21 protein-coding genes (2 of these 21 cut by a window edge) are annotated in these 57,671 nt (G+C 66.7%); 20 read left to right on the top strand and 1 reads right to left on the bottom strand.

Annotated features, from left to right (window positions below):
- The 12 genes from mftF to CBI38_RS20415 all read left to right on the top strand — a co-directional run.
- On the top strand, positions 1-1,270 hold the 3' portion of the coding sequence (gene mftF, locus CBI38_RS20470) for a mycofactocin biosynthesis glycosyltransferase MftF (protein ID WP_109331688.1). The gene continues 128 nt to the left of window position 1, outside the view; only the last 1,270 of its 1,398 coding nucleotides appear in the window; the start codon falls outside the window, past its left edge; the stop codon is at positions 1,268-1,270.
- The gene (mftG, locus tag CBI38_RS20465) at positions 1,270-2,745 is read left to right on the top strand and encodes a mycofactocin dehydrogenase MftG (RefSeq protein ID WP_109331687.1); all 1,476 of its coding nucleotides are present in this window, start codon (positions 1,270-1,272) and stop codon (positions 2,743-2,745) included. Before mftF ends, mftG begins: the two co-directional genes overlap by 1 nt.
- 62 nt (positions 2,746-2,807) lie before the next feature.
- A complete protein-coding gene (locus CBI38_RS20460) occupies positions 2,808-4,118 on the top strand; it encodes a sigma-54-dependent transcriptional regulator family protein (protein WP_109335231.1) in 1,311 nt (436 codons plus the stop codon).
- A gap of 76 nt (positions 4,119-4,194) precedes the next feature.
- Complete coding sequence (gene adh, locus CBI38_RS20455; RefSeq protein ID WP_109331686.1) at positions 4,195-5,718, top strand: aldehyde dehydrogenase; 1,524 nt, start codon at positions 4,195-4,197, stop codon at positions 5,716-5,718.
- Entirely contained in the window at positions 5,718-6,260 is a 543-nt protein-coding gene (locus CBI38_RS20450; protein ID WP_109331685.1) for a DUF779 domain-containing protein, read from the top strand. The genes adh and CBI38_RS20450 overlap by 1 nt, the downstream gene beginning before the upstream one ends.
- Positions 6,261-6,378: 118 nt before the next feature.
- Complete coding sequence (gene eat / locus CBI38_RS20445) at positions 6,379-7,833, top strand: ethanolamine permease (protein WP_109331684.1); 1,455 nt, start codon at positions 6,379-6,381, stop codon at positions 7,831-7,833.
- Positions 7,830-9,242, top strand: coding sequence for an ethanolamine ammonia-lyase subunit EutB (locus CBI38_RS20440; protein WP_109331683.1), 1,413 nt, complete (start codon positions 7,830-7,832; stop codon positions 9,240-9,242). Before eat ends, CBI38_RS20440 begins: the two co-directional genes overlap by 4 nt.
- Positions 9,239-10,018, top strand: a complete 780-nt coding sequence (gene eutC / locus CBI38_RS20435; RefSeq protein ID WP_109331682.1) for an ethanolamine ammonia-lyase subunit EutC — start codon at positions 9,239-9,241, stop codon at positions 10,016-10,018. Before CBI38_RS20440 ends, eutC begins: the two co-directional genes overlap by 4 nt.
- Before the next feature lie 79 nt (positions 10,019-10,097).
- Positions 10,098-10,643 carry a hypothetical protein gene (locus tag CBI38_RS20430; RefSeq protein ID WP_109331678.1) on the top strand — a complete coding sequence of 182 codons (546 nt, stop codon included), beginning with the start codon at positions 10,098-10,100 and terminating at the stop codon, positions 10,641-10,643.
- A gap of 126 nt (positions 10,644-10,769) precedes the next feature.
- Positions 10,770-12,110, top strand: coding sequence for an MFS transporter (locus tag CBI38_RS20425; protein ID WP_201453448.1), 1,341 nt, complete (start codon positions 10,770-10,772; stop codon positions 12,108-12,110).
- A gap of 99 nt (positions 12,111-12,209) precedes the next feature.
- Positions 12,210-13,847 carry an AMP-binding protein gene (locus CBI38_RS20420; protein ID WP_109331676.1) on the top strand — a complete coding sequence of 546 codons (1,638 nt, stop codon included), beginning with the start codon at positions 12,210-12,212 and terminating at the stop codon, positions 13,845-13,847.
- A gap of 132 nt (positions 13,848-13,979) precedes the next feature.
- Entirely contained in the window at positions 13,980-14,249 is a 270-nt protein-coding gene (locus tag CBI38_RS20415) for a GlsB/YeaQ/YmgE family stress response membrane protein (RefSeq protein ID WP_109331675.1), read from the top strand.
- Positions 14,250-14,318: 69 nt separating this feature from the next.
- On the opposite strand, the gene CBI38_RS20410 is transcribed toward CBI38_RS20415, so the two are convergent.
- Entirely contained in the window at positions 14,319-14,963 is a 645-nt protein-coding gene (locus tag CBI38_RS20410; protein WP_418328272.1) for an SACE_7040 family transcriptional regulator, read from the bottom strand.
- 115 nt (positions 14,964-15,078) lie between these two features.
- Between CBI38_RS20410 and CBI38_RS20405 the strand changes: the two genes are divergently transcribed.
- The 8 genes from CBI38_RS20405 to CBI38_RS20365 all read left to right on the top strand — a co-directional run.
- Positions 15,079-16,668, top strand: coding sequence for a carboxyl transferase domain-containing protein (locus tag CBI38_RS20405; RefSeq protein ID WP_109331671.1), 1,590 nt, complete (start codon positions 15,079-15,081; stop codon positions 16,666-16,668).
- 15 nt (positions 16,669-16,683) lie between these two features.
- Entirely contained in the window at positions 16,684-18,684 is a 2,001-nt protein-coding gene (locus CBI38_RS20400) for an acetyl/propionyl/methylcrotonyl-CoA carboxylase subunit alpha (protein WP_109331670.1), read from the top strand.
- Positions 18,681-19,844 carry an acyl-CoA dehydrogenase family protein gene (locus CBI38_RS20395; protein WP_109331669.1) on the top strand — a complete coding sequence of 388 codons (1,164 nt, stop codon included), beginning with the start codon at positions 18,681-18,683 and terminating at the stop codon, positions 19,842-19,844. Before CBI38_RS20400 ends, CBI38_RS20395 begins: the two co-directional genes overlap by 4 nt.
- Entirely contained in the window at positions 19,841-20,332 is a 492-nt protein-coding gene (locus CBI38_RS20390; protein WP_109331659.1) for a MaoC family dehydratase, read from the top strand. Before CBI38_RS20395 ends, CBI38_RS20390 begins: the two co-directional genes overlap by 4 nt.
- Positions 20,329-21,144 carry an HpcH/HpaI aldolase/citrate lyase family protein gene (locus CBI38_RS20385; protein WP_109331658.1) on the top strand — a complete coding sequence of 272 codons (816 nt, stop codon included), beginning with the start codon at positions 20,329-20,331 and terminating at the stop codon, positions 21,142-21,144. Before CBI38_RS20390 ends, CBI38_RS20385 begins: the two co-directional genes overlap by 4 nt.
- A 112-nt stretch (positions 21,145-21,256) precedes the next feature.
- A complete protein-coding gene (locus tag CBI38_RS20380) occupies positions 21,257-22,411 on the top strand; it encodes an acetyl-CoA C-acetyltransferase (protein ID WP_109331657.1) in 1,155 nt (384 codons plus the stop codon).
- 47 nt (positions 22,412-22,458) lie between these two features.
- On the top strand, positions 22,459-24,420 hold the full coding sequence (locus tag CBI38_RS20375) for an acetoacetate--CoA ligase (protein ID WP_109331656.1): 1,962 nt from the start codon (positions 22,459-22,461) through the stop codon (positions 24,418-24,420).
- A 1,212-nt stretch (positions 24,421-25,632) separates the two neighbouring features.
- On the top strand, positions 25,633-57,671 hold the 5' portion of the coding sequence (locus CBI38_RS20365; protein WP_230989897.1) for a non-ribosomal peptide synthase/polyketide synthase. Its footprint extends 1,738 nt past the window's final position; 32,039 of the gene's 33,777 nt are visible here — the first part of the coding sequence; its start codon is at positions 25,633-25,635; its stop codon lies beyond the right edge, outside the window.

The following is a 57,671-nucleotide window of genomic DNA, read 5'->3' as shown; positions in this document are numbered from 1 at the left end:
GGCCATGATCGGCGACGGATTCCTCGAGGTCGTCGATCCCCAGTCGGCGGTGGTCGCCCGCAGACTCCTCGATTCCGGCGTCGCCAATCCGCGGCCGATGAGCACTCCCTCACCCCAGGACGTCACCGTTGTCATTCCGGTGAAGAACAATCCGGGCGGGCTCCACCGCCTCCTCGCGTCGCTGCGGGGCCTGGAAGTGATCGTGGTGGACGACGGTTCCGACGTTCCGGTGGTCTCTCCCGCGTTGCAGAACGGGTGCGGACGCGTCACCGTTCTCCGCCATGACACCGCCAGGGGTCCCGCCGCGGCAAGAAACACCGGTCTCCGTTCCGCGGCAACCCCCTTCGTTGCCTTTTTGGACTCCGACGTGCTGCCTCGAACGGGATGGATCGAAGTGATGCTCGGCCATTTCAGTGACCCTGCGGTCGCGCTCGTGGCCCCACGGATCGTCGCTCTCGACCCCGAGGCGAGCACGCTGGCGCGATACGAGCACGGCCGATCCTCACTGGATCTGGGGCGCAAGGAATCGGCGGTCCAATCCGGCGGGCCCGTGTCGTATGTGCCCAGCGCGGCGATGATCGCCCGCCGTGAGGTGGTGGACGAGTTCGGTGGATTCGACGAGTCCATGCACGTCGCCGAGGATGTAGACCTGTGCTGGCGCCTGCAGGAATCCGGCTGGCGGCTGCGGTACGAGCCTGTGGCTCATGTGGCGCATGATCACCGGGTCACCTTCGGCAAGTGGTTCGACCGCAAGTTGTTCTACGGGACGGGTGCGGCGCCGCTCGCCTCGCGGCACGCGGGGATGGTTCCGCCGCTGTCCATGTCGCCGTGGACGTTTTTCGCGTGCATCGCCGCAGCCACCTGCACTCGGCTCGGTCTGCTCGGAGCCGTCGCCACCCTGGCGATGATGGTGGTGCGTCTTCGCCGCATGTTCACCGGGCTCGATCAGCCCACCCGCATCGCCGCGATTCTCGCAGCTCGAGGGTTTGCGGGCGGTGCCTGGCAGCTTGCCTCGGCGATGTGCCGGCACTACTGGCCCATCACGGTCCTGGCGGTGGTGCTGTCTCGACGGATCCGCCGGATCGCCCTCGCCATCGCGATCGCGGAGGGGTTCGCCGACTGGGTCACCCACCGTGAACCCGGTGGACTGGGTCCCGTGCGGCACACTGCGTTCAAACGGATCGACGACATCGCCTACGGTGCCGGACTGTGGAAGGGCGTGATCGCTGCCCGTGATTTCGACGCCGTGAAGCCTCGGCTGAAATCGTAGTGGCCGGTCCCGTCCGAGCTGCCGACGTGGTAGTCGTCGGCGGTGGTTCGAGTGGTTGTGTCGTCGCTGCGCGGCTCAGCGAGGATCCCGACCGAACCGTCGTCCTGCTCGAGTCCGGTCCCGGGTATCGATCGGCGGCCGAGTGTTCTTCCGTGCTCGACTACCGCACGTTGCCGGTCGGCCCGCGCAGTCCCTACGGCGACACCTACGGAATCGAACTGACACCCGGCATACCTTCGGCCATGGTGCGCGGTCATGTCCTCGGAGGCTCGGGCGCCGTCAACGGTGCATATTTCATCCGCGGGACGGCGCCGGACTTCGATCGGTGGCCGCCTTCCTGGTCGTACGAGCACGTGCTGCCCTTCTTCCGCGCGCTGGAGACAGACGTGGATTTCGAGGGTCCAATGCATGGCGCAACGGGCCCTGTGCCGGTGCGCAGGCAACCGGCCGATCGGCTGAGTGCGGTAAGTGCAGCCTTCCACCTCGCCGCCCTCGACCTGGGGTTCGCGGAGGAAGCGGACAAGAACGGGCGCGACGGCGAGGGAATCGGACCCGTGCCGCTCAATGTCGGCGACGGCCGGCGGATCAGTACGGCCTCGGCCTATCTGCTGCCCGCGCTCGATCGCCCCAATCTCACGGTCGACGTCGACTCGCACGTCGTTCGCGTTCTCTTCTCCGGCACCAGGGCGGTCGGCGTCGAGGTCGACAGCGGCGGCGCCCGACGGGCGGTCCGGGCGGATCGGGTGGTTCTCGCGGCAGGCGCCGTCGAGACGCCTGTGCTGCTGATGCACTCGGGAATCGGGCCGGCTGAACATTTGCGGGACAACGGCATTCGTCCGGTGACGGATGCACCGGGTGTCGGGAGCGACTTCAGCGACCACCCCGAAGTGGGTCTGCCCTATCGGGTCCGGGCTCCACTGAGCCGCGACGCCACCAGTCCGGTGCTCGAGGCCGTGCTCAACGTCGGGCAGATCGAAATTCGTCCGTACACGGCATCTTTCGATGTCCTCGTGCCCGGATCCGGTCAGCCCGTTCCCCGGCTCGGAATAGGTGTGATGACCCCGGAGAGTCGGGGTCGAATTCGGCTGGCGTCCCCGCACCGCCGCGTCCGTCCGCGGATAGAGTATCGCTACGCGGAAACGGACTCCGATCGCCGGGCGCTCCGGAACGGCGTCGCTCTCGGTGTGGAACTTCTCCGATCGCCGGCCTTCCACTCGCTGGTGGAGCCGATCTGGGAGGAGGTGTCGGACAACGAGGTGCGCGCCCACCTGGGGACGTCGCAGCACCTCTGTGGCAGTTGCCGAATGGGGAATTCGGACGACGCCGGCGCGGTGGTCGACGAGCGCTGCAATGTCCGTGGAATCGACGGACTCACCATTGCCGACACGTCGGTGTTCCCGGTTGTGCCGAGTCGTGGCCCGCACGCCACCGCGGTGATGGTGGCCGAACGGGTCAGTACCTTCCTCTCAGGGTGACAGCCCTCGCCCGCCGGAAGTGTGGCCCGCGTTACAGTAGTAGAGACGCCGTGGAGGATCCGATGCAGAAGCAACCGCCCACCGGGGGCAACCCGTGGGTCGCCGTACGACCCGGCGACGATGTCGCAGTGCTCGCACGACGGGTGTCGTCGGCGCACCAATTGTTCGTCGACCGGTCCGTGCCCGCCGTCTCCGACACGGAGCAGAACGCCGTCCGCTCCGTCATCCTCGATTCGTGGATGCGGAGCACCCGTAAGGGCGTCAATCCGGACGGCGCCGCCCGGGCAGATCATCTTGCCGCCTCGGAGCTGGCCGAGTACCGGGCCTCGCATCCGATGGCGCTGATCCGCCCGGTCGTGCGCAAACTCCTCGTCGAGGACGCGGCCGACACCGGTCTTCTCGTCGCTATCACCGACGAGAAGGGACAGCTGCTGTGGGTCGAAGGCGATTCCACGGCCAAGGATCGCGCGCTGAACATGAACTTCGTCGAGGGTGCCGACTGGAGTGAAGACACCGTCGGCACCAACGCTCCGGGAACGGCTCTGGCCCTCGATCACTGCGTGCAGATCTTCGGTGCCGAGCATTTCAGCCGTTCGGTCCACGAGTGGAGTTGCTCGGCTGCCCCGGTCCACGATCCGGCCACCGGGCTGATCGTCGGGGCCATCGACATCACCGGTGGTCCGCGGGTAGCCGTGCCCGAGGTGCTCTCGCTGATTCGGGCCACCGTTGCCGCGGCAGAAGCCGAACTACGGCTGAACCTGCTGCGTTCGCCGCAGCCCCTCGTCGACACCGTCACCCGGTTGGAGGTACTGGGCTCGGGTCGGCCCAGCCTCGTCCGCGAGGGCCGGCGTACTCCGCTGTCGCGGCGCCACGCAGAAATTCTGCTGCTCCTCGCCGAGCATCCCGAGGGGCTCAGTTCGGACCGTCTCGCCGTCCTCCTCGACGAGAGTGATCTGGACTCGGTCACGATCAGGGCCGAGATGTCCCGGCTCCGAAAAGTTTTCGGAACGGCCGGTATCGGTTCGCGCCCGTATCGGTTGCTCGCCGACCTGGTGTCGGATGTGCAGCAGGTGCGCAGTGCCCTCGACCGGGGCGAGCTCGCCGCTGCCCTGGACATCTATTCCGGTCCGGTGCTGCCCGGATCCGACGCACCCGGCGTCGAGGACATCCGGGACGAACTGCGTGCGCGGGTGCAGGCCGCGTTGCTGCGTGAGGGTGACCAGCGATTGCTGGCGCGGTGGACCACGTCGGTGCACGGCCGAGCAGACGTGGCCGCGTGGGAGGCCTATCTCGCCGGACTCGATCCACGTTCGCCCCTGTACTCGCAGGTCAAGTCTCGGGTCGATCTGTTCGATCAGCAGTACGCAACGTAGTTGCAACGGTACGTTCCCTAGTGTTGTGAGTCACATCCGAAAAGCAACTGAGCTTCACGACACCAGGGAGTTATCGATGACCGTGTATGCCCGCCCGGGTTCGCCCGACGCCGTCATGTCCTTCCAATCGCGTTACGACAACTGGATCGGCGGCCAGTGGGTTGCGCCCGTCAAGGGCCAGTACTTCGAGAATCCGACACCCGTCACCGGCCAGCCGTTCTGTGAGGTCGCCCGGTCTACGTCCGAGGACATCGAGCTCGCGCTCGACGCCGCGCACGCCGCGGCACCGGCTTGGGGCAAGACGTCCGTGGCCGAGCGCGCGATCATCCTGAACAAGATCGCCGACCGTATCGAGGAGAACCTCGAATCCATCGCGCTCGCCGAGTCCTGGGACAACGGCAAGCCGATCCGCGAGACCCTGAACGCGGACATTCCGTTGGCCGTGGATCACTTCCGCTACTTCGCCGGGGCCATTCGAGCGCAGGAGGGGGCGCTGTCGGAGATCGACAACGACACCGTCGCGTACCACTTCCACGAGCCGCTCGGCGTGGTCGGCCAGATCATTCCCTGGAACTTCCCCATCCTGATGGCCGTGTGGAAGCTGGCGCCCGCACTGGCCGCCGGAAACGCGGTAGTGCTCAAGCCTGCCGAGCAGACTCCGGCGTCGATCCTGCACCTGATCTCCATCATCGGTGACCTTCTGCCCGCCGGTGTGGTGAACATCGTCAACGGCTTCGGTGTCGAAGCGGGCAAGCCGTTGGCGTCGAGCCCCCGGATCAGGAAGATCGCGTTCACGGGCGAGACCACCACGGGCCGGCTCATCATGCAGTACGCCTCGCAGAACCTGATTCCGGTCACCCTCGAGCTGGGTGGCAAGAGCCCCAACATCTTCTTCTCGGATGTGTTGTCCTCCAACGACGATTACCAGGACAAGGCACTCGAGGGATTCACGATGTTCGCCCTCAACCAGGGCGAGGTGTGCACCTGCCCGTCGCGCTCGCTGATCCAGGAAGACATCTTCGACGAGTTCCTGGCGATGGCCGCCATTCGCACCAAGGCCGTGCGTCAGGGTGACCCGCTCGACACCGACACGATGATCGGCGCGCAGGCGTCCAATGATCAGCTCGAGAAGATCCTGTCCTACATCGAGATCGGCAAGGGTGAGGGCGCCAAGGTCATCACCGGTGGCGAGCGCGCGGAGCTCGGCGGCGATCTGTCGGGCGGATACTACGTTCAGCCGACCATCTTCACCGGCCAGAACAAGATGCGGATCTTCCAGGAGGAGATCTTCGGGCCCGTCGTCTCGGTCACCTCGTTCAAGGATTACGACCAGGCCATCGAGATCGCCAACGACACCCTGTACGGCCTGGGAGCCGGTGTGTGGTCGCGTGACGGCGGGGTCGCCTACCGCGCGGGCCGTGACATTCAGGCCGGCCGGGTGTGGACCAACACGTACCACCAGTACCCGGCGCACGCCGCCTTCGGTGGCTACAAGCAGTCCGGCATCGGCCGTGAGAACCACCTGATGATGCTCGAGCACTACCAGCAGACCAAGAACCTGCTGGTCAGCTACGCCGCGAAGGCTCAGGGCTTCTTCTGATGGACGCGGTTCGGGCGCCCGCGCGCCTGAAGGCAACCGCCGGGGCGGTGGAGCTTCTCCGCCGCCTCGGCGGTATCCACGGCGCGCTGATGATGCATCAGTCGGGTGGATGTTGTGACGGCTCCGCGCCGATGTGTTACCCGGACGGCGAGTTCATCGTGGGGGACCGGGACGTGCTGCTCGGCGTCCTGGACCTCCGTCTCGGCGTCGGTGAGACGTTGCCGACGCGCCCCGAGGGCGTCGACGCGGTTCCGGTGTGGATTTCCGGTTCGCAGTTCGAGGCGTGGAAGCATACGCAGCTCGTACTCGACGTCGTGCCGGGTCGTGGGTCGGGCTTCAGCGTCGAAAGCCCGGAAGGGATGCGGTTCCTCAGCCGGGCCCGCGCCTTCACACCCGAGGAGAACACCAGCCTCGCAGCCGAAGACGTCATCGTCGGTGAGCGGTGGGAGCAGGGCTGGAGGCCCGCCCCGTCCGCCGAGCCGCAGGTCGTCGCCGAGGCGGTCGACGCCTGCCCCGTGCCCGGCGCCCGCCCGGGCACGTGACGCGGCTCCGGTTTTTACGTCGTGGACACGCCACGCTGACACGACGTGTACACAGCACGCTTACCGTTCGCCTCGGCACTTGCGCCGCGGCAGCATTCATATCGATGTAGGGGACGGAATGTCACTCGTTGAACCATCCAAGAATTCCGGAACCGGTGACCACCACGATGGTGTGGACTATCACTCCGAGGACAGTAGTTATCTCGAAAAGCGCACCCTCCGAAAAGGATCGGCAGGGTGGGTGCTTCTCGCCGGCCTCGGAGTCAGCTATGTGATCTCCGGTGACTATGCGGGGTGGAACAACGGGCTCGCCGAGGGCGGATTCGGTGGTCTGCTGATCGCCGGTGTGGTCATCGCGGGCATGTACCTGGCGATGGTCCTCGGTATGGCGGAGCTGTCGTCGGCGCTCCCGGCGGCGGGAGGCGGCTACACCTTCGCCCGGCGCGCACTGGGTCCGTGGGGTGGATTCGCCACCGGCACGGCCATTCTCATCGAGTATGCGATTGCGCCCGCCGCGATTGCCACCTTCATCGGCAGCTACGTCGAATCGCTCGAGCTCTTCGGGATCACCGACGGCTGGTGGGTGTACCTCGCCGTGTACGCCATCTTCATCGGCATCCACCTGACGGGTGCGGGCGAGGCTCTCAAGGCCATGTTCGTGATCACCGCGATTGCCCTCGTCGGGCTCGTCATCTTCGTGATCTCGGCGATCGGGCTGTTCGATGCGGGCAATCTGACGGACATCGCTCCCACCGACGCGGTGGGAGCGTCGAGCTTCCTGCCGTTCGGCCTGTTCGGCATCTGGGCTGCGGTACCGTTCGCGATCTGGTTCTTTCTTGCGGTAGAGGGTGTTCCGCTGGCCGCGGAAGAAGCGCGTGACCCGGAAAAGAACGTACCGCGCGGAATCATCATCAGCATGCTCGTCCTGCTCGTCACGGCGGCGGCTGTGCTGTTCCTCGCCACGGGAGCGATGGGCGCCGAGGGTCTGGCGACGTCGGGCAATCCACTCGTCGAGGCCCTCGGTGACGGAACCGCCGCCAAGGTGGTCAACTACATCGGCCTGGCCGGGCTGGTCGCAAGCTTCTTCTCGATCATGTACGCGTACTCGCGGCAGACCTTCGCGTTGTCGCGTGCCGGGTACCTGCCGAAGACTCTGTCGGTTACTAATTCCCGCAAGGCTCCCACCCTCGCGCTCATCGTCCCGGGCGTCATCGGTTTCGCACTCTCCCTCACCGGTGAAGGTGCCATGTTGCTCAACATGGCGGTGTTCGGCGCAGCCGTCAGCTACGTGCTGATGATGATCAGTCACATCGTGCTCCGCCGCCGCGAACCCGACATGACACGCCCGTACCGCACCCCGGGCGGAATTGCCACCACCTCCTTCGCGCTCGTTATCGCGGCCGCTGCGGTGATCGCCACGTTCCTCGTCGACCCGGTCGCCGCGCTGTGGACGCTGATCGCCTTTGCCGGGTTCATGGCCTACTTCGGCCTGTACAGCCGCCATCACCTGGTTGCCAATTCCCCCGACGAGGAGTTTGCTGCTCTTGCGGAGGCAGAGGAAGAGCTGGGATGACCATGTACACGCACTCGATAGCCGGTGTCGGATATACGTTCGACGGCCTCGTCGACCTGTTGGCCAAGGCCACGCCGCTTCGAAGCGGGGACGAGCTCGCCGGCTGTGCCGCGTCTTCGGACGCCGAACGTGCGGCGGCGCAGTGGGCCCTCGCCGACGTTTCCCTCACCACCTTCCTCGACGAACTCGTCGTGCCCTACGAGGACGACGAGGTGAGCCGGCTCATCATCGACTCGCACGATCGGGTGGCCTTCGGTGAGATCTCCCATCTCACGGTCGGCGGATTCCGGGACTGGCTGCTCGAGGTGGCAGCGGGCAAGAATGCGGCCGAGATCCTGCGGCGAGTCGGCCCGGGACTGACTCCGGAAATGGTGGCCGCGGTCAGCAAGATCATGCGGAACCAGGATCTCATCGCTGTGGCCCGGGCCGTGCACGTCACCGCGGGGTTCCGAACCACGCTCGGCCGGCCCGGCACGCTGGGCACCCGGTTGCAACCCAACCATCCCACCGACGACCCGCGCGGGATCGCGGCCGCAACACTCGACGGTCTGCTCCTCGGATGCGGAGACGCGGTGATCGGCATCAATCCGGCGACGGATTCCCCGCACGCCACCTCGGAGCTCCTTCATCTGCTGGACGACATCCGTCAGCGATTCGACATCCCCGCGCAGTCGTGCGTCCTGTCTCACGTCACCACCACCATGGGATTGATCGAGTCAGGCGTTCCCGTCGACCTCGTGTTTCAGTCCATCGCCGGAACCCAGGGCGCGAACTCGAGTTTCGGTGTGGATATCGCGCTTCTGCGGCAAGCCAACGAAGCGGGCCGCTCGCTGCGGCGCGGCACCGTCGGCGACAACGTCATGTACCTCGAGACCGGGCAGGGCTCGGCGCTCAGTGCGGGCGCGCACCTCGGTACGGGCGGCCGGGCCGTCGACCAGCAGACCCTCGAGGCCCGGGCGTATGCCGTGGCGCGCGACCTCGAGCCGCTTCTCGTCAACACCGTGGTCGGGTTCATCGGACCGGAATATCTGTACGACGGAAAGCAGATCATCAGGGCCGGGCTCGAGGACCACTTCTGCGGGAAACTGCTGGGACTGCCCATGGGCGTCGACGTCTGCTACACCAATCACGCCGAGGCCGATCAGGACGACATGGACACGCTGCTCACCCTGCTCGGTGTCGCGGGCGCGGCGTTCGTCATCGCGGTGCCGGGTGCGGACGACGTGATGCTCGGCTACCAGAGCCTGTCGTTCCATGACGCCCTCTACGCTCGTCAGGTCCTCGGGCTCCGGCCTGCACCCGAGTTCGAGGACTGGTTGCGCCGTCTCGGCATGGTAGACGGCGACGGCAGGATTCTGCCGGTGGATGCGGCGGCCTCACCGCTGCGGGCGCTGACGGTGGCATCGTGAACCACAGTGCGCATGAACCTGCAGCGCAGGACTTCTGGACCGAACTGCGTGCCACGACGCAGGCCCGCATCGGGCTGGGCCGGGCCGGTGATGCGCTGCCCACTCGGCGGGTGCTCGAGTTCCGCTCGGCGCACGCCGCGGCGCGCGATGCGGTGCACCAGCCGCTCGACGCGGCAGCGCTGGCGGACCAGGTCGAGACGGTCGGTCTGGGACGGCCGGTAGTCGTCGCCAGTCAGGCGAGCGACCGTGGCGAGTACCTGAGACGACCGGACCTCGGCAGGTCCCCCGCCGACCTGTCCTCCATTCCGAGGGGGACCGCCGAGGTCGGATTCGTGCTCGCCGACGGTCTCTCACCCCGTGCGCTGGCCGATCACGGGGTTCCACTCCTGTCGGCTCTGGTCGCGCAGCTCGGTGACACCTACTCTCTTGCACCGCCCGTCATCGCCACTCAGGCCCGGGTGGCGCTCGGTGATCACATCGCCGAGGCGATGGGCGTGCAGACGCTCGTACTGCTCATCGGGGAACGGCCCGGCCTGTCGGTGGCCGACAGTGCGGGTGTCTACTTGACCCACCTTCCCCGGCCCGGACGCACCGACGCAGACCGGAACTGTGTATCCAACATCCATCCCCCCGGAGGCCTCGGGTACGAGGTCGCGGCGCGCGTCGTGGCGTCGCTCGTCGGCGGTGCCAGAAAGCTCGGCAGATCCGGTGTGGATTTGAAGGACACCTCCCGCGCGGATGCGCTGGCAGCCCCCTCGGAGATCCTCGAACTGTAGTCGTGTTACCTAGAGGGTCGGCAGGTCCGCCCGGGCCTGCCCGTAACGACCCTGCACGGGTATGACGAGGAGAAGACCTATGGCCTTCGCTGGCAATGTGGACGAGTTGGCCCTACTGCAGGCTGTGCGTCTGAAAGAGCAGGTCAGTGCCGATGTGCTCGCCGAACATCTGGGAGTGGCCGCGGCGTCCGCGCAGGCTGCCTACGACGCCCTGCTGAGCCAGGGCAAGGCGGAGGAAGTATCGAGTGGCCGGATCGCTCTGACCGAGGCGGGACTGGCGGAACTCGAGGACCAGCTCGACGCCGAGCGGGTGTCCATCGACGAGGATTCCATCGCGGAGGTGTACGAGAGCTTCGTGCCGTTCCACGAGGAGTTCGTCGCACTGATCGACACCGCGGACGCCGATCAGCTTGCCGACCTCGATCGCCGCGCCTCCGTGGTGTTCGACGACCTGTCGGCGTTCGTCCCTCGGTTGTCCCGCTACCAGGATCTGTTCGCGGACGCACTCGCGAAAGTCGCTGCCGGAGACAAGAAGTGGGTAGCTGAGCCGGTCATCGACTCCTACGCAACGGTGTGGACGGAACTGCGCAGGGAGCTGCTGGGAGCTGCGGGCGCGCCGGCCTGAAGCCCTCCCAGGGAGGCGGAAGTCACCACCCCCCCCCATTCGGGGGTGGTGACGACGTGAGCCAGGTCACTACCTTTCCTCTTGTCCCGGAAGTCGGGACATCCACACGGACCACGGAGGAATCGAGTGAGCACAGTCTCCACATCGAGTGCGGGAGTGCCCCACACTCCCGCGCCGGTGCGCAAGGGCGGCACCAGCGTTCGTAAGGTGGCCGTCGCCAGTGGCATCGGGACGACGATCGAGTTCTACGACTTCTTCATCTACGGAACCGCTGCGGCACTGGTTTTCCCCAAGGTGTTCTTCCCCGCCCTGGGCTCCACCGCCGGAACCGTGGCGTCGTTCGCGACGTTCGCGGTGGCCTTCGTCGCCAGACCCGTAGGAGCCATGCTCTTCGGTCACTACGGGGACAGAATCGGTCGTAAGAAGACCCTCGTTTCCACCTTGATCCTGATGGGCGTCTCCACGTTCCTGATCGGGCTGCTTCCCGGTGCCGCCACAATTGGTGTCGCGGCCCCGATTCTCCTGGTGCTCTTGCGATTCGGTCAGGGATTCGCGGTCGGCGGTGAATGGGCAGGCGCCACACTGCTCACCGCCGAGTACGCCCCACCGGGCAAACGCGGACTCTATGCGATGTTCCCCCAGCTGGGCCCTGCCGTCGCGTTCATCCTCTCGAGTGCCACCTTCCTCGTCACCGGCGCCGTCTTCGGTGACACGAACTCCACCTTCCTCGACTACGGGTGGCGGATACCGTTCCTCTTCAGCGCCGTCCTGGTCGGTATCGGTCTCTACATGCGCCTCGCGATCGAGGAGACACCGGTGTTCCGCGCCGTGCAGGAGGCCGACCGGGCCGATGTTGCACCCCGGACGCTCCCGCTCATGGATGCGTGGCGCTACCAGACCAAGGAAATCCTTCTCTCCGCCGGTGCCCTCGCCACGCTCTTCGCCTTCTTCTACATGGGCACAGCCTTTCTCACCAGCTACGGCACCGCGACGCTCGGATTCAGTCGTCCCTTCGTTCTGACCGTCGGGATCGTCTCGGCGGTGGTCTTCGGGCTCACCATCATCGTGTCCGCGCTGTACTCGGACCGGATCGGTCGCCGCCGGGTCATCATGATCTCCTGTGCGCTGGCCGTGGTGTGGGCGCTGGCACTGTTCCCGCTGCTCGACACCGGTTCACCCGTCGCCTTCGCGATCGGCGTGATGGTGACGCTCGCAATCTTCGGAGTCGCGTACGGCCCCTGCGGGGCGCTACTCCCCGAAATGTTCCAGACCCGCTACCGGTACACCGGGGCAGGCCTCGGCTACAACCTCGCGGGTGTGCTTGGCGGCGCAGTACCGCCCCTGATCGCAGCGCCGCTCGCGTCGGCATACGGAAGTGCAGCGATCGGCGTCATGCTCGCCGGGCTGGCCGTGGTGAGCCTGGTGTGCACGAAGGCGCTCGTCGAGACGAAGGACGAAGCTCTCTGACCGGGCGTCACGTCGACCGGGAGTAAATTCGAGAACGGAACGGCCTCGTGTGCCCGCCCGTCCCGTAGGTGTCCGTCGAGGCGCCTGGAGAGGAAAGCTATGACAACGCCACTTCCCAGCTACACGTCCGGGCTCGGCGACGCCCCGATGTTGGGGGACACCATCGGAGACAACTTCGATCGAACTGTGGCCGCGCACGGTCGTCGCGACGCCCTGGTCGATGTTCCCTCGGGTCGTCGGTGGACGTACACCGAACTGGCGCAGGACGTGAACACGCTCGCGGCGGCCCTGCTCACCCGCGGCATCGTCAAAGGTGACCGGGTGGGCATCTGGGCGCCGAACTGCCCGGAGTGGACGCTCATCCAGTACGCCACAGCGAAGATCGGTGCGGTCCTGGTCAACATCAACCCCGCCTACCGGGCGCACGAACTGAAGTACGTGCTGGGACAAGCAGGCATCCGCCTCCTGGTGTCTGCTGCTGAGTTCAAGACCTCCGATTACGGCGCCATGATCGAGGAAGTGCGCCCGGAGTGCCCCGATCTCGACATGGTCGTTCTCCTCGGCAGTCCCGAGTGGAGCACGCTGATGACGGACGGCGCGGCGGCGCTCGCCGACGACCCGTCGCGGCTCGAGGCAGCGCAGGCCCGGCTGTCGTCGGACGACCCGATCAATATTCAATACACCTCGGGAACAACCGGTTTCCCCAAGGGTGCCACCCTCAGTCATCACAACATCCTGAACAACGGATTCTTCGTCGGCGAACTGTGTCATTACACCGAGAACGACCGGGTGTGCATTCCCGTGCCGTTCTACCACTGCTTCGGCATGGTGATGGGCAATCTCGCCTGCACCAGTCACGGCGCCGCCATGGTGATTCCCGGGCCTTCCTTCGACCCGAGGGCCACCTTGCGAGCCGTCGAGGCAGAGAAATGCACGTCGCTGTACGGGGTGCCGACGATGTTCATCGCCGAACTCGCCGACCCGGACTTCGACCGGTTCGACCTGTCCACCCTGCGCACCGGCATCATGGCGGGATCACCGTGCCCGGTAGAGGTGATGAAGCAGGTGATCGAGCAGATGGGAATGGCCGAGGTGTCCATCTGCTACGGCATGACCGAGACGTCACCGGTGTCGCTGCAGACCCGCTCCGACGACACCATCGACCAGCGGGTGACGACCGTCGGGCGGGTCGGACCGCATCTGGAGGTCAAGATCACCGACCCTGCAACAGGATTGACGGTTCCCCGCGGCGAGCCGGGTGAACTCTGCACCCGCGGATACTCGGTGATGCTCGGGTACTGGAACAACCCGGAAAAGACGGCCGAGGCCATCGACGCGGCGCGGTGGATGCACACCGGTGACATCGGCGTAATGGATGCCGACGGGTACGTGGCGATCACGGGCCGGATCAAGGACATGGTGATCAGGGGCGGGGAGAACGTCTATCCCCGCGAGATCGAGGAGTTCCTCTACACCCACCCCGACATTCTCGACGCCCAGGTGATCGGTGTTCCCGACGCCAAGTACGGCGAGGAACTGATGGCATGGATCCGCATGCGGGATGGTGCGCAGCCGCTCGACGAAGCCGCGGTCCGGGCATTCTGCACCGGCAAGCTTGCCCACTACAAGATCCCCAGGTATGTGCACATCGTCGACGAATTCCCCATGACGGTGACCGGCAAGGTGCGCAAGGTGGAGATGCGTGAACAGTCGATGGCGTTGATCGGCGGGTCATAAGCCTCTTCGTGTCCCGGAGATGAACCATTCGGCAACGATTTGTCCAACCACGGTTGAACCGCTGCCACGCTGGCTAATCTGCGAAGGAGCGGTGGCCTTCCGCTCGCACTCGCGTGTGGAGAGGAGAGGGTAATGGTTGGAGACATCATCGGCACCATCATCTTCGGTGCGGTCATCGGCGTGCTCGCGCGTCTGGTCATCCCAGGGAAGCAGGCGATGGGGTGGATCATCACCATCGTCCTCGGCATTGCGGGCGCCCTCATCGGATATTGGGTGTGGGGCGCGATCAGCGACAAGGGTGATACCGGCGGAATCGACTGGATACGGTGGATTATCAGTATCGCTGCGGCAGCTGTGCTGACCTTGGCGTACACGTCCATGACCAGTAAGCGGAGAGTGTAGGTACCCGGCTGTGCACGGGCCCCGTCCAATCGAGGGCGGGGCCCTTGCCGTGCGCCTGGGTAGCCGAAATCACGGACGCAGACAGGTGAGTGCCATCTCGCGCAGAACCTTCCGAGTGCGCGCCGGAGTCGCGGGATCGGCGCTGTGCGGTGTGGAGTTGATCAACCCGAACGTTGCATGGGCCTTGGTACGGGCATCCGTTTCGTCGAGCGATTGGTCCACCCGGAGCAGCACCTGCACCCACAGTTCGACGTAGCGTCGCTGCTTCTGCCGGACCTCACGCCGCGCCTCGGCGGGAAGGCTTTCGAGGTCGCGGTCCTGAATGCGAATCAGTTCGGATTCGCCGAGTGCGAAGTCGAGGTGGAAGTCGATGAGGCCGTCGAGTGCCGCCTCGGGGGAGGAGGCCTCCGCCGCGACGAGGGAACCGCCCTCCAGGAGTCGCGTACTGATGCCGACGAGTAGTTCGACCAATACGGCGTCTTTGTTGGGGAAGTGGCGGTAGACGGCGGGACCGCTGATCCCGGCGGCGGATCCTAGGTCTTCGAGCCGGACGCCGAGAAATCCCCGTTCGGCGATGAGGCGAGCGGCGGCGTCGAGAAGTTGCCGGCGGCGATCCGCCTTCATCTGTTCGCGACGCGTGATCGGCGCTCCGGCGCCGTCGGTGGACGCTGTCGGTGCTGCCGGCGCTCCGGTTTCGTCGACGTGTGCGGTCATCGCCTCGCTCCTTTCGGGTTGCGGTCTGGACAACTCAGTTAATCACAGTTATCTTGAATTCAGTTATCGAGTATTAACTCACTCGGCACGGGCGTCAAGACGAGAAGGCGGCACGATGGCACTGGGCGGAACCACTACGAGAGAGGGCTACCGGGTAGAGCACACCAAATTGGTGGACGAGCTGCGGTCGAAGCTGGCCGTTGCTGCTCTGGGCGGTAGTGAGAAGTCGCGGGAGCGGCATGTGAGCCGGGGCAAGTTGCTCCCGCGCGATCGAGTGGACACGTTGCTCGACCCGGGGAGTCCTTTTCTCGAGATCGCCCCGCTCGCGGCGAACGGCCTGTACGACGACGAATGCCCCGGTGCGGGTGTGATCGCGGGGATCGGTCGGGTGTCCGGCCGGGAATGTGTGATCGTGGCCAACGACGCCACGGTCAAGGGCGGCACGTATTACCCGATGACGGTGAAGAAGCACCTGCGGGCGCAGGAGATCGCGCTGCAGAACCAGCTGCCGTGCATCTATCTCGTCGACTCGGGTGGCGCGTTCCTGCCCCGGCAGGACGAGGTGTTTCCCGATCGTGAGCATTTCGGCCGGATCTTCTACAACCAGGCGACGATGAGCGCGCAGGGCATCCCGCAGATCGCGGCGGTCCTGGGCTCCTGCACGGCGGGCGGCGCTTATGTGCCGGCGATGAGCGACGAGGCGGTCATCGTCCGGAACCAGGGCACGATCTTTCTGGGCGGTCCGCCGCTGGTGAAGGCCGCGACCGGTGAGGTCGTCACCGCGGAAGAGCTCGGCGGCGGAGACCTGCACTCGAAGGTGTCGGGAGTGACCGATCACCTCGCCGAAGACGATCAGGACGCGCTGCGGATCGTGCGCAACATCGTCGCCACGCTCGGCCCGCGCGCCGCACGTGCGTGGGATGTGATCAGTGCCGTCCCCGCGTCGGCGCCGCAGGCCGAGTTGTACGACGTGGTCCCGACCGACCCGCGCACCCCGTACGACGTTCACGAGGTCATCGGCCGCATCGTCGACGGCGGGACCTTCCAGGAGTTCAAGGCGGAGTACGGCAAGACGCTGGTCACCGGCTTCGCGCACATCGAGGGTCATCCCGTCGGCATCGTCGCGAACAACGGGGTGTTGTTCGCCGAGTCGGCGATGAAGGGTGCCCACTTCATCGAGCTCTGCGACAAACGCAGGATTCCGCTGCTGTTCCTGCAGAACATTGCGGGCTTCATGGTCGGCCGCGATTACGAGGCGGGGGGCATCGCGAAGCACGGCGCGAAGATGGTGACCGCGGTGGCCTGTGCCCGGGTTCCCAAGCTCACCGTCGTGATCGGCGGCTCCTACGGGGCGGGCAACTACTCGATGTGCGGGCGGGCGTACTCCCCGCGTTTCCTGTGGATGTGGCCGAATGCCCGGATTTCGGTGATGGGCGGTGAGCAGGCGGCGTCGGTGCTCTCGACGGTGCGCAGCGAGCAGCTCGACAGTGCGGGCAACCCGTGGTCGGCGGAGGACGAGGAGGCGTTCAAGGCGCCGATCCGCGAGCAGTACGAGGCGCAGGGCAACCCGTACTACTCGACCGCCCGCCTGTGGGACGACGGCATCATCGATCCCGCCGATACCAGAACTGTTCTCGGGCTGGCTCTTTCGGTGTGCGCGAACTCACCGCTCGAACCGGTCTCCTACGGCGTTTTCCGGATGTGAACGGACATGACTGACATGACACGGATAGATACCGTCCTCGTCGCCAACCGCGGTGAGATCGCGGTGCGGGTAATCCGCACCCTGCGGGCCATGGGAATCCGCTCGGTCGCGGTATACAGCGAAGCGGATCGGGACGCGCGGCACGTCCGCGAGGCCGACACCGCGGTCCTGCTCGGCCCGGCCGCCGCCCGGGAGAGCTACCTGGTGATCGAGAAGGTGATCGCGGCCGCCCAGGCTGCGGGAGCTCAGGCGATCCATCCCGGTTACGGGTTCCTGTCGGAGAACTCCAAGTTCGCCGGGGCCTGCGCAGACGCCGGCATCGCCTTCCTCGGCCCGTCCGCTCACGCCATCGAGGTGATGGGCGACAAGATCACCGCCAAGAACGCCGTCGCGAAGTTCGACGTGCCCGTCGTACCCGGCATCGCCCGGCCCGGCCTCTCCGACGACGAACTGATCGCCGCCGCGGGCGAGATCGGCTACCCGGTCCTCGTCAAGCCGTCGGCGGGCGGCGGCGGCAAGGGGATGCGCCTGGTCGAGGAGCCGGGGGCGTTGGCCGACGCCCTGCGCAGTGCACGGCGTGAGGCCGCGTCCGCGTTCGGTGACGACACCCTGTTCCTCGAGCGATTCGTGTTGCGTCCCCGGCACATCGAGGTGCAGATCCTCGCCGACGGGCACGGCAACGTTGTCCATCTCGGTGAGCGCGAGTGCAGTTTGCAGCGTCGCCACCAGAAGGTCATCGAGGAGGCGCCCTCGCCCCTGCTCGACGAGCAGACCCGGGCCCGGATCGGCGAGGCGGCGTGCAACACGGCGCGCAGCGTCGACTACTCCGGTGCCGGAACGGTCGAATTCATCGTCTCCGCCGACAAGCCGGACGAGTTCTTCTTCATGGAGATGAACACCCGGCTTCAGGTCGAACACCCGGTCACCGAACTCGTCACCGGCCTGGACCTGGTCGAGTGGCAGGTGCGAGTGGCCGCGGGTGAGCCGCTCGGCTTCACCCAGGGCGACATCACCCTCACCGGACATGCCATCGAAGCCCGCGTCTACGCCGAGGATCCCAGCCGAGGCTTCTTGCCGACCGGTGGTCTCGTCGCCGACGTGATCGAACCCGCCGGCCCCGGAATCCGCGTCGACTCCGGGCTGCAGCCCGGCACCGTGGTGGGCAGCGACTACGACCCGATGCTGGCGAAGGTCATCGCGCACGCCGACGACCGCGCCGGTGCGCTGCGGAAACTGGACCGGGCGCTGGCCGGCACCGGTGTGCTCGGTGTGGTGACCAACATCGAGTTCGCGCGCTTCCTGCTCGCCGATCCCGACGTGGTGGCGGGCAACCTCGACACCGGTCTGCTCGACCGCCGGCTCGAGGACTTCGTCGCTGCGGAGGCCACCGATGCCGCCCTCATCGCCGCGGCCGCTTTCCGCTGGTTGCAGCGCTGGCCCGAGCGTGCACAGGCCGATCCGTGGGACGTGCCCAGCGGCTGGCGGGTCGGGGTTCCCGCGCCCACCAGTATTCGGCTGGCATCGCCGACGCGGACCGACCACGTGCGCATCACGGGCAGTCCGTCCGAGGCCACCGCGCAGGTCGAGGACGGCGACACCCTGTCCCTGACGGCGGCCCTCGACGGAACCACCCTGTCCGTCGTGATCGACGGCAGACGTGAAACCTACCGGGTCGCCCAGACCGACGGGCACATCTGGCTCGCCGGATCCGAGGGCACGACGATGCTCCGGGAAGTCGAGGAGCTCAGCGTCCGCACAGGTGACGTCCACGCCGGCGAGGCCGAGATCACCAGCCCCATGCCCGGATCCGTCATCGCCGTCGGCGCCGAAGCGGGCTCCCACGTCACCGCGGGCCAGAGCCTCGTCGTCGTCGAGGCGATGAAGATGGAGCACTCGCTCACCGCACCCATCGACGGCGTCGTCGACATCCTCGTCGCACCCGGTGACCAGGTGATGGTCGACCAGCTGCTCGCACGAGTCACCCCGCACACCGACACGAAAGAGAACGAGTCATGACCGAATATCTCGCCACCGGCCAGCTTCCCGACGAATACCAGCAGCTGGCCAAGACGGTCGCCGATTTCGCGAAGAACGTGGTGGCACCGGTCGCGGCAGAGCACGACGCCAACCACACCTTCCCGTACGAGGTGGTGTCGGGCATGGCCGACATGGGTCTGTTCGGCCTCCCGTTCCCCGAGGAATACGGCGGAATGGGCGGTGACTATTTCGCGTTGTGCCTCGCCCTCGAGGAGCTGGGCAAGGTGGACCAGAGCGTTGCCATCACCCTCGAGGCCGGCGTGTCCCTCGGTGCGATGCCGATCTACCGCTTCGGCAACGAAGCGCAGAAGCAGGAGTGGCTCCCGCAGCTGACGAGCGGAAAGAGCCTCGCTGCTTTCGGTCTCACGGAGCCGGGCGCCGGAAGCGACGCGGGCGGCACCAAGACCACAGCCAAGTTCGACAGCGGTGAGTGGATCATCAACGGCAACAAGCAATTCATCACCAACTCGGGCACCGACATCACCCGGCTCGTCACCGTCACCGCGGTGACCGGCGTGAAGGACGGCGGCAAGAAGGAGATTTCCACGATCCTCGTCCCCACCTCGACCCCCGGTTTCACCGCCGAACCTGCATACAACAAGGTGGGCTGGAACGCCTCCGACACCCACCCCCTCACGTTCTCGGACGTTCGCGTCCCCGAGGAGAACCTTCTCGGCGAGCGGGGTCGCGGATACGCGAATTTCCTCCGTATCCTCGACGAGGGCCGCATCGCGATCGCCGCACTGAGTGTCGGTGCGGCGCAGGGGTGTGTCGACGAGTCGGTCAAGTACGCGAAGGAGCGTGAGGCATTCGGGCGACCCATCGGGCACAACCAGGCCATCGCGTTCAAGATCGCGCGCATGGAGGCACGCGCCCACACCGCCCGCACCGCCTATTACGACGCCGCTGCACTGATGTTGTCAGGCAAGCCGTTCAAGAAACAGGCCGCGATCGCCAAGCTCGTCGCGTCCGAGGCCGCCATGGACAACGCGCGGGACGCCACTCAGATCCACGGTGGCTACGGCTTCATGAACGAGTACGTGGTGGCACGGCATTACCGAGACAGCAAGATTCTCGAGATCGGCGAGGGCACCACCGAGGTGCAGTTGATGCTCATCGCGCGGGAGGCCGGACTGTGAGCGCAGCAGGAGCCGAGGAGCCGAACCGGATCGTCCAGCGGGGCCTGTGGTTCGAGGAGTTCGAACTCGGAGCGGTCTACGAGCACCGGCCCGGCCGCACCGTCACCGAGGCCGACAACGTCCTCTTCACCACCCAGACGATGAACACCCAGGCCCTGCACCTCGATGCCGCCTACAGCGAGGGCACCCAGTTCGGTGAGCGCCTCGTCAACTCGATGTTCACCCTCTCGACGCTGGTCGGGTTGTCGGTCGCGCAACTCACCCAGGGGACCATCGTCGCGAACCTGGGATTCTCGGAGATCAGTTTCCCGAAACCGCTGTTCCACGGCGACACGCTGTACGCGGAGACACGCATCGCCGACAAGCGGGAGTCGAAGAGCCGACCGGGGGAGGGCATCGTCACCCTCGAGCACACCGGGCGCAACCAGAACGGCGACGTGGTGGCGATCGCCGTGCGCAAGACCCTCGTCCAGAAGAAGCCGTCGTGAGCTGGGCACTGCCCGGACCGGCCTGGCTGTTCTGCCCGGCCGACCGGCCCGAGCGTTACGCGAAGGCGGCTGCGGCAGCCGACGTCGTGATCCTCGATCTCGAGGATGGGGTGGCGCCCGCGGACAAGGAGGCGGCGCGGGTCGCGCTGATCGACACGCCGCTCGATCCGGAGCGAACAGTGGTCCGTGTCAATCCGGTCGGCACCGACGACCACGAACTCGACCTCCTCGCCCTCGACGGCACTCGTTATACCCGATTGATGCTGGCCAAATGTGAGACCGCCGATCAGGTGTTGTCGCTGGCGCCACGCGAGGTGATCGCCCTGGTCGAGTCGCCGCTCGGGGCGCTCGCGGTGGGCGAGATCGCGCTGGCGGCGAGCACGATCGGCGTGATGTGGGGCGCCGAGGATCTCGTGGCGGCGATGGGCGGCAACTCCAGTCGCCGCGAGGACGGCACGTACCGTGACGTGGCCCGGCACGTACGGTCGTCCACGTTGCTGGCGGCGAAGGGCTTCCATCGCCTCGCCCTGGATTCCGTCTACCTGGACATCAAGGACCTCGACGGTCTTCGCGCCGAGGCGCACGACGCGGTGGCGGTCGGGTTCGATGTCAAGGTCGCCATCCATCCCAGCCAGGTCGCGGTGATCCGCGAGGCGTATGCACCCTCGGACGACGACGTCGACTGGGCCACGAGAGTTCTGGCCGCGGTCGACGAGCAACGCGGAGTTTTCGCCTTCGAGGGCAAGATGGTGGACGCACCCGTCCTGCGTCACGCAGAGGCGATCCTGAGGAGATCCGGCACGACCCCGTGAATACTCTTCAGCCGCGGGTGGTTGACGAGTACACACGGTTACAACACAGGAATGGAGAACTGCAGTGCCTGAAAGAACTACGTCGGTAATTGTTGCCGGGGCCCGTACGCCGATGGGTCGGTTGATGGGTTCGTTGAAGGATCTCTCGGGTTCGGATCTGGGTGGGATCGCGATCAAGGGTGCGCTGGAGAAGGCGGGGGTGGCGCCGGATCAGGTGGAGTACGTGATCATGGGTCAGGTCCTGACGGCGGGGGCGGGGCAGATGCCGGCGCGGCAGGCGGCGGTTGCGGCCGGGATTCCGATGGATGTGCCGGCGTTGACGGTGAACAAGGTGTGTTTGTCGGGGATCGATGCGATTGCGTTGGCGGATCAGTTGATCCGGGCGGGGGAGTTCGAGGTGGTCGTTGCCGGTGGGCAGGAGTCGATGTCGCGGGCGCCGCATCTGCTGGAGAAGTCGCGGGAGGGGTTCAAGTACGGCGATGTGACGATGCGTGATCACATGGCGTTCGACGGGTTGCACGACATTTTCACCGATCAGGCCATGGGAAATCTGACGGAGGCGCGGAACAAGTCCGACAGTGTCCCGGTCAGCCGCGAGGATCAGGATGCGTTCGCGGCGGCGTCGCACCAGAACGCGGCCCGGGCCTGGAAGGACGGGTTGTTCGCCGACGAGGTGGTGCCGGTGTCCATTCCCCAGCGTAGGGGTGAACCGATCGTGTTCGGCCAGGACGAGGGTGTGCGTGCCGATACGACGGTGGAGACGCTGGGACGGTTGCGTCCGGCCTTCGCGAAGGACGGGACGGTCACGGCCGGGTCCGCGTCGCAGATTTCCGACGGTGCGGCGGCCGTGGTCGTGATGAGCAAGGCCAAGGCCGAGGAGCTCGGTCTCGAGTGGATCGCCGAGATCGGGTCACACGGGGTGGTCGCCGGACCCGACTCGACGTTGCAGTCGCAGCCGGCGCGGGCGATCGCGAAGGCGTGTGCGAAGGAGGGCATCGATCCGAAGGATCTCGATCTCGTCGAGATCAACGAGGCCTTCGCGGCTGTCGGGATCGTCTCGACCCGTGAGCTGGGGCTGGATCCGGCGAAGGTCAACGTCAATGGCGGGGCGATCGCGGTGGGGCATCCGCTGGGCATGTCCGGGGCGCGGATCACTTTGCATCTGGCCCTCGAGTTGCAGCGCCGCGGCGGCGGTGTGGGTGTGGCCGCGCTGTGCGGCGGTGGTGGTCAGGGTGATGCCCTGATCGTGCGGGTTCCCACCAGCTAGGTACCAAAAGAACGCGGAGCACTCCGGCTGTCGGGGAAGATGGAACCATGACAGCCGATCCGCAGTGGGTACCGACCGAGGCTGATCTGCGCAACGCGGTGATCACCGACTTCGGTGCTTTCATTGCACGGCGCCACAACGTTCCGGTAGACGACTACCGGGCGTTGTGGCGTTGGTCGGTGGCCGATCCCGACGCGTTCTGGCAAGCCGTGTGGGACTACTTCGACATCCGCTCTGCGACCGATCCGGGTCCGGCCTTGGCCGAGTCCTCCATGCCGGGCGCCGTGTGGTTTCCCGGCGCCACTCTCAACTACGTCGATCAGGTCTTCCGCAATGCCCGCTCCGACAGGCCCGCCATCCGGTACGTCGGTGAGGATGGGGCCGACGTCGCTGTCGGGTGGGACGAGTTGCGCTCGCAGGTCGCGGCGCTCGCGGCCACACTGCGGGATCACGGCGTCGGTGTCGGCGATCGGGTCGTCGGATACCTACCCAACATTCCCGAGGCAGTGATCGCGTTCCTTGCGACCGTTTCGGTGGGGGCGCTCTGGGCCGCGTGCGGGCAGGACTATTCCGCGCCGGCAGCCCTCGATCGGCTCGGACAGCTCGACCCGAAGGCGCTGATCACCGCGGACGGGTATCGGTTCGGCGGCAAGGAGCACGACCGCGTCGATGCCGTACGCCACCTGCAGGCCGGGCTGCCCTCTCTGGCCCTGACGGTCATCGTGCCCCATCTTCGACGGGAATCGGAGGTCGGCGACGCCACCACGTGGGCTGAGGCCACGGGCCGGGATGCCGCGCTCGAACCGGTGGCCGTCCCGTTCGACCACCCCCTATGGGTGGTGTTCTCTTCGGGAACAACCGGTCTTCCGAAGGGAATCGTGCACGGCCACGGCGGAGTGCTTCTCGAACACCTCAAGTCGCTCGCGCTTCATCTCGACGTCGGCCGAGACGACACCCTTTTCTGGTACACCAGTCCCAGTTGGATGATGTGGAACTTCCAGACCGCGGGCCTGCTCGTGGGGGCCACCATCGTGTGTTACGACGGGAGCCCCGGGTGGCCCACGACGGATGCGTTGTGGGCGTTGACCTCACGTCTCGGTGTGACGGTGGTGGGGACGAGTCCCGGGTACGTACTCGCCTGCGCCAAGGCCGGGGTGGTGCCCGCCCGCGACCATGACCTGACTGCGCTCCGCGCGGTCGGCAGCACCGGGTCCACGTTGCCTGCCGCGTCGTCATTGTGGTTGGCGCACAACGTCGGTCGGAACATTCCCGTCATGTCGATCACCGGTGGGACAGACGTGGTCTCGGCCTTCATCGGTGGTGCGCGGACTGTTCCGGTCTGGCCCGGCGAATTGTCGGCTCCCTGTCTGGGTGTCGCCGTCGACGCCTTCGACGAGTCGGGCAGTCCCGTGCGCGGCGAGGTCGGTGAACTGGTGGTCACGGCTCCGATGCCGTCGATGCCGGTGTCGTTCTGGAACGACCCGGACGGGAGGCGCTACCACGACGCCTACTTCGACGTGTTTCCCGGTGTGTGGCGGCACGGTGACTGGATCACGATCACCGAACGCGGGACCGTGCTGATGCACGGAAGGTCCGATTCCACACTCAATCGCAACGGTATCCGTATGGGGAGCGCGGACATCTACCAGGTGGTGGAGAAGCTGCCCGAGGTCGCAGAAGCACTGGTGGTCGGGGTGGACCTGCCGGACGGCGGATATTGGATGCCGCTCTTCGTGGTCCTCGTCGACGGGCTGGAGCTCGACGACGCGTTGCAAGACCGAATTCGGGGTGCGATCCGTGAGCAGGCCTCGCCCCGGCATGTGCCGGACGACATCATCCGAGCGCCCGGCATTCCTCACACTCGCACCGGCAAGAAGCTCGAGGTGCCACTCAAGAAAATTTTCCAAGGCGCGGACGCGGCTCGTTCGGTCGACCGCAGCGCCGTCGATGATCCAGCACTGCTCGACTGGTTCGCCCGGCATGGCCGCACGGCGGCTCAGGGTGGCTGACCAGGTAAGGCTTGCTTTTGTTACTGGGGGGTAACAAGGGCGGTTCGGGCGTGGTGCGTGGCGGGGGGTGTGAGATATCTCCTTATCGGCGCAGCGAGCGTCCGCGCCGGGATACGACAAATAGGACGCCACGCGCGCTGCATCCCGTCTCATCGCCGTCCAAGTGTGATCGCCGCCGCGGGCGATACGGATGGCACATCCCGCGCCCGGGTGGCCTTACTGACTGCGCCCATGCAGGTCAAGGCGAATTCCGCGCTGAAGTTCAGTTTCGAGCGCATAGGATGTCGCTGCCGGAGGCGTGTGCGCGTCACGTTTGAGCGGGTCTCGATTTCATTCCCGCCTCGCCTTCGCCGCGAGTGTTCCGCTTTGAGACCTGCGCGGGGCTTTGGTAGACACGATGGTTGGTAAACAAGCGGTGGTGGTGCGAAGTCCGCCCCCGCGGCCGATCAGCCGATCGGTTGGTACCGCGCGAAGTGGAATTCTTCGAGAAGGGGGCGATAAATGTGGACACGACATTTGTCCATCCGGCGGAATTCCGACCCGCGGTACGTTTTTCGCCTCGCATGTGTACGCGACGCCCGGAATGTGGTTCTCGCTGTTGAACATGTGCGCGTCGCCGATCCAAATTTCGACTGATTCTGGAAGTATCGACGGTCGGGAAGGTCACAGCTCGGCAGGTAACAGTGGTGGGTATGTGACCGATGTACACCCCGGCGTTATTTCGACACAGGACGAACCGAGATGGTCACCGACGAATGAGAGGAGGGTGCAGGCATGAGTGTGGCGAAAGATCGGACGTCTATTTCCGCCGTAGACTCGTCTGTCGACTCCGAGGGTGACGAGCACCGATTGGGTGGCCGCTTGTTGGATCGATGAAGGAACGGAGCCAGGAATGAACCCGCTCACCGCGAATGATCCGGGATGTCAGAGCGCCCCACGGCGCACTGCATCGATCTCCACTGTGGTGGAACTCGTCGATCAGCCCAAGGTGGGCCGTCCCGTTCCCGATTCGCGAGTGGCCTCGGACCGAGGCACGTGCATGTAGTGGCGTTCAGAGCTACCAATCACCAGTCACACAGGCGGCGGCAAGCCACGCGTTCGAGAACGGAGTAACCCTTGGGGTCGGGACATGCAGCGGGTAGTAACGGTGCTCCCATCGGAGCCTTTCCGCTGTCAGCTGCGCAGCGAGGGATCTGGTTCGCTCAACATGCGATGGGCGACATTCCCCTCACCATCGCTCAGTACATCGAACTCCGCGGAGACATCGACCTCGACCTTCTGACCGAAGCCACCATCCGTTCCGGCCGGGAATTCGGCTCGGGCTTCCTCCGCCTCGTCGAGATCGACGGTGTGCCGCACCAGTACGTCGACAAGACGCTGGATGACGCCATCACGTACGTCGACCTCCGCGGCGAGGACGACTCCGTCGACGCTGCCCAGAAGTGGATGCGCGCCAATTACAGCGCTCCCGTCGACCTTCTCGAAGACCGTCTGGTCGTGGTCTACCTTCTGCACGTCGGTGAGAATCACTACTTCTGGTTCTGCCGCATTCACCACATCGCGCTCGACGGGTTCGGGGCGATGGCGCTCATCGCCCGGATTGCAGAGATCTACACGGCGCTGGTCGAGTCCACCGAGCCGCCTGCACCGCGCGCGGAAGACCTTGTCAGGATCGTCGAAGACGAGCAGCGTTACCGCAGCTCCGAACGGTTCGCGAAAGACAGGGAATACTGGGCCGAACGCACCGCGCACCTGCCGGAAGCGCCCAGCCTCGCCGGTCGCGCCGCGAAGGTGGGCAAGTTCGCGCGGCTCTCCTCCGAGGCACTGCCCGAATCGACCGCGACCTTGCTGGACGAGGCACTGGACGGGACGAACGCAAGTTCCGCTCCCGTCGTGGTGGCCGCATTCGCCGCCTACCTCGCCCACATGACCGACCGCACGGACGTCGTACTCAGCCTCCCAGTCTCGGCACGCACCACCGCCACTTTGCGCCGCTCCGGTGGAATGGTGTCGAACATCGTGCCGCTCCGCCTCCAGATCACTCCGGAGATGACGGTTCCGGAGCTGGTCAAGAGTGTGCAGATCGAGCTGACAGGCGCTCTGCGTCGTCAGCGCTATCGGCACGAGGACATCCGCCGCGACGCCGGCGCGCCCCAGGGACAGCGCGGTTTCTTCGGCCCGTCCATCAACATCATGATGTTCCACAGCGAGATCAAGCTGGGCACCGTCACCGGACATCAGAATGTGCTCACGACGGGCCCGGTCGAAGATCTTTCCCTGAACATCTACCAGGGCGTCGCGGGCCACAAGATCCACATCGACTTCGAAGCCAACCCCAATCTGTACTCCGCGGACGAGTTGAACCGGCACCACAGCCGATTCTTCGACTTCTTCGAGCGGTTCCTCGGGGCCGGCGACGACGCGCCCGTGTCGGATCTGGCCCCGATGAGTTCCGAGGAACGTGAGCAGGTGGTGTCGGGCTGGAACGGTGAGGTCGTCACACCGCCGGCTGGAACGATAGTCGACCTGTTCGACGCCCAGGTCGCCCGAACCCCCGACGCGACGGCGCTGGTGTTCGAGGGGCAGGAGTGGACGTATAGCGAGTTCGACGCACGCGTCAATCGTCTGGCCCGGGTGCTGATCGGGCGTGGTGTGGGACCGGAGACGAAGGTCGCGCTCGCGATCCGCCGCTCCCTCGACTCGATGGTGGCGATGTACGCGGTGGTCAAGACGGGTGCTGCCTATGTCCCGCTCGACCCCGATCATCCAGCCGAGCGCACTGCCTACGTCCTCGACAGCGCCCGACCGCAGTGCATCCTGACGGTGACCCGGGACCGGTTGACGCTTCCGCCCGGCCACGACGTGGTCGAGATCGACGCACTCGACCTCGAGAGCATCGATGCCGGCCCGATCCGCGATGCCGAGCGGTTGGCGGACCTTCGGCCCGCCAATCCCGCCTACGTCATCTACACCTCCGGGTCCACCGGACGTCCGAAGGGCGTGGCCGTCGGCCACGGGTCCGTGCTGAACCAGGTCGCCTGGATCGCGGAGCGCTACCACCTCGACGCGAACGATGTCGTGCTGCAGAAAACCCCCACGACCTTCGACGTCTCGGTGTGGGAGCTGTTCGCACCACTCGTCTCGGGCGCGCGCGTCGTGATCGCGGCTCCCGAGGGGCACCGCGATCCGGCATACCTCGCCGATCTGATCGCTCGCGAGAAGGTCACGGCCACCTCGTTCGTTCCGTCGATGCTCTCGGTGTTCACCTCCGAGGCCGGCCGGGACCAGCTGGCCTCTCTTCGGCTGGTTCTCGTTGCGGGAGAGGCTTTTCCGCCGTCAGTGGCGGCTGCATTCCGGGCACGATCCGACGCGGCGCTGCACAACTTGTACGGCCCCACCGAATTCACCGTGCACGCCACCGCAGGAGAAGTCGACCGCGAGGCCGTCCACACGGTATCCATCGGAACTCCCGTGTGGAATACCGAGGCGTACGTGCTCGACGGTCACCTGCGACCCACGCCCATCGGATCCGCAGGAGAGCTGTATCTCGCGGGGGCGCAAACCGCCCGCGGATACGAGGGCAGGCCCGACCTCACGGCAGAACGCTTCGTAGCCAACCCCTTCGGGGTTTCCGGGTCCCGGCTGTACCGTACCGGCGACCTGGTCAGGTGGCGGGTGGACGGCAGTATCGAGTACCTCGGCCGCACCGACTTCCAGGTCAAGGTTCGGGGTCTGCGGATCGAGCTGGGCGAGATCGAGGCCGCGATGTCCTCGTATCCCCATGTCGCGCAATCGGTTGCGGTGGTGCACGACAGTTCCCTGGGACAGCGGCTGGTCGGCTATGTCGTCCCCGAATCCGGCTCGGACGTGGACGTCGCAGCGCTGATCGACCACGTCGGTCGCGCCGTACCGTCCTACATGGTCCCCGATTCCGTCATGGTGATCGCCGAGATGCCGGTCGGCGCGAGTGGAAAACTCGACCGCAAGGCACTGCCCGAACCTGTCTTCGCGGCGGAAGCCAGCGAATTCATCGCTCCCCGCAGTGCGATGGAGGAGTCGATCGCAGGCCTCTTCGCCGAGGTTCTGGGCGTTCCGCGCGTCAGCGTCGGCGACTCGTTCTTCGCGCTCGGCGGTGACAGCATCGTCTCGATCCAGCTGGTGTCCCGGGCCAAGGAAGCCGGCGTCCTCTTCACGGCCCGCGACGTCTTCGAGCGCAAGACCGTGGCCTCTCTCGCCGAGGTGGCCACCTCGGCCTCCGATTCCGCAACGGTCCACGTTCTCGAGGAACTGCCGGGCGCCGGTATCGGCACGATGCCGCTGACCCCGGTGGTGCACTGGATGACGGAACTGGGCGGCGACTTCCACAGCTTCTCCCAGTCCATTCTGCTCACGCTCCCGCCGAAGGTCGAGAGGCAGAGGCTGGTTCGCACCTTGTCGGCGGTCGTCGATCGCCACGACGCTCTTCGTTCCGTGTTGCGGCGCAACGACGCTGCGGATGGTTGGACTCTGCAGATCTCGCCGATCGGCTCCGTCGACGTCGACGAGCTCGTCGACCGGGTCGAGTTCACGGAGGGGCCGGGTAGCGACTCGTTCGAGGCGCTGGCGGCACACGCCCTCGAACGAACCGTCGACACCCTGGATCCCACCGCAGGCCGCGTGGTGCGGTTCGTCTGGTTCGCGCCCGCGGAGTTCGCAGCGGGCGGCGACGCCCCCGAGGGTATCGAAGCCGCGAGCGCCGAAGGCGAGGGCGCCGACACGGAGCCGCAGTCCGGTCGGCTGCTCGTCGTCATCCATCACCTCGCGGTGGACGGTGTGTCGTGGCGAGTGCTGGTGCCCGACTTCGCGGCCGCGTGGTCGCAGATTTCGGCAGGGGCCGATCCGCTGCTCCCGGCGGTGGGCACGTCTGTGCGCCGCTGGGCGCACGGACTGTCCGACAACGCCAAAAGTGCACGGAGAGTTGCGGAACTGGACTTCTGGCGCAACACGCTCGACGGCTCCGATCCGTTGATCGGCTCGCGGGCTCTCGACGGCCGCGACGTGGTCTCCACCACCGGTCGGGTTCGGCTCGAGGTCTCCGCCGACGTCACCGACGGTCTGCTGACCCACGTGCCGCGTGCGTTCCACGGTGGTGTCAACGACGGGCTGCTGACGGCGCTCGCGCTGGCGGTTGCTGCGTGGCGTGCGGAGCGCGGAATCTTCGAGTCGTCGACTCTGGTGCACCTCGAGGGTCACGGCCGTGAGGAAACGGTCCTGCCGGGAGCAGACCTGTCCCGGACAGTGGGCTGGTTCACCAGTATGTATCCCGTTCGCCTGGCGGCACCGCTGGATGATCTGGGGGACGCGCTCGCCGGTGGGAAGGCCGCGGGCACGGCGCTCAAGACCGTCAAGGAGCAGCTGGCGCAGGTGCCCGAGCACGGTATCGGCTTCGGCCTGCTGCGTTATCTGAACGCCGAGACGAGGTCGGTACTCGCCGATCTGCCCAGCCCGCAGATCAGCTTCAACTACCTCGGTCGCGTGTCGGTGGGCGACATCCCGGCGGCCCTGCGTGCGGCGGGTTGGATGCCCGACACCGACACCATGGAACTCACCGGCACCCGCAACAGCGAGATGCCGGTGCACTTCGCGCTCGACATCAATGCGATGATCGTCGATGTCGAAGGGGAGCAACGTCTTTCCGCCACAGTCGATTTTCCGGAGGGTGTGCTCACCACCGCCGAGGTGGAGGGGTTCGCCGGGCTGTGGAAACGCGCGCTCGAGGCTCTCGTCGAGCACGCCCGGCGGCCGGACGCCGGCGGACGGACTCCCTCCGATCTCGATCTCGTACCACTGAGTCAGCCCCGAATCGATGCGCTCGAGAGCAGCTATCCTGCGCTCGCCGACGTGTGGTCGCTCGCTCCCCTGCAGGTGGGCCTGCTGTTCCACGCCGCGTTGGCGAGTAGCACCACCGACGTCTACACCACTCAGCTCGTCATGGACCTCGGTGGAACGGTCGACGTCGATCGCCTGCGCCGGGCCGCGGAAGCCCTCGTCGCGCGGCACCCCAACCTGCGCACCGCCTTCGTCCTGGACGAGGACGGCACCGGTATGCAGGTCGTCGTCGACCATGTGGACGTCCCGTGGACGCACGTCGATCTGCGATCGCTGCCGGAGGCAGACCGCGAAGCTCGAGTCGACGCGCTGATGCTCGCGAACCGGACGGACCGGTTCGACATGACGGCGCCGCCTCTCGTGCGTTTCCTGCTGGTGGAGACCGCGCCGGATCGGTACCGCTTCGCCGTCACCAACCATCACATCCTGCTCGACGGCTGGTCGTTGCCGGTTCTCATCCAGGACCTGCTGACCCTGTACGCGGTGGACGGTGAGGCCCTGGCGCTGCCACAGCCGCGCCCGTACCGGAACTACCTCGAGTGGCTCGCCACCCAGGATCCGCAGCAGTCCGTGGCCGCGTGGGCACAGGCACTGGCCGGCGTCGAAGAACCCACCCTTCTCGCGCCGACGCACGAGGATACCGCTGCGACGCTCACCCCGGGCGAACTCGTCGTGGACCTGCCCGACGAGCTGCTCGCGGCGATGACCGAACGCTCGCGTGAGCTCGGCGTCACCATGAACACCCTGGTCCAGGCGGCCTGGGGCATCGTGCTGGGTAGGCTGACCGGACGGGACGACGTGCTGTTCGGCACCACCGTTTCCGGCCGCCCACCGCAGGTTCCCGGAATCGAATCGATGCTGGGCCTCTTCATCAACACCCTTCCCGTGCGGGTGCGGGTGCGCCCCGGCGACTCCGTGCGAACCCTGCTCGACCGGATCCAGCACGAGCAGACCGAGCTCCTCGACCACCACCACATCGGACTGACCGATATTCAGCAGGGCCTGGGTCTGAGCGCGCTGTTCGACACGTTGATGGTCTACGAGTCCTACCCACTCGACCGTGAGGCACTCACGCAGAGCAGTGACATCGAAGGGCTCCGCGTCCTCGACGTGACGTCCAACGACGCCACCCATTACCCGCTCGCCATCGTCGCGATGACGGACCCGCGCCTTCATCTGACCGCGAAGTTCCTGCCCGAGATCTTCGAATCCGCCCAGGTACGGGAGATCATGGCGCGGGTGGTCCGTGTTCTCGAGGCGGTGTCCGGCGACGTCGACACACCGGTTGCCCGCATCGACATCCTCGACGGCACCGAACGTGCGTCGCTTCTCGCGGTGTCGGGCACCGAGGACGCCGAACAGCTTCTGTTGCCCGACATCCTGTCCGCGTCGGTGGCACTCGATCCCGAGCATCTCGCAGTCATCGCCGACGGCGCGACGCTGACGTACGCCGAACTCGACGAGCGGTCGAACCGGCTCGCGCGCGTCCTGATCGGGCGCGGCGTCGGTCCGGAAACTGCTGTGGCGCTAGGTATGACGCGTTCTCTGCACTCCGTGGTCGCCACCTGGGCGGTCGCGAAGACAGGGGCAGCGTTCGTGCCCGTCGATCCGCGCTATCCGACCGAGCGGGTCGAGCACATGATCGCCGACTCCGGATCGATGCTGGGCCTGACCGTCGCGGCGCAGCGCGAGGGACTTCCTCAGGACCTCGACTGGCTGGTCCTCGACTCCGCCGAGTGCGATGCACTCTGCTCGCGGGAATCATCGGCATCGCTGGCAGATTCGGAGCGTACCGCGCCGCTGCGTGCCCTCCATGTTGCCTACGTGATCTACACCTCCGGCACCACCGGTCTGCCCAAGGGTGTCACCGTGACCCATGCGGGGCTGGCCAACTTCTCCGCCGAACAGCGCACCCATTACGGGGTCACCCCCGCAGCACGCACGCTCCACTTCGCGTCTCCGAGTTTCGACGCGTCCGTCCTCGAACTCCTGCTCGCCTTCGGGTGCGGGGCCACGATGGTGGTGGCGCCGGCAGACCTGTACGGCGGTGAAGAACTCCGCAGCTTCCTGGCTGAACACGAGGTGACGCACGCGTTCGTCACGCCGGCGGCATTGGCGTCGGTCGAACCGTCGGGGCTGGACCGACTCGGTGTCGTGGTGGTGGGCGGAGAGGCATGCCCCCCGGAACTGGTGGAGCGCTGGGCTCCCGGCCGCCGGATGTACAACGGTTACGGTCCGACCGAGGCCACCGTGATGAGCAACGTCAGTAACGTGCTCGAGCCCGGCAAGCGGATCGAGATCGGTGGGCCGGTTTGCGGCGTCACCGTGTACGTCCTCGACGGGCAGCTGCGTCCCGTGCCGGTCGGTGTGGACGGCGAGCTGTACATCGCCGGACCTGGACTCGCTCGCGGCTACCACGACCGCTTCGGCCTCACGGCCGAGCGATTCGTCGCGAACCCGTTCGGCGAGAACGGCTCTCGGATGTACCGAACCGGTGATGTGGTCCGGTTCGTCGTCGACCCCGAACATCGCGCCGGGTACGGCGTCGAGTACGTGGGCCGCAGTGACTTCCAGGTGAAGGTCCGCGGATTCCGGATCGAACTCGGTGAGATCGACGCTGCCCTGGTTCAGCATCCCGCTCTCGAGTTCGCGACCACGGTGGGCCGCACCATGCCCTCGGGCGCGACAGCGCTCGTGTCCTATGTGCTGCCGTCGGCCGGGAGCACGGTGGACGCCGCCGAGGTCACCCGATTCGTCTCTGGCACGCTGCCTGCACACATGGTGCCCAGTGCTGTTCTGGTGCTCGACGAGATTCCGCTCACCACCGCGGGTAAGCTCGACCGCCGGGCACTGCCCGAGCCCGATTTCGACGCGCTGCAGGGTGAGGTCGTCGAACCCCGCACGGCGGCAGAAGAATTGGTCGCCGGGGTTTTCGCCGAGGTACTCGGACTGTCGAAAATCAGTGTGGCAGAGTCGTTTTTCGACCTCGGCGGTAACTCACTCCTCGCCACCAAGGCTGTCGCGCGAGTGAACGCGGCAGCGGGAACACGACTGGGTGTGCGCGAGCTCTTCGAGGCGCCGACGGTCGAGCGCCTGGCTGTCTTGGTCACCGACGGCGCGGGTTCGGGGTCCGACCGGCCGACACTGGTCGCACAGCCGCGTCCCGAGCGGGTTCCGATGTCGATGGCCCAGCAGAGCATGTGGCTGATGAACCGGTACGACACGACGTCGTCGGCGTACAACATCCCGCTCGCGGTCCGGCTGTCCGGCAGCCTCGACATCGGGGCGATGTCGTCGGCGGTGGCAGATGTCCTCGCGCGGCACGAGTCACTGCGGACTGTGTTCCCCGACTCCGCCGACGGGCCGTACCAGCAGGTCGTCGACGTGGACGAGGTGCCGGTCGATCTGACGCCCGTGCAGGTGCCCGAGTCCGAGCTTCACTCGGTACTCACTGCATTCGCTACCGAAGGGTTCGACGTCACGGCGGCCCCGCCGCTGCGTATCCGCCTGTTCGCGACCGGCGACACGGAGTTCCTTCTCGTCCTGGTGATCCATCACATCTGCGCAGACGGTGCCTCGTTGGCTCCGTTGGCGCGGGACGTGATGGTCGCCTACAGCGCCCGGACAGCGGGTGCGGCTCCGCTCTGGCAGCCGTTGCCGGTGCAGTACGCCGACTTCGCCCTGTGGCAGCGCGAGGTGCTCGGCGATCCCACCGACAGCAAGTCCCTCGCGGCCGAGCAGATCTCCTACTGGGAGAACGCACTGGCCGGGGTACCGGAGCTGATCGACCTCCCTCGCGATCATGCGCGGCCTGCCCGTCAGTCGATGATCGGTGATTCCGTCGACTTCGTGATCTCGCCCGAACTGCGCAGCGGGCTCGAGAAGCTCGGCAGAGACCGCGGAGCGTCACTGTTCATGGTGACCCACGCGGCGTTGACCACCTTGCTGGCACGGTTGAGTAACAGCGACGACATCACGGTCGGCACGCCCCATGCGGCGCGAACCGACCAGATGCTCGACGATCTGGTGGGCATGTTCGTCAACACGCTCGTCTTGCGGGCCCGGGTCGACGCGGGTGATTCCTTCGCAGCGCTGATCGAACGGATCCGCGACAACGACCTCGCGGCGTTCGGGCATTCCGACGTGCCGTTCGAGAAACTGGTGGAAGCGCTGCACATTCGCCGCTCCGCCTCGTATTCGCCGCTCTTCCAAGTGATGTTGGCGTTCCAGAACAACCGTCTGGAATCGCTCGAACTGCCCGGACTCACCGTACGGGTCATCGAGGACATGGCCGAGGGCGCCAAATACGACCTCACCCTGACCATGTCCGAGAAGGCCGATGACGAGGGCCGGCCGTCCGGCCTCGGCGGCCGCTTCACTTTCGCCACCGACCTCTTCGAACGGGAGAGTGTGGAGCGCATCACGCAGCGGTTCGTGCGGATCCTCGAGGCCGTCGTCGAGAACCCACTCGTCGCCGTAGGCGATATCGACATTCTCACCGAACACGAGAGAGCAAAGTTGAGCCAAGCACGACCTGCCCGCACGATGACGGTCCGCGAACTACCGCAGCTGCTGGCAGCCGCGGTGGACGTCGCGCCCGACGCCGTAGCCGTCGCACACGACGGCATGCAGGTGACGTACCGGGAATTCGATGAACGCCTCCGGTTGATGTCTGCGCCGTTGGCTGAGCGGGGAATGGCTCCGGACGCGATCGTGTCCGTCGTTCTGTCCGGTCTGGTTCCGACCATCATGATGGCTCCGCCGTCGGAGGACGGGCAGGACGGTTTCGGAGCGATCCTGGACAAGGTGATCGCCGACGCGTACCGGCTTGTCGGCGACGTGGACCTCGAAAAGTTCGCGGCCGCACCTGCCGTCGTGGAGCCTGCCCCGGCGGACGCGGTGACGGCACGGCTGGAGTCGCCCCTCGCGGCGTGGCAGGACAGCGTCGAACGCGACCCCGAAGCGATCGTGGTGGTCGCCGGGGGAGTGTCGACCACGCGCGCCGAGCTGAACAGACGCGCCAACCAGGTGGCCCGCGAGCTTGCCGAACGGGGTATCGGCGACGACGACGTCGTCGCCCTGATCCTGCCTCGTTCACTCGACTGGGTCGTCGGCATGCTCGCGGTGTGGAAGGTCGGCGCCGCCTACTCACCACTCGACCAGGCATGGCCTCTCGAACGCATCGCGGGTCTCGTCGACACCAGCGGAGCTCGCGCGGCGATCACCACGTCGTCGTGGCGCGAACTCGCACGGAAGCCGTTGGGCGATCGCGTCCTCGACACGGCCGTGGTCCTCGACGACACGGATACCATTCGAGCACTGGACTCCCGCGACGGAAGCGATCTCGCGTTCGACCCGTGGGTGGGCGACGGGGCGGGGGCCCGTCTCGCCTACGTCATCTCGACATCGGGTTCGACGGGACGGCCGAAGCCGACGATGGTGCCGATGGCGGGTGTGCTGAACACTTACCGCTGGTACCGCGACGAGATGCGCATCGCCGAGGGCACCGGTGTTCTCGTGGCGAGTTCGCCGTTGTTCGACCTGACGCAGAAGAACGTGTGGGTTCCGTTGATGTCCGGCGGCGTCGTCCATCTGGCGGCCGAGGGCTTCGACCCCGCCGACATTCTGCGGCACCTCGCGATGGCGGACGTCCGCATCGTGAACATGGCGCCCAGCGCTTTTGAATTGCTGGCCGAACTCGACGCAGACGACACGATGGCGTCGCTCGACTGCGTGGTCCTCGGCGGTGAGCAGATTCGACCGGCCGCATACGCCAAGCTGGTCGGACGAGGCGTCCGCCTCGTCAACTCCTACGGCCCGACGGAAGCGTCGGACGTCACTGCGTCCTACGAGCTCGACCTGACGACTCCGGATGCCGAGGAAACCCCGATCCCCATCGGGTCGCCGCTGCCCGGTGCCGAGTACTACGTCCTGGACAAGCGGCTGCGTCCCGTCCCGGCCGGCGTGACCGGCGAGCTGTACATCGGCGGTGTCGTGGTCGGGCGCGGTTACGGCGGAATGGCCGATGTCACCGCCTCGCGCTTCGTCGCGAATCCCCTCGGGGATGCGGGCTCGCGTCTGTACCGCACCGGCGACCTCGTGCGCGAGCGCGCCGACGGAGAGTTGATCTTCCTCGGGCGCAGTGACTTCCAGATCAAGATTCGTGGCCTCCGGGTCGAACTCGGCGAGATCGAGTCGGCTCTGACCGCGATGGACGACATCAAGCAGTCGATCGTCGTGGTCTCCGAGCGTCACGGACTGCAGCGACTCGTCGGCTATGTCACCGCCGCGGCGGGCGCCTCCGTGACGGCTCACGACGTGACCGCGCGTCTGCGTGCGCTTCTGCCGTCGCACATGGTTCCCGATGCGCTCGTCGTCGTGGACGAGATGCCGCTCAACGCGAGCGGCAAGATCGACCGCAAGGCGCTTCCCGAACCGGAATTCGCCACCGACAATGCCGAGTTCGTCGCACCCCGCACACCGCTGGAGGAGGTCGTCGCCGCGGTCTTCGGTGACGTGATCGGTGTCGACCGCGTGAGCGTCGACGCGTCGTTCTTCGATCTCGGCGGTAATTCGCTGAGCGCCACACGCGTCGCGTCCCGTCTGTCGGCGGCGACCGGCGCCACCGTGGGCATGCGAGATCTCTTCGAAGTCCCCACTGTCGCCGAACTCGCCGACTTCATCGAGCGGCAGGACGGTGATCGGGCGCCCCGACCGGCCCTGGTCGCGCAGCAGCGGCCCGAGCAACTTCCGTTGTCGCTGGCGCAGCAGCGCATGTGGTTCCTCAACCGCTTCGACCCGACCTCGCCCGCATACAACGTGCCGTTGACGGTCCGGTTCCGCGGTGATCTCGACGTCACCGCGATGGCGTCGGGTCTGTCCGACGTCGTGGCGCGCCACGAAGTCCTGCGAACCGTGTTCCCCGACTCCGATGCCGGCGCACACCAGGTCATACTTCCCGCATCGGACGTCGACCTGGGCCTCGATCCGGTCGAGGTCGCCGAGTCGGATCTGACGGCTCGCCTGTTCGAGTTCGGCTCGCAAGGGTTCGATGTCACCGACACACTCCCGATCCGCGCTCGCCTGTTCCGCATCGCCGCGGACGATCACGTCCTGGTCGTGGTGATGCACCACATCGCCTCCGACGGCGCGTCGACACTGCCGTTGGCACGCGACGTGATGGCGGCCTACGCCGCGCGTGTGTCGGGAGGGGAGCCGCAGTGGCCCGAGCTCCCGATCCAGTACGCCGACTACGCGATCTGGCAGCGCGCTCTGCTCGGATCCGAAGACGACCCGCACTCCCTTGCGGCGCAGCAGATCGACTTCTGGGCGAAGACTCTGGCGAGTCTGCCCGACGTTCTCGAGTTGCCGACCGATCGGCCCAGGCCGGCAGTGCGGTCGATGACGGGTGCCGCCGTCGATTTCACCATCGATGCGGACCTGCACCGCCGGCTGAGTGATCTTGCGCGCGAGCACAATGTCTCCTCGTTCATGGTGTTGCATGCGGCGCTGTCCGTGCTGCTGGCGCGCGTGAGTGCGGGCACCGACATTGCCATCGGCGCGGCGATTGCCGGCCGCGGCGAGGAGGCGCTTGACAACCTCGTCGGCATGTTCGTCAACACGCTGGTGTTGCGCACGCAGGTCGAGCCCGGTGCGTCGTTCACAGCTCTCCTCGAACACGTTCGGGAGCAGGACCTGGCGGCCTTCAGCCACCAGGACGTTCCGTTCGAGCAGCTGGTCGACGCCCTGAAACCGACCCGGTCCACGGCCTACACGCCGCTGTTCCAGGTGGTTCTGACGCATCAGGTCAACGGAATTCCGTCGCTCGAGTTCGAGGGACTGGAAGCCGTTCCCGGTGCGGTCGACGTCGAGTTCAGCAAATTCGACCTCACCGTCGACCTGCAGGAGCAGTGGTCCGACGCGGGCGTGGCCACCGGCATCACCGGGTCGCTCGGGTATGCGACGGAGATTTTCGACTCGAGTACGGTTCGCGGATTCGTGGATCGCTTCCTGCGAATCCTCGAGTCCGTCGCGACCGACACCGACATTGCCGTGGGAGACATCCCCATCCTCGATCCGCGGGAGGCCGCCGAGCTGGCTCCGGTCCGGGGCGTCGAGGGAGCGGCGCCGCAGACGCTCGTGGAGTTGCTCGCGGGTGCCGTGGCCGCCGACCCGGACGGTGTCGCCGTCGTCGCGGGCAGCGAATCGATCACCTACCGGGAGCTCGACGCACGCTCGAACCGCATCGCGCGGGCACTGATCGAGCGAGGGGTGGGCGCCGAGTCGTTCGTCGCCCTGGGCATCACCCGCTCGATCGCCTCCGTGGTGGGCATCTGGGCCGTTGCCAAGAGTGGCGGCGCCTACGTGCCGATCGACCCGAAGTACCCAGACGAGCGTATCGCCCACATGGTCACCGATTCCGGTGTGACGCTGGGGCTTTCCGTTGCATCCGAGCTCGACCGGCTGCCGGCCGGCGTCGACTGGCTGCTCCTCGACGGTGACGGCGCCGACACCGCTTGGGCGCAGTACTCGGCGGCACCGGTCACCGACGCGGACCGTCGTTCGTCGGTGACACCGGCGAACAGCGCGTACGTCATCTACACGTCCGGCACCACCGGGCAGCCCAAGGGTGTCGTCGTCAGCCACCGCGGTCTGGCGAACTTCGCTGCTGAACAGCGTGAGCGTTACCAGGTGACCACCGCGTCGCGGACCTTGCATTTCGCCTCGCCGAGCTTCGACGCGTCGGTGCTCGAACTGCTGCTCGCGGTCGGCGCCGGTGCCACTATGGTGATCGCCCCCACGGACGTGTACGGCGGTCCCGAGCTCGCGAAGTTCCTCCGTGAGAACCGGATCACGCACGGTTTCGTCACGCCCTCCGCCCTCGCGTCCGTCGACCCGGCGGGTCTCGACGACTTCCAGTTCGTGGTGGCCGGCGGCGAAGCGGTCCCGGCAGAACTCGCCGCGCGCTGGGCTCCCGGGCGTTCGCTGTTCAACGGCTACGGACCCACCGAGACCACGATCATGTCCAACATCAGCGACCCGATGTCCGCTGACGGTCCGGTGACGATCGGCGGCCCGATCCGGGGAACCAGTGCGCTCGTGCTCGATGATCGTCTGCGCCCTGTTCCGGTGGGTATCGCAGGTGAGCTCTATCTGTCGGGGCTCGGGCTGGCTCGCGGATACCACCGGCGTACGCCGCTGACCGCCGAACGTTTCGTCGCCAACCCCTACGGTGCACCCGGCGACCGGATGTACCGCACCGGCGACGTCGTCCGATGGAAGCGGGACGAACACGGTGTCCTGACGGCCGACTACGTCGGCAGGTCGGACCAGCAGGTGAAGGTTCGCGGCTTCCGGATCGAACTGGGTGAAATCGATGCCGTCCTCGCGCGACACGAGTCGGTCGAGTTCGTCACCACGTCTGCGTTGACCACCTCTTCCGGCGACGCCGCCCTGGTGTCCTACGTGCTGCCCACGGCGGGACGAACTGTGGACCAGGCAGAACTGATGGACTTCGCGGGTGAGTTCCTGCCGTCGTTCATGGTTCCGGCCACTGTCATCGCTCTCGAATCCGTGCCCCTGACCCCTGTGGGCAAGCTCGATCGGCGGGCGTTGCCGGTTCCCGAAACGTTCGCCGTCACACGCGAATACCGCGCTCCGCAGTCACACATCGAGCAGACGGTGGCCGCTGTGTTCGCCGAGGTTCTCGGTGTCGAGCGAGTGGGGCTCGACGACGCCTTCTTCGAACTCGGCGGCAACTCGCTCATCGCTACCCGCGTCGTGTCCCGGATCAACACGGCCCTCGATACGGACATCGGTGTACGCGAACTCTTCGAGGCTCCCACCGTCGGCGCTCTCGCGTCGCGGGTGGATGCGCGTGGCACCGGCATCGCCGCCCGCCCTGCTCTGGCACCGCGTCCGCGTCCCGACCGCATCCCGCTGTCGCTCGCGCAACAGCGGATGTGGTTCGCCAACCGCTACGATCCGTCCTCCCCGTCGTACAACATCCCGATGGCACTGCGCCTGTCGGGTGCTCTCGACGTCACAGCGCTGCAGTCCGCTCTCGCCGACGTGCTCGAACGCCACGAATCTCTGCGTACCCAGTTCCCGAGTTCCCCTGAAGGGCCGCACCAGGTCATCCGGCCGGCCGTCGAGGTGGATCTGAACCTCGAGGTGACGCACGTCGCCGACGAGTCGGAACTCCGCGATCGTCTGTTGGCCGTCGCCACCACCGGGTTCGACGTCACCAAGTCCGTGCCGGTCCGCGCAGCGCTCTTCCGGGTGGGGGAGGCGGACTCCACCGAGCACGTTCTCCTCATCGTCATCCACCACATTTCCGCGGACGGCGGCTCGATCGCGCCACTGGCGCGTGACCTGTTCACGGCGTACAGCGCGCGGGTCGAGGGCTCCGCTCCGGCATGGGCGCCCCTCGCGGTGCAGTTCGCCGACTTCGCCCTGTGGCAGCGGGAGGTGCTCGGTTCGGAGGAAGATCCGGCGTCGCCGGCTGCCCGGCAGCTGGACTACTGGGTGAGCACGCTCGCCGATGCGCCTGAACTCCTCGAGCTACCTCTCGATCGCCAGCGCACGCCCAACCGGGTTCCGCAGTCTGCGCGAGTCGAGTTCGAGTTCGGTCCTGACCTGAAAGCCGCCCTCGCGGAGGTCGCGCAGGCGCACCAGGCCTCCGTGTTCATGGTGGTACACGCGGCGTTCGCCGTACTGCTGGCGCGAATGAGCGGTACCGAGGACATCGTGGTCGGTACGCCCGTCGCCGGCCGCGGCGACGCCGCCCTGGACGATCTGGTCGGCATGTTCGTGAACACGCTGGTGCTGCGGACAGAGGTCTCTCAGTCGGCGACCTTCGCCGATGTGCTCGACAGCGTGCGCAACACGGATCTGGGTGCTTTCGGAAACACCGACATTCCCTTCGAAAGGCTCGTCGAGGCACTCGCCCCGGCGCGGTCGAACACCTACGCACCGCTCGTTCAGGTGACGCTGACCTTCCAGAACAACGAAGCGGCCAAGCTCGAGCTGCCCGGTCTGACGGTGACGGCACTCGACAACGAGGCCAACCTGGCAAAGTTCGATCTGACCCTCGCCGTCGACGAGCAGGGCGCCGACGCGGACGGTCCGACGAAGGCGATGTTCAGCTACGCGACGGACATCTTCGACGAAGCGACGATCGAGGGCTACCGGTCTCGGTTCCTGGCGATCCTCGATGCGGTCGTGGCGGACAGTTCGGTGATCGTGGGTGACATCGACATCCTGTCGGCCGCAGAACATGCGGAGCTCGGTGGCACTTCCAGCGACACGGTGGAGTCGCTGGGGTCGCACAGTGTCGCGGAGGAGCTCGCGACGCGGCCGCTGCCGGAGTTGCTCGATGCGGCAGCATCGATCAATCCTCACGGTATTGCGTTGTCTCACAACGGTAACGATGTGACCTACCGGCAATGGCACGAGAAGTCCGGTGAGCTGGCGCGGACGCTAGCGAGCGTCGGTGTCGGACCGGAGGCTGCTGTGACGGTGGCCTTGTCGACCTTGCTGCCGGGTCTGCTCGACGGAGCATCCGGTGAGGGTTTCGCGGATCAGTTCGCCGGCATGCTCGCCGGGGTGATCGCCGAAGCCACGTCTGCGTCGGATCGCCGCGCCGGTGCGCTTCCCGTCGACCTCGTGGAGTGCTGGTCGGAGCAGGTCCGGGCAAATCCGGACGCCCTTGCGTTGAAGGGGAACGGCCACGCTCTCTCCCGCCGGGAATTGAACGCCCGGGCCAATCAGCTGGCCCGTGAGCTGGCGTCCCGCGGTGTCCGTCCCGACGACGTGGTCGCCCTGGTGGTTCCCCGCTCGATCGAGTGGATCATCGGCATGCTCGCAACGTGGAAAGCGGGCGCCGCCTACGCACCGATCGATCCGGCCTACCCCGCGGAACGTATCGGCGCCATGCTCCACGACTGTGGTGCTCGTGCCGTTGTCGCCACGACGGCGTGGGCAGGCGCCGACGACGTCGAGGCCGACGTTCTCGTACTCGACGACCCCACCGTGGCGTCGGAGTTGGCGGCACACGATGACTCCGACCCCGTCAATTACTGGACCGAGGACGGATCCGGCGCTCGCCTGGCCTACGTCATCTCCACATCCGGTTCGACCGGTAGGCCCAAACCCGCGCTGGTGCCGATGGCCGGATTCTGCAACATGATGGTGTGGTTCCGCGGCCAACTCGCGCTCGAGCAGGGCGACGGCGTCCTGGTCTCCTCGGCACCCGGATTCGACCTGACGCAGAAGACGGTGTGGGGAACGCTGTCATCGGGTGGAGCGATCCACCTTGCGGTCGAGGGTTTCGAACCCCAGTCGATTCTCCGTCAGATCGACGAGAACGAGTTGACGGTGGTCAACATGGCGCCCGGAGCCTTCGAGATCGTCGCAGAGCTCGAGCAGAACGAGGAACTTCGTAGCGTCCGCACCATTGCGCTCGGCGGTGAGGCGGTCAAGGCTGCGCCGCTGAAGAAGTTCCTCGACCGAGGAGTCCGCTGCCACAACAGCTACGGGCCTACCGAAGCGTCCGACATCGTCACGTCCTACGTCATCACACCCGAAGATGCGGTGTCCGATCAATTGCGGCTGCCCATCGGCCCCGCGCTCGACAACGTGGCGCTGTACGTTCTGGACGGCCGGCTGCGCCGGGTTCCCGACGGTATGACGGGTGAGCTCTATGTCGGTGGTATCGCGGTCGGCCGCGGCTACGGCAACATGTTCGGGATCACCTCCACGCGATTCATCGCGGACCCGTTCGGCGCTCCCGGCACCCGGATGTACCGCACAGGCGACCTGGTGCGGCGCCGAAGCGACAAGAACTACGACTTCCTGGGCAGGACCGACTTCCAGGTCAAGATCCGTGGCCTGCGCATCGAACTCGGCGAGATCGAGTTCGCTCTGCTGGCGCACCCCGATGTGTCTCAGACAGTCGTCGTCGTCCGGGACACCCCGCAGGGACAGCGGCTGGTCGCCTACGCCGTGCCGGCCGCCGGGGATATCGATTCGCGGGAGGTCTTGTCCTCGCTCGCGAAGACCCTTCCCGCGCACATGGTTCCCGATGTTCTCGTAGTCCTCGAATCCATGCCGCTGAACAACAACGGCAAAGTGGATCGTAAGCGGCTGCCTGAACCGCACTTCGACTCCGACGACCACGAGTACGTCGCTCCCCGTACTCCGCTCGAAGAGATCGTGGCCGGCGTCTTCGCCGACGTTCTCGGTATCGAACGGGCCGGCGCCACCGATTCGTTCTTCGACCTCGGTGGAAACTCCCTCAGTGCCACCCGGGTGGTAGCGCGTCTCGAAGAGGCCCTCGGCACCGAGTTGACTGTCCGCTCGGTCTTCGAGAACCCGACGGTCGAGGGCGTGGCGGCCGTTGCCGAGCACTCGGCCGACGCCGACCGCGAGCGCCTGCCGTTGACCGCGGGGCCGCGGCCGGAACGAATCCCTCTGTCACTGGCGCAGTCTCGGATGTGGTTCATCAACCAGTTCGACACCGAGTCGGCGGCGTACAACCTGCCGATGGCGGTGCGTCTGCGGGGACACCTCGACATCGATGCGCTGGGTGCGGCTCTCACCGACGTGGTGGAGCGTCACGAGTCGCTGCGCACCCTGTTCCCCGAGTCGCCCGATGGTCCGTATCAGGTGATACTTCCGACCGCGGAGGCCGTGGAGCCGTTGACCGTCGAGCCGACCACGGACGAGGCCGACGCCTACCGCCGAGCGCGTGCGCTCGCGAACACAGGTTTCGACGTCAGTCTCTCGATGCCGTTCCGGGTCGGTCTCCTCCGGATGAGTGAAGACGAGCACATTCTGGTGCTCGTCGTCCACCACATTGCCGCGGACGGCGCCTCGATGGCACCGCTGTTCCGGGACATGATGCAGGCGTATGTGGCCCGCGCCGGCGGTGACGCACCGGGCTGGGAACCACTGCCCGTGCAGTACGCGGATTTCGCGCTGTGGCAGCGTGAGGTGCTCGGCGACGAATCCGACGCGGAGTCGATCGCGTCGCGCCAGGTCGACTACTGGCGTCACGCACTTGCCGACCTTCCCGAGTCGCTCGAACTTCCCACCGACCGCCCGCGTCCGCCCGTGCAGTCGCTGCGCGGGGCGACGTTCGACTTCGACATCGACCCGGACACGCATCGCGCACTGGCGGCGCTCGCCCGCCGGCACAACGCGAGCATGTTCATGGTCGTGCATGCCGCGTTCGCCGTACTGCTCGAGCGGCTCAGCTCGAATACCGATCTCGCCATCGGCACGCCTGTCGCGGGCCGCGGTGTGCGTGAGATCGACGAGATGGTCGGCATGTTCGTCAATACCCTCGTCCTGCGTAGTTCGGTGAATCCGGAGTTGCGGTTCCTGGAGCTGCTGGCGCAGGTTCGGGAGACGGACCTCGAAGCATTCGCACACGGAGACATTCCGTTCGAGCGGCTCGTCGACGTGCTGAACGTCCCCCGTTCCACGGCCCACCAACCGCTCTTCCAGGTTGCCTTGGCGTTCAACAACACCGGTAGCTCGACCCTCGAGTTCCCCGGCCTCGAGGTCTCGGTCCTGGAGACCCCGCTGGATGTCGCGAAATTCGATCTGCAGCTCAGTGTGGGTGAGCGCTACGTCGACGGGGGAGCGGCAGGCATCGTCGCGTCGTTCAACTACGCGACCGATCTGTTCGACGAGCGGACGGTGCAGAGGTTCGCCGATCGGTTCGTCCGGATTCTCGGAGCGGTGGCGACCGAGCCGGACGTGATTCTCGGCGACATCGACATTCTCGACGCGGCCGAGAAGGCTGCCATCGCACCTGTGCGCGGTCCCCGGTCACTCGAACCGCGGACACTGCCCGAACTGCTGCGTTCGGGCGTGGACCTCGCACCGGATTCGGTGGCGCTGTCCTTCGAGGGCCGCGAGCTCACCTACCGCGAACTCGACGAGCAGTCGAACCGGCTGGCGCGCGTGCTGATCGATCGGGGAGTGGGGCCGGAGAACTACGTGGCGCTCGCCATCACCCGTTCCGTGGAATCGATCCTGGGGATCTGGTCGATCGCAAAGGCGGGTGGCGCCTACCTGCCCGTCGACCCGAAGCTTCCGTTCGAGCGCATCAACGAGATGTTGTCCGATTCGGGTGCTGTCCTGGGTCTCACGGTCGATCGTCATCGAGACGACCTGCCGGACACGGTGTCCTGGATGGTCCTCGATGCTCCCGAGTTCGCCGACCAGACGCGTACGGTGTCGGCGGCTCCGGTGCGCGACGCCGATCGTCGCCGTCAGCTGACCGTCGATCATCCGGCGTACCTGATCTACACGTCCGGCTCGACGGGCAAACCGAAGGGCGTCGTGGTCACCCACCGCGGTCTGGCGAACCTCACCAGCGAGGTTCGTGAGCACTACGTCGTGTCGCCGAGTTCGCGTTTCCTGCATGTGGCGTCGCCGAGCTTCGACACCTCGGTCGGTGAGATGCTCGCAGCGTTCAGTGCCGGTGCCACTCTGGTGATTTCACCCGCGGACGTGTACGGCGGCGACGAGCTCGCCGACCTGATCCGCCGTGAGCAGGTCAACAACGTCGTGATGACGCCGACCGCACTGATGACCGTCGATCCCGAGGGGCTCGACTCCGTGCGGTCCGTCGTGGTCGGCGGCGACACGTGCACACCGGAACTGGTTGCCCGATGGGCGCCCGGCCGCGAGATGCGCAACGCCTACGGGCCGACCGAGACCACGGTGATCGTCACGATCACCGAACCGATGGTGGCCGGGGAACGGGTGACGATCGGTAAGCCGCTGCGCGGTGTCGAATCACTCATCCTGGACTCCCGGCTGCGCCCGGTGCCCGAAGGCGTTCCCGGCGAGCTCTACATCTGTGGACCGTCGGTGACCCGCGGATACCACAACCGTCCGGCGGTCACGTCGGAGCGGTTCGTGGCCAACCCGTTCGGCGAGCCCGGATCGCGTATGTACCGCACCGGAGACGTGGTGCGGTGGGCGGACGACCACCGCGTGGAGTACGTCGGCCGGTCCGACTTCCAGGTGAAGGTTCGTGGGTTCCGCGTCGAGCTCGGTGAGATCGACGCCGCACTGGCAGCCCAGCCGGACATCGAGTTCGCCGTGACCGTGGGCCGTGAGAACCCCGCGGGCCTGACGACCCTCGTGTCCTACGTCCTGCCGGTCGATGGTGCGACGGTGGATGCGGAATCGCTGAAGACGGTTGTCGGCGAGACCCTTCCGCCGTACATGGTGCCGTCGGTGGTGATCCTGCTCGATGAGATCCCGTTGACCGGAATCGGCAAGCTGGACCGCGCGCGCCTGCCCGAGCCGGAGTTCGTCTCCTCGAGTGCAGAGTTCCGCGCACCGTCGACACCGGCCGAGGAGACCGTCGCCACTATCTTCTGCGAGGTCCTCGGTCTGTCCGCGGTGAGCGTGGACGACAGTTTCTTCGACCTCGGCGGCAACTCGCTCAGCGCCACTCGCGTCGTGTCCCGGGTGGGGCAGGCGTTCGGGCTCCGGGTGGGCGTCCGGGAGTTGTTCGAGGCGCCGACCGTGGCCTCGCTCGCCGTCCGCATCTCGGCCACTGCCACCAGCGACGAGGTTCGACCCGTCCTCGGGCCACGGAAGCGACCGGATCACATTCCCCTCTCCCTCGCGCAGTCGCGAATGTGGTTCATCAACCGCTTCGATCCCGAGTCGGCGGCCTACAACATCCCGTTGGCGGTCCGGTTGACGGGCGCCCTCGACGTGGAGGCGCTGCGGGCCGCGGTGTTCGACGTGCTCGAACGGCACGAATCGCTCCGGACCACCTACCCGGATTCCGCGGACGGACCCCACCAGGTCATCGTCCCCGCCGAGCAGGTACCGGTCGATCTCGCGCCGGTTGCCGTGACGGGCGACGAACTTCGCTCCCGCCTGGTGGAGATGGCCACCGCGGGATTCGATGTGACCGCCGACGTGCCCCCGATCCGGATGCGGTTGTTCGAGACGGCCCCTCAGGACTACGTGCTCGCGCTCATCGTGCACCACGTGTCCACCGACGGCGAGTCGACGGCACCGTTCGTGCGCGACGTCATGGTGGCGTACGCGTCCCGTGCAGCGGGACGGGAGCCGGGCTTCGGTCCGCTTCCCGTGCAGTACGCCGACTATGCGATCTGGCAGCGTGAACTGCTGGGCAGCGAAGACGATCCGCAGAGTCTCATCTCGGCACAGCTCGACTTCTGGAAGAAGGCGCTGGCCGGTGTGCCGGACCTTCTCGAGCTTCCGCTCGACCGCCCGCGTCCGCCCGTGCAGTCGCTGCGCGGAGCGCGGGTCGATTTCACGATCGACGCGGCGCTGCACCGAGGCCTGGCGGCACTCGCCCGAGGGCACAACGCCAGTGTGTTCATGGCCGTCCACGCGGCCTTCGCGGTGCTCCTGAGCAGGCTGTCGGGCACCGGGGACATCTCGGTCGGAACGCCGATCGCCGGCCGCGGTGAGCGTGAACTCGACGACATCGTCGGCATGTTCGTCAATACCCTCGCCCTGCGCGTGCAGGTGGACGACGGGCAGAGTTTCGACGAGATCCTCGACCGTGCACGTGAAGCGGACCTCGAGGCGTTCTCGCACGCCGACGTGCCGTTCGAGCGGCTGGTCGAGGTGCTCAATCCGGCACGATCGATGGCCCATCACCCGATCTTCCAGGTGGGCTACTCGTTCCAGAACACGACGAAGTCCGACCTGCAGCTACCCGACCTGACCGTCGCACCGCTCGACATGGAAGGCGACACAGCTCAGTTCGATCTGCACCTCGTCCTCGGGGACAGCCCCGAGGGCGAGGAGATGTCCGGTGTGTTCACCTACGCCACCGACCTGTTCGACGCGGTGACCGTGCAGGGCTTCGCGGATCGGTTCCTGCGGGTGCTCTCGGCTGCCGTCGCGTCACCGCAGGTCGCCGTCGGCGATCTGCCGTTGATCGGGGACGACGAGCGCGCCCAGGTGGTGTCGGGGTGGAACGCCACGGGACGGGCACTGCCCGAGACGACACTCGCCGATATGTTCACCGTCGCGGCCGTCAGGGATCCGGACGCCACCGCGGTCGTGTTCGAGGACGAGTCGCTGACCTATGGCGAATTCGCTGCACGGGTCTACCGGTTCGCGCGCCACCTCATCGATCTGGGTGTGGGACCGGAAACCGTGGTGGGCCTTGCCCTTCCGCGGTCGGTGGAACTGCTGGTCGGCATGTATGCCATTGCGCAGGCCGGCGGCGTGTACCTGCCGATCGATCCGGATCATCCCGTCGAGCGGACGGCGTACGTGCTCGGCAGCGCGCAACCCGTGTGTGTGCTGACTCTCCGGAGCGTCGTCGCGTCGCTGCCGACGGGTGTCGATGTCGTCGTCCTCGACGAGCTCGACCTCACCGGGGCGGCGGACACGTCGATCACCGATGCCGATCGCCGGGCACCGTTGCGGTCGACCCATGCGGCCTATGTGATCTACACGTCCGGCTCGACCGGCCGGCCCAAGGGCGTGACCATCACGCACGGTGCCATCGCGAACCAATTGCGATGGAAGCAGGACGAGTACCCCCTGACCGCCGACGATGCGGTGCTGCTGAAGACGGCGGCCACCTTCGACCTCTCCGTGTGGGAGTTCTGGTGGGCGCTGACCTCGGGGGCACGGCTCGTCGTCGCCAAGCCGGACGGTCACCGAGATCCGTCGTACCTCGCCGGACTCGTTGCCGAGCAGCAGGTCACGAACGTGCACTTCGTTCCGTCGCTGCTCGCGGCTTTCGTCTCGGTGGCGGAGTCTGCCCAGCTCGCGTCGTTGCGACGGGTTCTCTGCATCGGTGAGGCTCTCCCGGCCGACACCGTGCAGCGCCTGCGGGACGTCAGCGGTGCCGAAATCTTCAACCTGTACGGCCCGACCGAAGCGGCGGTCAGCGTCACGCACTACCGGTGCGGTGTCGAACGGGGCGGTTCCGTCCCGATCGGGCGGCCCGAGTGGAACACGCAGACGTACGTTCTCGACACCCGGCTGCACCCCGTGCCTGCCGGCGTGACAGGTGAGCTCTATCTGGCGGGTGACCAGCTGGCTCGCGGCTACTTCGGTCGCCACGACCTCACCGCGGAACGGTTCGTGGCCAACCCCTTCGGGCCTTCGGGTGCCCGAATGTACCGGACCGGTGACCTGGTGCGGTGGAATCGGGACGGCAACCTCGACTATGTGGGCCGCTGCGACTTCCAGGTGAAGGTCCGTGGATTCCGCATCGAGCTCGGCGAGATCGAGCGTGCGCTTCTCGCGCACCCCGCGGTGGCTCAGGCAGTCGTCGTCGTGCACAGCGATCGCCACACCGGTGACCGGCTGGTCGGTTACGTCGTGCCGGAGTCCGGAGATGCACTCGACATCGCGGACGTGCTCGGATCCGTCGGCCGCTCGGTGCCGGGATACATGGTTCCGGCGGCACTCGTGACGCTCGACCGGTTGCCCCTCAACATCAACGGCAAGATCGACCGCAAGGCGCTGCCCGAGCCCGAGTTCGCAGGGGTTTCGGACCAGTACAAGGCGCCGCGGACCCCGGTCGAGGAGATCGTCGCAGGAGTGTTCGCGGACGTGCTCGGCCACGAGCGTGTCAGTGTCGATTCCAGCTTCTTCGACCTGGGTGGCAACTCGCTCGTGGCCACCCGTGTGGTGGCCCGGGTGAACGCCGCACTCGATTCCTCGATCGGTGTGCGTGAGCTGTTCGAGGCGCCCAGCGTGATCGCCCTGTCCGCACGGGTCGAGCAATCCGATTCGGCGGGCGTTGGCCGGCCCGCGTTGGTCCCGCAACCGCGTCCGGCGTGGATCCCGTTGTCCCCGGCGCAGTCTCGGATGTGGTTCATCAACCAGTTCGACACCGCATCGGCGGCCTACAACATCCCGCTCGCGATTCGGTTGACCGGTGAACTCGACGTCCGGGCGCTCGAACAGGCCCTCGGGGACGTCGTCGAACGGCACGAGACGCTGCGCACCCGCTACCCGGACACGGGAGAGGGTCCCGGGCAGGTCGTCGTGTCCCGCGCCGAGGCGTTCACGGAACTCGAAGTCCAGAGCGTCGCCGACGAGGACGGTCTGCGGAACCACGTGATCGCCCTCGTCACCGCCGGATTCGATGTCGCGAAGGCAGTACCCGTCCGGGCCCGCCTCCTGCGGCTCGACTCCGAGCATCACGTGCTGGTGATCGTCGTCCACCACATCTCCGCGGACGGTTCCTCGACGGCGCCGCTGGCGCGTGACGTCGTGGTCGCCTACAGCGCCCGGGCCGCCGGATCCGAACCCAACTGGGCCCCGCTCGACGTCCAGTACGCCGATTTCGCGTTGTGGCAGCATGAACTGCTCGGCGACGAGAACGCCCCGGATTCGCTGGCCGCGAAGCAGATCGACTACTGGCGCGAGACCCTGGCCGGGTTGCCGGACGTGCTGCCGCTGCCGACGGACCGACCCCGGCCCCCGGCCCAGTCGATGCGAGGCGCCAACTTCGAGTTCGAGATCGATGCGGAACTCCGTCGACGCCTCGGCGTGCTTGCCCGCGAGCACAATGCGTCGCTGTTCATGGTGGCGCACGCCGCGTTGTCAGTCCTGTTGGCCCGGCTCAGCGCCACGCAGGACATCGCCATCGGCACCGCGATAGAAGGACGCGGTGAGGCAGCTCTCGACGACCTCGTCGGCATGTTCGTCAATACCCTGGTGCTGCGCTCGCAGGTGGATGTCGACGACCGATTCGCCGATCTGCTGGCGCAGGTCCGCCAGCACGACCTCGGCGCGTTCACGCACACCGATGTGCCGTTCGAGCGTCTGGTGGAGATTCTGCAGCCGGAGCGGTCGACCGCCTTCTCGCCGCTGTTCCAGGTTGCGCTGGCCTTCCAGAACATTGAGCAGGCCCACCTCGAACTTCCGGGGCTGACCGTCGAGGGTCTCGACGGGGGAGTCAGCGCGGCCAAGTTCGACCTTCAGTTGACCCTCGCGGACGCTGCCGGAGAGCCCACGGACACCGGTGGCTCCGCGCCGATGCGCGCAGTGTTCACCTATGCCACCGACCTGTTCGACGAACGCACCATCGCCGCGTTCGCGTTCCGGTTCCGCCGCATCCTCGAGGCGATCACCCGCGACGCCTCGGTGGTCATCGGTGACATCGACGTCCTGAACAGCGACGAGCAGCGGGTCCTCGCGCCCGTGCGCGGTGCAGCATCGGTTCCGCCGCAGACGTTGGCCCGCATCCTCGCCGCCGCGGCGGAGGCGGACCCCGAGGCCGTGGCGGTCGTGTGCGGGAACCAGCAGGTCACGTATCGCGAACTCGACGAGCGCTCGAACCGTCTGGCCCGGGTATTGATCGGCCGCGGAATCGGTTCGGACGATTTCGTGGCTCTCGCACTCACCCGATCGGTGGAGTCGATCCTCTCGATCTGGGCGGTCGCGAAGACGGGTGCCGCCTTCGTGCCCGTCGACCCGAGCTACCCGTACGACCGCATTCTGCACATGGTCACCGATTCCCGCGTGGAGATCGGCCTGACCACGGCGGCGCACAGCGCCGACCTGCCGGACACGGTGCGGTGGCTTGTCCTGGGCGACGAAGACATGGACAGTGCGTGCGCCCACGTCTCGTCCGGGGCCGTCACCGACGACACCCGAATCCGTCCTACGCGGGTGGACGACGCCGCATATGTCATCTACACCTCGGGCTCGACCGGTCTGCCGAAGGGCGTCGTCGTCACCCACACCGGGCTGGCGAACGTCACGCGGGAACAGGTCGAACGGCTGGGGCTCACGCCGCAGTCGAGGGTCCTGCACTTCGCGTCGCCGAGCTTCGACGCGTCCGTGTTCGAATTGCTTCTGGCCGTTGCGGCCTCGTCGACGATGGTCATCGCCTCCGGAGTCGTGTACGGCGGCGAGGAATTGGCTCGACTGCTCAGGGAGCAGGAGGTCAGCCACGCCTTCATCACCCCGGCGGCGCTGACGACGGTGGATCCCGCCGGCCTGGGTGGCATCGAGGTTCTGTCGGTGGCCGGTGAGGCCTGCCCGCCCGAGCTGATGCAGAGGTGGGCGCCCGGCCGGCGCATGTACAACCTGTACGGCCCCTCCGAAGCGACGATCTGGAGCACGTCGAGCTCCCCGATGAGGGCCGATCGGCCCGTCACCATCGGCGGTCCGACGCGCGGTGTCGACGTGGTCGTGCTCGACTCCCGGCTCAGCCCCGTCCCGGTCGGTGTCGCGGGTGAGCTCTACGTGGCGGGGCCGAGCGTGGCACGCGGCTACCACAACCGATTCGCCCTCACTGCAGAGCGTTTCGTCGCCAACCCGTTCGGTGGTTCGGGGGAGCGGCTGTACCGCACGGGCGACGTCGTCCGCTGGGTCTACGCCGACGACGAAGGACCGGAAGGACAGGGCGAGCTCGTCCTCGACTACGTCGGTCGATCCGATTTCCAGGTGAAGGTCCGCGGATTCCGTATCGAGCTCGGCGAGATCGATGCCGAACTCGGAAGGCATCCGAGCGTGGACTTCGCGGTCACTCTCGGCCATCATCGCGAGCAGACCGGTCAGACCGTCCTCGTCTCCTACGTGATGCCTGCCCCGGGCGCGTCGATCAACGTCGCCGAGTTGTCCGCGTTCGTGTCCGAGACACTGCCGGGCTACATGGTGCCCTCGTCGATCATGCCGATCGACTCGGTGCCGCTGACACCCGCAGGAAAGTTGGACCGCAAGGCACTACCGGAACCCCGGTTCGTGTCGGTCGCCACCGAGTTCCGCGCGCCGTCGACGCCGATGGAGAAGGCCATCGCCGACGTCTTCGCGCAGGTCCTCGGTGTCGAGAGGGTCAGCGTCGACGATTCGTTCTTCGCCCTCGGCGGCGACAGCATCGTGTCGATCCAGCTGACCACGCGGGCCAAGAACGCCGGTGTCCTGTTCTCGGCGCGAGACGTGTTCGAGCGCAAGACTGTTGCCGAACTCGCCGACGTCGCCGCCTGGGCCACCGACGTCGAGTCGGTGACCCTCGAGGAACTGCCCGGCGGCGGAGTCGGTTCGATACCCCTCACGCCGATCGCGCACTGGCTGACCGAAAGCGCGGGCCGATTCGACAGGTTCTCGCAGGCCGTTCTGCTGACCACACCCGCAGGCGTGACCCGGGAGCAGCTGGTGGAGACCGTGGACGCGATCCTGAGTCACCACGACATCCTCCGCTCCCGGTTGACCCGCTCGGGGAACGAGTGGGTGTTCGACACACTGCCCGTCGGCGCGGCTCTCGGCGCCGATGAGCTGTTCGAACGCGTCGAGTTCACCGACAAGCCGGGGACCGAGGCATTCGAGCGGCTGGGGCGTGCGGCACTCGACCGCGCCGCGAGCCGACTCGATCCCGCATCGGGGCGGATGACGGAATTCGTCTGGTTCGCTCCCGCCGAGTCGCTGCCCGGACAGAGCGGACGACTGCTGGTGCTGGCGCACCACCTCGTCGTCGACGGTGTGTCGTGGCGAGTGTTGTTGCCCGACTTCGCCACCGCAGGATCACAGATCGCGCGAGGGGAGAAGCCGCAGCTCGAGCCGGTAGGTTCGTCGGTGCGGGCGTGGGCGCACGGGTTGGTGGAGGAAGCGAAGTCTCCGCACCGTGTGGCCGAACTCGACTTCTGGCGGACCATGCTCGACGGCACCGATCCGCTGCTGGGCAAGCGGGCCTTCGACCGGGAGCGGGATGTGATCGCCCGGACGCACAGTCTGAGCATGACCTTCTCCACACCGGTGACGCAGGCGTTGCTGACCTCGATCCCGCAGTCCGTGAACGGCGGCGTCAACGACGGCCTTCTCGCGGCGCTCGCGCTCGCTGTCGCGCAGTGGCGCCGGAACAAAACCGGAGTCGACGACGCACCGGGCGGCCAGTCGGTGCTCATCAATCTCGAGGGCCACGGCCGTGAAGAATCCGTTGTCCCGGGTGCCGACCTGTCGCGGACCGTGGGCTGGTTCACCAGCCTGTTCCCCGTGCGCCTCGATGTTTCACGTGCCGACCTGGCCGAGGCGTTCGACGGTGGACGGTCTGCGGGTGCGGCGCTGAAGGCCGTCAAGGAACAGCTGCTGGCGGTCCCGGACCGCGGCATGGGCTTCGGCTTGCTGCGCTACCTGAACGAGGAGACCGCCCCGGCGCTGGCAGCGCTGCCGACGCCGCAGATCGGCTTCAACTATCTCGGTCGCGCGGGTTCGGTCGACCTCCCGGAGGAGATCCGGGACCTCGGCTGGGTCCCCGACAGCGACTCGGGCGAGTTCGGCGGCGCAATGGACGACGAGATGGTGGCGCCTGCTGTGCTCAGCATCAACGCCGTCACCGCCGAATCGGCGTCGGGTCCCCAACTCGAGGCGAAGATCGCGTTCGCCGAGGAGATCCTCGACGAATCCGACGTCTGGGAGCTGGCCGAACTCTGGCACTCGGCGGCGGCCGCGTTGGCCGAGCACGCGTCACGGCCCGACGGCGGCGGCCTGACCCCGTCGGACGTCCCGCTCGTCACCGTGACCCAGCATGATCTCGAGATCCTGGAACAGCGCTACCCGGAGGCCTCCGACGTGTGGCCGCTGGCACCGCTGCAGTCGGGCATGTTCTTCCACTCGGTGCTCGCCGAGGACGCAGTCGACGTCTACACCGCACAGGTGGTGCTCGGCCTCGCAGGCACCGTCGATGCGGCCCGACTGCGGGCTGCCGCCGAGGCGCTCATCGCGCGTCACGCGAACCTCCGTACCGCCTTCGTCACCGACGATGCCGGGGAAGCGGTGCAGGTGGTCGTCGATTCCGTGGAACTGCCCTGGGAAGAGATCGACCTGTCCGGACTGTCCGAGGCGGCACGTGAAGAACGGATGAGCACCCTTCTGGGTGAGCACCGCTCGGCTCGCTTCGACATGGCGCGACCCCCGTTGATGCGATTCCTGCTGATTCGCACGGGGCCGGATACCTGCAGCTTCTCCATCAGCAACCACCACATCCTGCTCGACGGATGGTCGATGCCGTTGTTGATGAAGGACTTGTTGGTGTTGTACGCCACCCGGGGAGACGGCTCGGTGTTGCCGCGGGTACGCGGCTACCGGGACTTCCTCAGCTGGCTGTCCGCGCGTGACACGCACGCCTCACGCACTGCGTGGGCGCACGCACTTGCCGGGCTGGACGGTCCCACCGTGCTCGCCGCCGCACCCAGCGGTCCGGTACGCCCCGAGCCCGCCGAGTTCGCGGTACGTCTCGGCGCGGCGGTCAGCGAGAACCTGGCGCGCGTCGCCAGGGATCGTGGCCTGACGATGAACACCATCGTCCAGGCAGCGTGGGGTCTGCTCCTGTCCCGGATGACGGCGTCCGACGACGTCGTCTTCGGTGCCACGGTGTCGGGTCGTCCGCCGGAGGTCAACGGCATCGAATCGATGGTGGGTCTGTTCATCAACACGATCCCGATCCGCGTGCGCATCGATCCCCGCGAGTCGCTCCTCGGGCTTCTCGAGCGTCTACAGGCCGAACAGTCGGCTTTGCTCGAGCATCACCACATCGGGCTGCCCGAGATCCAGCAGATCGCCGGAATCGGCGGACTGTTCGACACGTTGACGGTGTTCGAGTCGTACCCGATCGATCGGGCCGGTCTCACCGAGTCCAGCGACATCGACGGGTTGCGGGTTACCGGTGCGCAGATCAGCGACGCCTCGCATTACCCGCTGAGCCTCCTGGCGCAGTCGGACGCCGAGGTCCAGCTGGTACTGAAGTACCTCCCGGACGTGTTCGGGGAAGACACTGTCGAGCGGATCGGGGCACGCCTGGACCGCATCCTGCACACCATCGCTGCCGGCGGTGCCACGCTGGTCGGCGATCTCGACCTGCTGGCCGCGGAGGAACGCGACCTCGTCCTGTCCCGGTGGAACGACACCGCGCACGCCGTCTCCGCCCAGTCGGTGACCTCGATGTTCCGTGCTCAGGTGGCGCGAACCCCGGATGCGACCGCCGTGGTCGCCGGGCAGGATCGACTGAGCTACGCGCAGTTCGACGCGCGGGTGAACCGGCTGGCCCGTCACCTGATCGCGCTGGGCGTGGGACCGGACTCGGTGGTCGGCATCGCGATGCGACGCTCCCTCGACATGGTGATCAGCCTGTACGCCGTGCACGCGGCGGGTGGTGCATACGTGCCGATCGACCCGGAGCATCCGGCCGACCGGACCACCTACGTGGTGGACAGTGCTGCCCCGACGTGTGTGCTGAGCGTTGCCGACGACATCGCCAATCTCGACGTCGACGTGCCCGTGTATCTGGTGGAGGACTTCGACCTCTCCGGCTACGCCGACACTGCAGTCGAGGATGCCGAGCGGCTCGGTGAACTCCACCCGGAAAATCTGGCGTACGCGCTGTACACGTCCGGTTCGACGGGACGCCCCAAGGGTGTGGTGATTCCGCATTCGGCGCTGGCCAACCAGCTCGAGTGGATGCGGGACGAGTACGGCATCGGTGCCGAGGACGTGATCCTGCAGAAGACCCCCTTCACGTTCGACGCCTCGGTGTGGGAGCTGTTCTTGCCGTTGGTGGTCGGCGGCACCCTCGTCGTCGCCTCCCCGGACGGTCACCGCGACACCGAGTACATGGCGAAGACGGTGGGCGCGGAGTCGGTGACCGTGGTCCAGTTCGTTCCGTCGGTCCTGACGATGTTCCTCGACGCGGCCACCGCCGACCTGTGCGGTTCGCTGCGGCTGGTCTTCGCCGGCGGTGAACCACTTCCGCAGTCGGCGGCGGATCGGCTCGCACGGATTGGTTCCGCCGAGCTGGTCAACCTGTACGGACCGACCGAGGTCACAATCAACTCGGCGGCTCAGGTCGTGGACCGTTCGCGCACCGGGACCATCGCGCCGATCGGTGGCCCGGTCTGGAACACCCGGGCCTACGTGCTCGACGCCCACCTGACGCCGTCGCCGATCGGTGTCCCCGGTGAGCTGTACCTCGACGGGGCCCAGTTGGCGCGCGGATACATCAACAGCGCTGCGCTGAGCGCCGAACGATTCGTCGCCGACCCCTTCGGCGTCGACGGCGCACGGATGTACCGCACCGGTGACCTCGTGCGGTGGAACGAGAGCGGTGAACTCGAGTTCGTCGGCCGTACCGACTTCCAGGTGAAGGTCCGCGGCCTGCGTATCGAACTCGGTGAGGTGGAGGAGGCCTTCGTCCGCCACACCGAGGTGGCGCAGGCGGCTGTGATCGTGCGGGACAGTGAGGTCGGCGCACGGCTCGTGGCGTACGTCGTCCCGAAGCCGGGTTCGGCTGTCGACTCGGCTGCACTCACCGGGTTCGTCGCAGAATCGTTGCCCGACTACATGCTGCCGGACGCCGTGATGGTTCTGGCCGAACTGCCGCTGGGTACCAGCGGCAAGCT

This window comes from Rhodococcus oxybenzonivorans, from assembly GCF_003130705.1.
Classification (GTDB): domain Bacteria; phylum Actinomycetota; class Actinomycetes; order Mycobacteriales; family Mycobacteriaceae; genus Rhodococcus_F; species Rhodococcus_F oxybenzonivorans.
Note: the sequence above shows the minus strand (reverse complement) of the source record. Positions and strands in the feature narration are given on the sequence as shown.

Bases quoted from the DNA above. Each gene is read 5' to 3' on its own strand.
- CBI38_RS20460 (WP_109335231.1), top strand. From the start codon at position 2,808: ATGCAGAAGCAACCGCCCACCGGGGGCAACCCGTGGGTCGCCGTACGA.
- adh (WP_109331686.1), top strand. From the start codon at position 4,195: ATGACCGTGTATGCCCGCCCGGGTTCGCCCGACGCCGTCATGTCCTTC.
- CBI38_RS20450 (WP_109331685.1), top strand. From the start codon at position 5,718: ATGGACGCGGTTCGGGCGCCCGCGCGCCTGAAGGCAACCGCCGGGGCG.
- eat (WP_109331684.1), top strand. From the start codon at position 6,379: ATGTCACTCGTTGAACCATCCAAGAATTCCGGAACCGGTGACCACCAC.
- CBI38_RS20440 (WP_109331683.1), top strand. From the start codon at position 7,830: ATGACCATGTACACGCACTCGATAGCCGGTGTCGGATATACGTTCGAC.
- CBI38_RS20430 (WP_109331678.1), top strand. From the start codon at position 10,098: ATGGCCTTCGCTGGCAATGTGGACGAGTTGGCCCTACTGCAGGCTGTG.
- CBI38_RS20420 (WP_109331676.1), top strand. From the start codon at position 12,210: ATGACAACGCCACTTCCCAGCTACACGTCCGGGCTCGGCGACGCCCCG.
- CBI38_RS20415 (WP_109331675.1), top strand. From the start codon at position 13,980: ATGGTTGGAGACATCATCGGCACCATCATCTTCGGTGCGGTCATCGGC.
- CBI38_RS20410 (WP_418328272.1), bottom strand. From the start codon at position 14,963: ATGACCGCACACGTCGACGAAACCGGAGCGCCGGCAGCACCGACAGCG.
- CBI38_RS20405 (WP_109331671.1), top strand. From the start codon at position 15,079: ATGGCACTGGGCGGAACCACTACGAGAGAGGGCTACCGGGTAGAGCAC.
- CBI38_RS20400 (WP_109331670.1), top strand. From the start codon at position 16,684: ATGACACGGATAGATACCGTCCTCGTCGCCAACCGCGGTGAGATCGCG.
- CBI38_RS20395 (WP_109331669.1), top strand. From the start codon at position 18,681: ATGACCGAATATCTCGCCACCGGCCAGCTTCCCGACGAATACCAGCAG.
- CBI38_RS20380 (WP_109331657.1), top strand. From the start codon at position 21,257: ATGGGTCGGTTGATGGGTTCGTTGAAGGATCTCTCGGGTTCGGATCTG.
- CBI38_RS20375 (WP_109331656.1), top strand. From the start codon at position 22,459: ATGACAGCCGATCCGCAGTGGGTACCGACCGAGGCTGATCTGCGCAAC.